This window comes from TM7 phylum sp. oral taxon 349 (assembly GCA_018127705.1).
Classification (GTDB): domain Bacteria; phylum Patescibacteriota; class Saccharimonadia; order Saccharimonadales; family Saccharimonadaceae; genus Saccharimonas.
The window spans coordinates 346,028-403,698 of sequence record CP072328.1 but is presented as its reverse complement, the minus strand read 5'-3'; the positions used below and the strand labels follow the sequence as shown (position 1 = coordinate 403,698).

The 57,671-nt window shown below is 47.4% G+C and carries 57 protein-coding genes, 10 tRNA genes and 2 pseudogenes (1 of these 69 cut by a window edge); 10 read left to right on the top strand and 59 right to left on the bottom strand.

What is annotated here, in order from left to right; genetic code table 11:
- The 3 genes from J5A52_02140 to J5A52_02130 all read right to left on the bottom strand — a co-directional run.
- A protein-coding gene (locus tag J5A52_02140) for a hypothetical protein (protein ID QUB37868.1) crosses the window boundary here: on the bottom strand, positions 1-142 show its beginning. 2,552 nt of this gene lie to the left of the window's left edge; the window shows 142 of its 2,694 coding nt (coding positions 1-142); the start codon lies at positions 140-142; its stop codon lies off the left edge, out of view.
- Positions 143-409: 267 nt separating this feature from the next.
- Positions 410-1,450, bottom strand: coding sequence for a phenylalanine--tRNA ligase subunit alpha (pheS, locus tag J5A52_02135; GenBank protein QUB37867.1), 1,041 nt, complete (start codon positions 1,448-1,450; stop codon positions 410-412).
- Positions 1,451-1,457: 7 nt separating this feature from the next.
- Entirely contained in the window at positions 1,458-1,721 is a 264-nt protein-coding gene (locus J5A52_02130) for a hypothetical protein (GenBank protein QUB37866.1), read from the bottom strand.
- An 87-nt stretch (positions 1,722-1,808) separates the two neighbouring features.
- Between J5A52_02130 and J5A52_02125 the strand changes: the two genes are divergently transcribed.
- Positions 1,809-2,765 (top strand): aquaporin, encoded by a 957-nt coding sequence (locus tag J5A52_02125; GenBank protein ID QUB37865.1) that lies wholly within the window; start codon positions 1,809-1,811, stop codon positions 2,763-2,765.
- 57 nt (positions 2,766-2,822) lie between these two features.
- Here the strand turns inward: J5A52_02125 and J5A52_02120 are convergent, their stop codons facing one another.
- From J5A52_02120 to J5A52_02035, 18 genes and pseudogenes are all read right to left on the bottom strand, one after another.
- Positions 2,823-3,890: a DNA recombination protein RmuC gene (locus J5A52_02120; GenBank protein QUB37864.1), complete on the bottom strand. Its 1,068-nt coding sequence runs from the start codon at positions 3,888-3,890 to the stop codon at positions 2,823-2,825.
- A 22-nt stretch (positions 3,891-3,912) separates the two neighbouring features.
- Positions 3,913-4,395 carry a hypothetical protein gene (locus tag J5A52_02115; protein QUB37863.1) on the bottom strand — a complete coding sequence of 161 codons (483 nt, stop codon included), beginning with the start codon at positions 4,393-4,395 and terminating at the stop codon, positions 3,913-3,915.
- A gap of 31 nt (positions 4,396-4,426) precedes the next feature.
- Positions 4,427-4,924, bottom strand: coding sequence for a phosphatase PAP2 family protein (locus J5A52_02110; GenBank protein ID QUB37862.1), 498 nt, complete (start codon positions 4,922-4,924; stop codon positions 4,427-4,429).
- A gap of 18 nt (positions 4,925-4,942) precedes the next feature.
- A complete protein-coding gene (locus J5A52_02105) occupies positions 4,943-5,533 on the bottom strand; it encodes a hypothetical protein (GenBank protein QUB37861.1) in 591 nt (196 codons plus the stop codon).
- Positions 5,530-6,234, bottom strand: coding sequence for a hypothetical protein (locus tag J5A52_02100; protein QUB37860.1), 705 nt, complete (start codon positions 6,232-6,234; stop codon positions 5,530-5,532). Before J5A52_02100 ends, J5A52_02105 begins: the two co-directional genes overlap by 4 nt.
- On the bottom strand, positions 6,219-6,905 hold the full coding sequence (locus J5A52_02095) for an anaerobic ribonucleoside-triphosphate reductase activating protein (GenBank protein ID QUB37859.1): 687 nt from the start codon (positions 6,903-6,905) through the stop codon (positions 6,219-6,221). The genes J5A52_02100 and J5A52_02095 overlap by 16 nt, the downstream gene beginning before the upstream one ends.
- Positions 6,906-6,969: 64 nt before the next feature.
- Positions 6,970-9,079: pseudogene (locus J5A52_02090) on the bottom strand (ribonucleoside triphosphate reductase).
- A gap of 311 nt (positions 9,080-9,390) precedes the next feature.
- Complete coding sequence (locus tag J5A52_02085) at positions 9,391-9,759, bottom strand: hypothetical protein (protein ID QUB37858.1); 369 nt, start codon at positions 9,757-9,759, stop codon at positions 9,391-9,393.
- A 123-nt stretch (positions 9,760-9,882) separates the two neighbouring features.
- On the bottom strand, positions 9,883-11,190 hold the full coding sequence (gene hisS / locus J5A52_02080) for a histidine--tRNA ligase (GenBank protein ID QUB37857.1): 1,308 nt from the start codon (positions 11,188-11,190) through the stop codon (positions 9,883-9,885).
- Positions 11,191-11,747: 557 nt separating this feature from the next.
- Positions 11,748-11,822: transfer RNA gene (locus tag J5A52_02075), tRNA-Gln, on the bottom strand.
- A gap of 76 nt (positions 11,823-11,898) precedes the next feature.
- Positions 11,899-12,339 carry a hypothetical protein gene (locus tag J5A52_02070; GenBank protein QUB37856.1) on the bottom strand — a complete coding sequence of 147 codons (441 nt, stop codon included), beginning with the start codon at positions 12,337-12,339 and terminating at the stop codon, positions 11,899-11,901.
- Positions 12,340-12,591: 252 nt separating this feature from the next.
- Positions 12,592-13,245, bottom strand: coding sequence for a tRNA (guanosine(37)-N1)-methyltransferase TrmD (trmD, locus tag J5A52_02065; protein ID QUB37855.1), 654 nt, complete (start codon positions 13,243-13,245; stop codon positions 12,592-12,594).
- A gap of 376 nt (positions 13,246-13,621) precedes the next feature.
- Positions 13,622-14,017, bottom strand: coding sequence for a KH domain-containing protein (locus J5A52_02060; GenBank protein QUB37854.1), 396 nt, complete (start codon positions 14,015-14,017; stop codon positions 13,622-13,624).
- A 130-nt stretch (positions 14,018-14,147) separates the two neighbouring features.
- Positions 14,148-14,504 carry a 30S ribosomal protein S16 gene (gene rpsP, locus J5A52_02055; protein ID QUB37853.1) on the bottom strand — a complete coding sequence of 119 codons (357 nt, stop codon included), beginning with the start codon at positions 14,502-14,504 and terminating at the stop codon, positions 14,148-14,150.
- A gap of 79 nt (positions 14,505-14,583) precedes the next feature.
- A complete protein-coding gene (gene rnc, locus J5A52_02050; protein ID QUB37852.1) occupies positions 14,584-15,309 on the bottom strand; it encodes a ribonuclease III in 726 nt (241 codons plus the stop codon).
- Positions 15,310-15,828: an NUDIX domain-containing protein gene (locus tag J5A52_02045; protein QUB37851.1), complete on the bottom strand. Its 519-nt coding sequence runs from the start codon at positions 15,826-15,828 to the stop codon at positions 15,310-15,312. It abuts the gene before it with no gap.
- Positions 15,791-16,270, bottom strand: coding sequence for a transcription antitermination factor NusB (gene nusB / locus J5A52_02040; GenBank protein ID QUB37850.1), 480 nt, complete (start codon positions 16,268-16,270; stop codon positions 15,791-15,793). Before nusB ends, J5A52_02045 begins: the two co-directional genes overlap by 38 nt.
- Positions 16,271-16,323: 53 nt before the next feature.
- Positions 16,324-16,533, bottom strand: a complete 210-nt coding sequence (locus tag J5A52_02035) for a hypothetical protein (GenBank protein QUB37849.1) — start codon at positions 16,531-16,533, stop codon at positions 16,324-16,326.
- Between the two features lie 147 nt (positions 16,534-16,680).
- Here J5A52_02035 and J5A52_02030 point away from each other — a divergent pair, with 147 nt between their 5' ends.
- Positions 16,681-17,196, top strand: a complete 516-nt coding sequence (locus J5A52_02030) for a hypothetical protein (GenBank protein ID QUB37848.1) — start codon at positions 16,681-16,683, stop codon at positions 17,194-17,196.
- 1 nt (position 17,197) lies between these two features.
- Here the strand turns inward: J5A52_02030 and J5A52_02025 are convergent, their stop codons facing one another.
- The 8 genes from J5A52_02025 to J5A52_01990 all read right to left on the bottom strand — a co-directional run bounded on the left by J5A52_02025 (position 17,198) and on the right by J5A52_01990 (position 26,418).
- Positions 17,198-19,324: a leucine--tRNA ligase gene (locus tag J5A52_02025; GenBank protein ID QUB37988.1), complete on the bottom strand. Its 2,127-nt coding sequence runs from the start codon at positions 19,322-19,324 to the stop codon at positions 17,198-17,200.
- A gap of 669 nt (positions 19,325-19,993) precedes the next feature.
- The gene (locus J5A52_02020) at positions 19,994-21,262 is read right to left on the bottom strand and encodes a hypothetical protein (GenBank protein QUB37847.1); all 1,269 of its coding nucleotides are present in this window, start codon (positions 21,260-21,262) and stop codon (positions 19,994-19,996) included.
- 17 nt (positions 21,263-21,279) lie between these two features.
- Entirely contained in the window at positions 21,280-22,560 is a 1,281-nt protein-coding gene (locus tag J5A52_02015; GenBank protein QUB37846.1) for a UDP-N-acetylmuramoyl-tripeptide--D-alanyl-D-alanine ligase, read from the bottom strand.
- 85 nt (positions 22,561-22,645) lie between these two features.
- Positions 22,646-22,721 (bottom strand) — tRNA-Phe (locus J5A52_02010).
- A 57-nt stretch (positions 22,722-22,778) separates the two neighbouring features.
- Positions 22,779-24,968, bottom strand: coding sequence for an FtsX-like permease family protein (locus J5A52_02005; protein QUB37845.1), 2,190 nt, complete (start codon positions 24,966-24,968; stop codon positions 22,779-22,781).
- On the bottom strand, positions 24,965-25,639 hold the full coding sequence (locus J5A52_02000) for an ABC transporter ATP-binding protein (GenBank protein QUB37844.1): 675 nt from the start codon (positions 25,637-25,639) through the stop codon (positions 24,965-24,967). Before J5A52_02000 ends, J5A52_02005 begins: the two co-directional genes overlap by 4 nt.
- Positions 25,620-26,162 carry a PadR family transcriptional regulator gene (locus tag J5A52_01995; GenBank protein ID QUB37843.1) on the bottom strand — a complete coding sequence of 181 codons (543 nt, stop codon included), beginning with the start codon at positions 26,160-26,162 and terminating at the stop codon, positions 25,620-25,622. Before J5A52_01995 ends, J5A52_02000 begins: the two co-directional genes overlap by 20 nt.
- Positions 26,163-26,343: 181 nt before the next feature.
- Positions 26,344-26,418 (bottom strand) — tRNA-Gly (locus J5A52_01990).
- An 85-nt stretch (positions 26,419-26,503) separates the two neighbouring features.
- Here J5A52_01990 and J5A52_01985 point away from each other — a divergent pair.
- Positions 26,504-26,579 (top strand) — tRNA-Gly (locus J5A52_01985).
- A 177-nt stretch (positions 26,580-26,756) separates the two neighbouring features.
- Here the strand turns inward: J5A52_01985 and J5A52_01980 are convergent.
- The 8 genes from J5A52_01980 to J5A52_01945 form a co-directional block, all read right to left on the bottom strand.
- On the bottom strand, positions 26,757-27,563 hold the full coding sequence (locus J5A52_01980) for a tetratricopeptide repeat protein (GenBank protein QUB37842.1): 807 nt from the start codon (positions 27,561-27,563) through the stop codon (positions 26,757-26,759).
- Positions 27,544-28,560: a VWA domain-containing protein gene (locus tag J5A52_01975; GenBank protein QUB37841.1), complete on the bottom strand. Its 1,017-nt coding sequence runs from the start codon at positions 28,558-28,560 to the stop codon at positions 27,544-27,546. The genes J5A52_01980 and J5A52_01975 overlap by 20 nt, the downstream gene beginning before the upstream one ends.
- Complete coding sequence (locus J5A52_01970; protein ID QUB37840.1) at positions 28,557-29,600, bottom strand: hypothetical protein; 1,044 nt, start codon at positions 29,598-29,600, stop codon at positions 28,557-28,559. Before J5A52_01970 ends, J5A52_01975 begins: the two co-directional genes overlap by 4 nt.
- Complete coding sequence (locus J5A52_01965) at positions 29,591-30,070, bottom strand: hypothetical protein (GenBank protein ID QUB37839.1); 480 nt, start codon at positions 30,068-30,070, stop codon at positions 29,591-29,593. Before J5A52_01965 ends, J5A52_01970 begins: the two co-directional genes overlap by 10 nt.
- Positions 30,054-30,827, bottom strand: a complete 774-nt coding sequence (locus tag J5A52_01960; protein QUB37838.1) for a DUF58 domain-containing protein — start codon at positions 30,825-30,827, stop codon at positions 30,054-30,056. Before J5A52_01960 ends, J5A52_01965 begins: the two co-directional genes overlap by 17 nt.
- Positions 30,828-30,939: 112 nt before the next feature.
- Complete coding sequence (locus tag J5A52_01955; GenBank protein QUB37837.1) at positions 30,940-31,965, bottom strand: MoxR family ATPase; 1,026 nt, start codon at positions 31,963-31,965, stop codon at positions 30,940-30,942.
- Positions 31,966-31,980: 15 nt separating this feature from the next.
- Positions 31,981-32,634 carry a hypothetical protein gene (locus J5A52_01950; protein QUB37836.1) on the bottom strand — a complete coding sequence of 218 codons (654 nt, stop codon included), beginning with the start codon at positions 32,632-32,634 and terminating at the stop codon, positions 31,981-31,983.
- Between the two features lie 44 nt (positions 32,635-32,678).
- Positions 32,679-33,425, bottom strand: a complete 747-nt coding sequence (locus J5A52_01945) for a slipin family protein (GenBank protein QUB37835.1) — start codon at positions 33,423-33,425, stop codon at positions 32,679-32,681.
- 110 nt (positions 33,426-33,535) lie between these two features.
- On the opposite strand from J5A52_01945, the gene J5A52_01940 reads away from it, so the two are divergent.
- A complete protein-coding gene (locus J5A52_01940; protein QUB37834.1) occupies positions 33,536-34,702 on the top strand; it encodes a replication-associated recombination protein A in 1,167 nt (388 codons plus the stop codon).
- 42 nt (positions 34,703-34,744) lie between these two features.
- On the opposite strand, the gene J5A52_01935 is transcribed toward J5A52_01940, so the two are convergent.
- On the bottom strand, positions 34,745-36,424 hold the full coding sequence (locus J5A52_01935) for a DUF3459 domain-containing protein (GenBank protein ID QUB37833.1): 1,680 nt from the start codon (positions 36,422-36,424) through the stop codon (positions 34,745-34,747).
- Positions 36,425-36,646: 222 nt separating this feature from the next.
- Entirely contained in the window at positions 36,647-38,470 is a 1,824-nt protein-coding gene (gene typA / locus J5A52_01930; GenBank protein ID QUB37832.1) for a translational GTPase TypA, read from the bottom strand.
- 230 nt (positions 38,471-38,700) lie between these two features.
- On the opposite strand from typA, the pseudogene J5A52_01925 reads away from it, so the two are divergent.
- Both J5A52_01925 and J5A52_01920 read left to right on the top strand, forming a co-directional pair.
- Positions 38,701-38,868: pseudogene (locus tag J5A52_01925) on the top strand (helix-turn-helix domain-containing protein).
- A 145-nt stretch (positions 38,869-39,013) separates the two neighbouring features.
- Positions 39,014-39,844, top strand: coding sequence for an IS30 family transposase (locus J5A52_01920; protein QUB37987.1), 831 nt, complete (start codon positions 39,014-39,016; stop codon positions 39,842-39,844).
- A 33-nt stretch (positions 39,845-39,877) separates the two neighbouring features.
- Here J5A52_01920 and J5A52_01915 read toward each other — a convergent pair whose 3' ends face one another.
- Positions 39,878-40,363 carry a hypothetical protein gene (locus J5A52_01915; protein QUB37831.1) on the bottom strand — a complete coding sequence of 162 codons (486 nt, stop codon included), beginning with the start codon at positions 40,361-40,363 and terminating at the stop codon, positions 39,878-39,880.
- A gap of 259 nt (positions 40,364-40,622) precedes the next feature.
- Here J5A52_01915 and J5A52_01910 point away from each other — a divergent pair, with 259 nt between their 5' ends.
- Together J5A52_01910 and J5A52_01905 are read left to right on the top strand one after the other, a co-directional pair.
- Positions 40,623-41,324 carry an IS5 family transposase gene (locus J5A52_01910; protein ID QUB37830.1) on the top strand — a complete coding sequence of 234 codons (702 nt, stop codon included), beginning with the start codon at positions 40,623-40,625 and terminating at the stop codon, positions 41,322-41,324.
- Complete coding sequence (locus J5A52_01905) at positions 41,281-41,679, top strand: transposase (protein QUB37829.1); 399 nt, start codon at positions 41,281-41,283, stop codon at positions 41,677-41,679. Before J5A52_01910 ends, J5A52_01905 begins: the two co-directional genes overlap by 44 nt.
- Positions 41,680-41,841: 162 nt before the next feature.
- Here the strand turns inward: J5A52_01905 and J5A52_01900 are convergent.
- The 4 genes from J5A52_01900 to J5A52_01885 form a co-directional block, all read right to left on the bottom strand.
- A tRNA-Ala gene (locus J5A52_01900) sits at positions 41,842-41,918 on the bottom strand.
- Between the two features lie 18 nt (positions 41,919-41,936).
- Positions 41,937-42,013 (bottom strand) — tRNA-Val (locus tag J5A52_01895).
- 27 nt (positions 42,014-42,040) lie between these two features.
- Positions 42,041-42,116: transfer RNA gene (locus J5A52_01890), tRNA-Ala, on the bottom strand.
- A gap of 235 nt (positions 42,117-42,351) precedes the next feature.
- Positions 42,352-44,157 (bottom strand): ABC transporter ATP-binding protein, encoded by a 1,806-nt coding sequence (locus tag J5A52_01885; GenBank protein ID QUB37828.1) that lies wholly within the window; start codon positions 44,155-44,157, stop codon positions 42,352-42,354.
- Positions 44,158-44,777: 620 nt separating this feature from the next.
- Here J5A52_01885 and J5A52_01880 point away from each other — a divergent pair.
- Positions 44,778-45,101: a hypothetical protein gene (locus J5A52_01880; GenBank protein QUB37827.1), complete on the top strand. Its 324-nt coding sequence runs from the start codon at positions 44,778-44,780 to the stop codon at positions 45,099-45,101.
- 47 nt (positions 45,102-45,148) lie between these two features.
- On the opposite strand, the gene ligA is transcribed toward J5A52_01880, so the two are convergent.
- The 14 genes from ligA to J5A52_01810 all read right to left on the bottom strand — a co-directional run bounded on the left by ligA (position 45,149) and on the right by J5A52_01810 (position 55,000).
- Entirely contained in the window at positions 45,149-47,158 is a 2,010-nt protein-coding gene (gene ligA, locus J5A52_01875) for an NAD-dependent DNA ligase LigA (protein ID QUB37826.1), read from the bottom strand.
- A complete protein-coding gene (locus tag J5A52_01870; GenBank protein QUB37825.1) occupies positions 47,139-48,188 on the bottom strand; it encodes a hypothetical protein in 1,050 nt (349 codons plus the stop codon). Before J5A52_01870 ends, ligA begins: the two co-directional genes overlap by 20 nt.
- A gap of 70 nt (positions 48,189-48,258) precedes the next feature.
- Positions 48,259-48,344 (bottom strand) — tRNA-Leu (locus J5A52_01865).
- A gap of 58 nt (positions 48,345-48,402) precedes the next feature.
- Positions 48,403-48,476 (bottom strand) — tRNA-Cys (locus J5A52_01860).
- Between the two features lie 24 nt (positions 48,477-48,500).
- Positions 48,501-48,588: transfer RNA gene (locus J5A52_01855), tRNA-Leu, on the bottom strand.
- A gap of 53 nt (positions 48,589-48,641) precedes the next feature.
- Positions 48,642-50,435, bottom strand: coding sequence for a peptide ABC transporter substrate-binding protein (locus tag J5A52_01850; GenBank protein QUB37824.1), 1,794 nt, complete (start codon positions 50,433-50,435; stop codon positions 48,642-48,644).
- 12 nt (positions 50,436-50,447) lie between these two features.
- Positions 50,448-50,681: a preprotein translocase subunit SecG gene (gene secG, locus J5A52_01845; GenBank protein ID QUB37823.1), complete on the bottom strand. Its 234-nt coding sequence runs from the start codon at positions 50,679-50,681 to the stop codon at positions 50,448-50,450.
- 3 nt (positions 50,682-50,684) lie between these two features.
- A complete protein-coding gene (locus J5A52_01840; GenBank protein QUB37822.1) occupies positions 50,685-51,077 on the bottom strand; it encodes a phage holin family protein in 393 nt (130 codons plus the stop codon).
- Positions 51,078-51,111: 34 nt separating this feature from the next.
- Positions 51,112-52,677: a GIY-YIG nuclease family protein gene (locus J5A52_01835; protein QUB37821.1), complete on the bottom strand. Its 1,566-nt coding sequence runs from the start codon at positions 52,675-52,677 to the stop codon at positions 51,112-51,114.
- A 52-nt stretch (positions 52,678-52,729) separates the two neighbouring features.
- Complete coding sequence (locus J5A52_01830; protein ID QUB37820.1) at positions 52,730-53,107, bottom strand: DUF488 domain-containing protein; 378 nt, start codon at positions 53,105-53,107, stop codon at positions 52,730-52,732.
- Positions 53,104-53,682, bottom strand: a complete 579-nt coding sequence (locus J5A52_01825; protein ID QUB37819.1) for a uracil-DNA glycosylase family protein — start codon at positions 53,680-53,682, stop codon at positions 53,104-53,106. Before J5A52_01825 ends, J5A52_01830 begins: the two co-directional genes overlap by 4 nt.
- Positions 53,683-53,702: 20 nt before the next feature.
- Positions 53,703-54,035: a thioredoxin family protein gene (locus J5A52_01820; GenBank protein QUB37818.1), complete on the bottom strand. Its 333-nt coding sequence runs from the start codon at positions 54,033-54,035 to the stop codon at positions 53,703-53,705.
- A 135-nt stretch (positions 54,036-54,170) separates the two neighbouring features.
- Positions 54,171-54,581 carry a transcriptional repressor gene (locus tag J5A52_01815; protein QUB37817.1) on the bottom strand — a complete coding sequence of 137 codons (411 nt, stop codon included), beginning with the start codon at positions 54,579-54,581 and terminating at the stop codon, positions 54,171-54,173.
- 107 nt (positions 54,582-54,688) lie between these two features.
- Positions 54,689-55,000, bottom strand: a complete 312-nt coding sequence (locus J5A52_01810) for a hypothetical protein (GenBank protein ID QUB37816.1) — start codon at positions 54,998-55,000, stop codon at positions 54,689-54,691.
- Between the two features lie 128 nt (positions 55,001-55,128).
- Between J5A52_01810 and J5A52_01805 the strand changes: the two genes are divergently transcribed.
- Positions 55,129-56,901 (top strand): ABC transporter ATP-binding protein, encoded by a 1,773-nt coding sequence (locus J5A52_01805; protein ID QUB37815.1) that lies wholly within the window; start codon positions 55,129-55,131, stop codon positions 56,899-56,901.
- Between the two features lie 48 nt (positions 56,902-56,949).
- On the opposite strand, the gene J5A52_01800 is transcribed toward J5A52_01805, so the two are convergent.
- Positions 56,950-57,651: a 50S ribosomal protein L25 gene (locus J5A52_01800; GenBank protein ID QUB37814.1), complete on the bottom strand. Its 702-nt coding sequence runs from the start codon at positions 57,649-57,651 to the stop codon at positions 56,950-56,952.
- Positions 57,652-57,671 lie beyond the last annotated feature (20 nt).

Sequence of the window (57,671 nt, the reverse complement as noted above, 5' to 3'; positions counted from 1 at the left end):
TGATCAACAAGAATACGACTGTTCGAAAATTAGCATACCTCAGTAACGCAAGTGAGCCAATTTTGCCAACACCGACCTTTTGTTCGGCAATAAACAAATATATAGGTATCATAACTGTAGCAAGTGCTGCGATATATGCCAACAAATCTACCTTAAGTCCCCTAGATTCGGAATCTTCTCTCAACCATGGGATTAAGCATTCAGGTACACATGGTACGAGTTTGCAAATCAAGAAAAACGCCACAAGCAACCCGCAGAGTACAAACGTCCAAAAATAACTTGCATGTCGTACTTTATTGAATTTAGAAGTCAGCCACTTCCACACTCTAGTGGTAGAAATGTTACGAGTTGCATGTAGAATGTTCACGTTTATTCACTTTAATTTATCATTTTATAGCTGTTGACCACACTAAAACTGCTCCAAAAAGTCTAACCTACCGCTTTCAAAATGCCGCACGTCTTCAATGCCGTAGCGCATCATGACCAGGCGGTCAATACCGCAGCCGAACGCAAAGCCGGTGTACTCATCCGGGTTGATGTTGGCGGCGCGCAATACGTTCGGGTGAATCATGCCGCAGCCCAATAATTCAATCCAACCCTCGCCGGAGCAAACTTTACAAGACGGATCTTTACCCTCGCAAAATGGGCAGCTCAAGGCAAATTCAAAACTTGGCTCAGTAAATGGGAAATAAAATGGATTGACACGCACGTCAAGTTTTTTACCGTAATATTCCTGCAAAAATGCCTGTAGCGTGGCAATCAGGTTACCGACAGCGACACCCTTGCCAACATAGACGCCTTCGACTTGATAAAACGTATGTTCGTGCCGCGCATCCAGGTCTTCGTTACGGAAGACGCGGTCGGGGACGATAGCAGCAATAGCTTCGCCTCGCTCCAGCTGCGCGCGATACTTTTGCAAGACGCGGTTCTGCATGGTGCTGGTATGTGCCGGCGCAATCAGACGGTCGCCGTTTACGTCCGTCTGTTCGGTCATAAATGTATCGTAATCGTCGCGCGCCGGATGGCCCTTCGGGAAATTCAAACTTTCGAACATATGGAACTGGTCGTCGATTTCGCGCGACTCCTCGACACAGTAGCCCATGCGGTTAAATATACCGCTAATGCGTTCAATCTCGGCACTTAAAGGGTGTATCGTACCCTGATCGCTTGGCAAGAGCGGCGGAATATCAGTATTAACATCCATCGGCGCAGTAACATCAATCGGCGGCAAATCAACTTTCTCTAATTCCGCCTGGCGCGCCGACACTGCCAGTTCAAGCGCCTGCTTCAGCTCGTTGACGCGCTTGCCAAAGCTGCCGCGTTCGTCAGATGGCAGCGTTTTGATATGCTCGTACAGCGCTTTTAACTCTGGCGCGCGCAAAACTTCGCGCGGTGCGCTTGAGGCGAGCGCTCGGTCGGTCAAAGTCTTTGCAATCGTTTCTATATCCATACGCTACCTACCGGCTCACCAAATACACGAAATATCCAAACACGCCGGCCGCCATCAAACCGACGAGTATCCACGCCGGCGCTAATGTCGTCGTTAATTTCGTACCCTGCAAATACGCTGTATCGTCCACGCCGGCGCGCTCACGATAATAATTATCGTCGTCGCTGTCTGACGTCTGCTTTGATTTCGCCTCAGCTTTGGCGCGAAGTTCCGCCGCGATTCGCTGCTGCAGTTCGCTTCGCCCTTCGTGTTGTTCTAGATATCGTCCCATGCACGTATTATACCACTCTATCTCTATAGCGCACAGATGAGCGCATGTGGTATACTTATCATATATTTCAGTAAAGGAGGGATATACATGGCTACTAGAAAAGCCGCTTCTACCAAAAAAGCGACCGCCAAAAAGCCGGCCGCAGCCAAGGCAAGTAAAACGACTGTGCGCACTGTAAGCACAAGCGCTCCCAAAAAGAAAGCGCCTGCTGTGAATACAGAGCCAGTCGTCACCGTTGCTAAGCGTGAAAAAACAACCACGCTGCCGAAAAATATTATCAACGTTATTTTTGCCGAGCTGGTCGGCACGTTTATTTTGACGCTCGTCGCGTTAACATCGTTTAACGATGGCAGCATCGGCGCAATCGCGATTGGTTTTGCGCTCAGTATTATCGTTATGACGGTCGGCGCCGTATCAGGCGCGCATGTCAACCCGGCAGTAACACTCGGTTTGTGGTCGGTTCGTAAATTAAAGCCAATCCTACTACCGTTCTACTGGGGGTCGCAATTCCTCGGTGCGATGCTGGCTGTCATTCTGACAAACACAATCGCGCACAATTCTATCAACTTTAGTTTTGACAACTTTACCAGCATGGACTGGTCAATTTTCGGCATTGAGCTAGTCGGTACGGCAGTATTCTTGTTCGCACTGACCGCCGCAGTCACCCGCGAGCAACTGAGCGTAGGGCTGCGGGCGCTAACAATTGGTTTGGCGCTTACTGTCGGATTACTCAGCTCAAACTATTTGTTAAATAAAACGAAAACGCAAGCGGTCGCCGACTACCAAAAGGCTTCGCAATCGGCGAACAGCAGCAAAGATGTTGAAATTCCGCATTCAGCATACGTCAAAAGCGCAAGCCTGAACCCAGCTATTGCGCTCGCGATGACCGATCACACGAAAGCCGAATTAACAAACAGCTCCGCGTCGGCAGGCGAAGTCAGCAAATCGCGCTTCACGCTTGAATCGCTGCTTGGCGCATTGATTGGCGCGATGGTCGGCAGTAATTTATACTTGCTCATTGCAAACAGCAAAAAGAACGACTAGCCGCCACATTACTTTATTACAAATCCCTTCGCTTAGCCGGAGGGATTTTTATTTTTATCAATCACGCACACTCGGGCGATCAATCAACAGCGGCTCAACCGCCGTGTCGCGTCCGGTAATCTTCACGACATCCTTATCGACTTTGCCGAATTCTTTATATGCATTGTTGTAATGATTCACCGTCGTACCAAGCGAGTTGCCGAGCTTATTCATATACTCGTCGTACTTCGCAATATGCTGTCCTAATTTACCGACACGCACTTGAATATCCTTTGCCTGCTCTTCAATTTGCAAACTGCGCAAACCCTGCAATACTGTTTGCAAATATGCCATGAAACTCGTCGGGCTAACAATGATAACATGCTTATCGCGAAACGCGTATTCAATCAAATCACGCGAGCTGCCGCCACTACCGACGTTATTAATCAACAAATCATAATACAGCGATTCGCTCGGGATGAACATAAACGCAAAATCCATCGTACGCTCGCCCGGGCGGATATATTTGCTCGTTTCGTCAATGCGCCCTTTCAAATCGGCCTTTACTTTCGTAAGTAATTGTTCGCGCTCTTTGCTGCTGGCGTTAATCATACGGTTGTAATTTTCCAAACTAAACTTGCTGTCAATCGGCAAAATCCGCCCTTTGTCAAGCAAAATCACTGCGTCAACAATTTCGCCGTCCTTAAACTTATACTGCGTCTGATACTGCCCGGGCGCAAGCACATTTTCGAGCACGCTTGATAAATAATATTCGCCAAATACGCCGCGCTGCTTTGGATTTTGCAAAACATTCTGCAGCGTCTTCAAATCAGTCGCCACATCGACGACGCGCTTGTTTGTTTCGTCTAATTTCGTCAGGCGCTGCGTGACGTCTGCGACTAATTTCGCGCTTTCACTCAGCTGCTTTTGCACCGATTGCTGCGTTGCGAGCTGCGAACGCTCTAGCTTGTCGCCCATGGTCTGCTGCAGCGCCGCAATTGACCGCGACAGCTCCACGACATCGCTCTTTACTAATTCAACCGCACTTTGCTGCGTGAGTTTGTTAATCTTTTGCGCCAGAATTATTAAGCCGCACGCCAAGCCGACAATGACAATGATAGGCAAAACAATAAGAATAAGTTCCATGACCTTATTATAGCACTCAAGGCTATAATACGATGATGCAGCGGATAATCACCGCGATCACAATCGCCGCCACTGCCGACAGAATAAACGAACGAATGCGCGCAATCCACGCGAACAAACTGTACGCCAAAGCGCCGACCGCTATCATGCCGGCAAGCGCCCAATACCACGGCAGTACTGCCACAATCGACTGGATGCCCCACAGCGCCAAAATCGCCGCGAGAATAATCAATAGCGGACGATACACGCGAATATGAGCCAGCACTACCACGGCAACAAACGACGCAATAAATGCTGTTGTGATCGCCGCATACGTTGCCGCCTGCCCGCACGCTGTGTTCGCCTGATCGCGGCACAGCACCGCTTGGAATATATACGTATGGAACAACACGTACAAACCAACGCTCAACGCGCCTATCACTGCACCAATCGCACCGATCCGCGCCAACTCGCGCCACGTCATCGGCACAAGGTTTGATCTCGTTTCGCTCGCCGTTTCATTCATTACTATATTGCTCCGCTCGGTTAACTTTATGCTATTTTACTACATTTTTGCGTATTTTACTAGATCTATTCATAATTTTATCAACGCCGTACCACAACGACCCGACGCACGCAATAATTACACCGCCCGCTACATCAAGCGGCGTATGTACAAGCGCCGCCACGCGCCCCACACTAATTATCGCCGCTAAAACGACCAACGTTATTCCAAGCCGGCGATTACGCGTTCCATACCAAACAGCGAGCGCTAAAAACATCGTGAAAAGCGCGTGATCCGACGGAAATCCTGGATTATTCAAATATGCCGCGCCCGGCTCCGCGCCAATCAGTTCGAATGGGCGCAGTTGTTCAGGCTGCCACAATAGCCCCGCTACCTTTGCCAACGTATACGCCGTTGCGCCCGCCATCAAAATATAACAATACCGCACATATCGCAGCCGGTTCGGCACGCGCCAAACAAGCGCATAGAGTGATACAAGCACGACCGGAATCATCAGCCAATCAGCAACAAAGCGGACAAGAAACTGCATGGCTATAGTATAGCGCGCTTACGAACGTTTTGCCACTACGCCCGCAGCTTGCGTGGCGCGCTTGCCGAGCGTGCGGCAAAACGGCTCAACAAGAACACGAACCATTTCTCCGAGAAAAGAATTTTCCTTCCCGCGGGACTGATTTCTTTTCACCGATCGCACCTTCTCCTGCTGTAATTTATTTTGATGCATTTTCTGCCGCGCGCGCGCGGTTGCCTGCTGCTCGCGCTGGCGTTTTAGCTGCAAATCACGCTGCTGTTCGGCGCGGCGCTTTTTTTCTGCTGCGATTCGTTCTAATTGCTTTTGTTTCTCTATGTTCTGCTTCTGCGATGGCACGCGGTGCAAATCAGTCGCGAAAACCATGTTTCGCGAATTATCGTTAAACTGTTCTTTCGTACTCGGCAAATATTCCCCGCCGCCTGAATCGCTCTCCATGTGCTCAACGACCGCTTGGCAATTGTCGTCATTCACAATATCTGGACGCTTCAAGCGTGCCGCCTGGCATAAATTAACGAGCGGGCAAGCAGCGCATTTCCCCATATTTACCGCCACCCGCGGATTGACCCGCGGACGCTTCTTTGTTTCCATTTTTTCAAAGTTCTGTTTCATTCAAAAAATGTCTCCGTGCTAATACTGCCGCCATCCACGCCGCGCTCAACTAGCCCGCGCCACATATCACGCACAAAGTCCGCAGATCCGCAGACCAAATACGCGACTTCATTTGGCACCGCGCTCACGCATTGGTCTAGGTCGATCCGACCCTTTTTCATATTCGCCGGCACGTCGTGCTGCCTAGTAATGTAATGGTAGATCTTTACGCTGCGGTGCGCTGACTGGCACGCGTTCAGATCGTCAAAAAACGGAATAGAATCGACCGTTTTATTGCTAAAAAAGAGCTGTACCCGCCTGTTCGTATTGCAGCGTAATTCGTCTTTAAGCACGCTCCATATTGGGGCAAGCCCGCAGCCTGCGCTGATACACGCCAGCGGTTTCATCGTCTGCGGATTAAATGTCCCGTATGCTTCGGAAATCATGAACGAATCGCCCTCACGGAGCGCATGCAATCGCCCAGAATACTCGCCAACCTTTTTTACCGTAATGCTCAGTAATTTTTCATACGGCGCGCTCGACAAGCTATACGCTTTGCCTTCCGGCGTACTGCTTTGTTCGAAAAATACCGTGATGTACTGTCCCGCTATATAATGAAAATCCCGCCCCGGCACCGTGAAAAAAATCGTCGCTATGTCGTCCGTTTCACGCTGAACGCGTAAAACCTTTGCCGTTAGCCACTCCATCAGCGCACCACGCATTCTGCCACGTGTCGCAGCATAATTTGTTTCGCTTGTTCCATTTCATCCGGCGAAAAACTCACGCGATCGCGAAACTGCGGACTGACAAGCGTCGGACCAGTCAAAAAATATTGCAACGCAAACCGCTGCGCGCCATCTACTAGTTCGCCGACCGCCCCAAAATCATCAACCTCCAACTGTCCTTTCACGATAGTCGTCCGAAACTCATGATCAATCGTTTTTATCAGCCGGATTGATTCTTTGATCGCATCCAGATTCACTGGTCGAGCAGCGATTTGCGAATACTTGCTCAGCGGACCCTTCACATCCATCGCGATAAAATCAACCAAACCTTCCGCCAGAATATCGCGCAGCATATCCGGATGCGTGCCATTTGTATCTAACTTCACCCGAAATCCCATATTCTTGCAGTGACGTATTAAATCCGGCAGATCATCGTGCATCGTCGGCTCGCCGCCGCTAATAAATACGCCGTCTAGTTTGCCGCGCCGCGACTCCAAAAACTCAAAAATCTCATCTTCGGGAATGCCGCCTGCATATTGCTCTGGCAACACTAGTTCGGGATTATGGCAGTATCCGCAGCGCATATTGCAGCCAACGGTAAACAATCCCGCTACTACATAGCCCGGGTCGTCTACTGTACTAAATTTCTGTACGCCACCGATTACCATTTCCGCTACCTGTATAGCGTCTCGGAATGCGGTAACTAAACCGTATTCCGAGACACCGCCTCTCCTACTTTTTTACTACTTCAACCACCTTATCATAGTGTTCGCGCATCGCAAACTCAGCCTGCTTACCCTTGTTCCATTGCTCGACCGGGCGCAAGAAACCAACTACGCGCGAATATACTTCGCATGGCTCGTTACACTTCGGACAATGCGCCTGCTCGCCAAGCAAATATCCGTGATTGCGGCAAATGCTGAAACTTGGACTAAAGGTAAAATACGGCAAACGGTAATTATCACAAATCTTCTTCACGAGTCCTTTAAGCGTTTTTGCATTTGCCATGCGCTCACCCAAGAAGAAGTGAATCACCGTGCCGCCTGTATACTTCGTTTGCAACTCATCCTGCAAATCAAGTAATTCAAACAGGTCGTCAGTATAATTAACTGGTAAATGCGTCGAGTTAGTATAAAAACGGATGCTCAACCGCCGCACCGATACCGTTCGCGAAATGCGCCGTTTCTGGAAAGTCCGCTTTATCAATTCGCGCCAAACGGTACGTCGTGCCTTCAGCTGGCGTCGCTTCCAAATTATAGTTATTACCCGTCTCTTTCTGAAATTCAACCAAACGATTGCGCATATAATCAAGCGTGCGCTCCGCAAATTCTCTGCCCGTATCGCTGCCAATGTCCGCGCCGAGTAAATTCAGCGCCGCCTCATTCATGCCGATCAGCCCAATTGTCGAGAAGTGGTTTTTCCAATATACACCGAACCGCTTCTTGATATCACGCAGATAGAATTTCGTATACGGATAAAGATTCTTGTCAGTCAGAACTTCCAGCGTTTTGCGTTTCACTTCAAGCGACTCCTTCGCCTTCTCCATCAGATAGTCAAGACCCTTGCGAAATTCTGTTTCATCTTTTGATTTCAGCGCCAAGCGCGGCAAATTAATCGTCACTACGCCAACCGAACCAGTCATCGGGTTACTGCCAAACAACCCGCCGCCGCGATATTCTAACTGGCGATTATCAATGCGCAGGCGGCAGCACATGCTACGCGCGTCTTCCGGACTCATGTCGCTATTGACGAAATTGCTAAAGTATGGAATACCGTACTTTGCACTCGCTTCCCACAAATTCTCAATCACTGGATTATCCCAGTTAAAGTCCTTCGTGATATTATAGGTTGGAATCGGGAACGTGAACACACGCCCGCTTGCGTCGCCTTCGGTTAAGACTTCAAGCAGCGCGCGGTTAAACATGTTCATCTCTTCTTGGTGATCGCCGTAATTCGTATCTTGTAATTCGCCGCCGATCACCACAGGCTGCCCCTTCATATAGCTCGGGCACTCCAGGTCAAGCGTAATGTTTGTAAACGGCGTCTGAAAACCAACGCGCGTCGGCACATTCACATTAAACACGAATTCCTGCAGCGACTGCTTCACCTCGTCGTACGACAACTTGTCGTATTTGATAAATGGCGCAAGCAGCGTATCAAAGTTACTAAATGCTTGCGCGCCTGCCGCCTCGCCTTGCAGCGTATAGAAAAAGTTGACAACTTGCCCGAGAATCGCACGAAAGTGCTTCGCCGGTTTGCTGGAAATCTTGTTTTGCACACCTGTGAATCCGCTGCGCAGCAAATCCTGCAAATCCCAGCCCACACAGTACACGCTCAGCAAATTCAAATCATGAATATGCATATCGCCCGAGCGGTGCAACCGACCGATTTCCGGTGTGTAAACCTTATTAAGCCAATATGTTTTGCTAACTTCGCTCGCGATGTAGTTGTTTAAGCCTTGCAAGCTATACCCCATATTTGAATTTTCGTTCACACGCCAGTCAAGCCGCGATAAGTACTGATCCATCAAGTCAAGGTGCGCCGCATCGGTAATTTCGCGCAGTTTCTTATGCTGATCGCGATAAATAATATATGCTTTGGCGGTTTTTTTATAGCGGCTGCTAAGCAAAACTTCTTCGACAATATCTTGAACCTGCTCGACACCCGGCACTTTTTCCGTTAACTCTTTTTCGGCGCGCGCCAATACTTTTTTCGTCAGCTTGTCTGCTTCGGCTTCTGCAAACTCGCCCGTCTCAAGTCCAGCGCGCTCAATCGCCGACATAATCTTGCGGTCGTTGAATTTGACCTTTCGGCCGTCGCGTTTTTTGATGTAGTTATACATACCCCTCCTTGTATAATTTTAAGCGCACAAAACGAAACACCAACGACGTCAGCGCACTTCTACTTATTATTTATTGTTTGTTTATATGATACCGCCGATCGCCCTCCAGAGATACAGCGAAACGCTATATATAGCGTATGTATTTCATGATAGTATACTATATATGCTTATGTCAATTCTTGAAATTAATAATTTTAGTAGCATAACACTAGCGATAGCGTCTCATTCATGTTTATATACGCTATTTATGTTGTTGTATACAAAAGTTGCCCGAAAATCATTAATTTCCGAGCAGTTTTTTTGCTAAAAGACTACGCTGCCACGCGGACTGCGCGCGCCGTCATATACGCGTCAATCTTCGCTCGCGACCAGCCGCGGCGCAATAATTCGTCGCGCAATCGCCCGAATAACGCCAAGCGAAACGCCCGCGTCGAACCAATACCGCACTCGCGTACGATCTGTGCAAATGAACGCGTACGACTCATCTGACGAAACGTGAGCGCGCTAATCCCCAAAATCTCTGCGCGTAGTTCACCTTTGCGATCATGAACCGCTAGTAATTTATCAAATTGTGATTTGCGACGCTGCCGTGGTACGCCAAGCTGGCTTACCCCAGGTATCGCAGAAGCAACCGCCGTCACCACCATCAGTGATGCAATTGTCTTGGTGGACATTTTCATGTTGTCGTCCTCCTTTCGTTTTTAGCATGAGCTTTGCTCATACCTCAAGTATACTACGTGAAAACGCGTGAAAAGAAAGTGGTTTTTGCAACAGATTTTTAGCAAAACTCAAGCATAAGTGTCTTACGCTTGCAACAGATCGCAAACATTGCGCACCGACATGCGCCGATTCTCGCCCGTCTGCATATCTTTTAGCGTTACATCGCCCGCCGCTGCTTCATCTTCGCCGATTAGCACTGCATAGCGAACGCCAAGTTTGTCGGCATATTTCAGTTTCTTGCCGGCTGTAACATCATCAACGTACGTCGTCACCGGGCACACCGTGCGCAGTTCATGTGCCACATCAAGCGCACGCGTCAACTGTGCGGAACTAAGCGGCGCCACCATCACGCGTGCAAGCGTTTGCTGCGCCGGCTTAACAATCCCCGCTTCGCGCAATTTATAGAACAACCGCGACAGGCCGATCGAGATCCCCACACCCGGCAACGATCGCTTGGAATAATTCGCCGTCAGATTATCGTACCGCCCACCCGAACACACGCTGCCGACCTCCGGGTGGTCGTTCAAATTAGTTTCGTACACCGTACCAGTGTAATAATCCAAACCGCGTGTAATTGTCAGGTCAAGCTTCACGCGCCGCTCCGGAACATGCATTGCACGCAGCGCTGTCAGCACGTCATGAAGTTCACGCGCACCCGTCTGGAATTGTTCGTTATTGATGTCAATCGTCTCAAGTTTGCGTAGAATTTCGTCATTCTCACCTTGAATCGTGATAAATTCCAATAAGCGTGCGACTTGTTCGTCGCTGCAACCGGCATTATGCAACTCAGCCATCAAATCACCACGGCTGATTTTTTCAATTTTGTCGATAATCCGTAATACGTCAGTCGCCGCCGCACCCAAACCAAGTTCGTCAAAAAATCCATTTAGCACTTTACGGTTATTGATACGGATCGTAAATTCGCCAAAATCAAACTGCTCGAAAATCTCATTGATGATCGCCGGAAATTCTGCATCCGCTATTGAACTATCACTGCCGATCATGTCAATGTCGCACTGATAAAATTCACGAAATCGCCCCGCCTGCGCCCGCTCTGCGCGATACACTTTGCCAATTTGATAGCGCCGGAACGGAAATGCCAATTCACCCTGATGCTGTGCAACGTAGCGCGCAAGCGGCACAGTTAAATCAAATCGTAGACTCAAGTCATTTTTACCACGCTCAAACCGATAAATTTGTTTCTCGGTTTCGCCGCCACCTTTTGCGAGCAGTACCTCGCTCAGTTCAACATTAGGCGTATCAAGCGGCGTAAATCCATAATGCTCATATGTTGTTCGGATAATAGCCAGTAAACGATTAAACTCAATTTGTTCCGCCGGTAAATATTCATTGAAGCCACTCGGCAAGCGTGGTGCTGTAATCGTACTCATAGTTCTATTATGTCGGGATTAGGACAATTTGTCAAAAGATAGCGCTACAATTGCCTATCTTTATCCCGCAAAGACTTATACTTAAAATAGATCGCCAACGCAACCAAAAATACTGCTATAAAAAACTCAAACGTATGCAGCCACACATTCGAGACTTTGCCGCTTGATCCAGCCTCCATTGATGTCTGTATAGAAATCGATGACACCACAAACGACGCGAATAAACAAACGTAGCACAAGATTCTGTTTTTCATCATATTTGCATAGCCTTAAGCCCTGTGTACTATCTTACAGATATTATTTTATCATCCAATTACAGGATGTATTTGCATTTTTGTACCGACTCCCAAAAGCTATACGAACAGGGCACATTAAAATCATCGCTGGCTAGACTTTTCGCTATTGTCTACACGTCGTTAAGGAGAAAGTTTCCGCTAGAGAGTGTTATACTGTCGCGCCTACATCGTTGCGCCGTTCTCTCCGCAGATAACTCCAAGCTTTTCTGTACAAAAAATCAGTGGCGTTTTACCACTGATGGTCCTTCATCATATTTCATTTGGCTGGGGATGAGGGATTCGAACCCCCGAATGCTGGGACCAGAACCCAGTGCCTTACCACTTGGCGAATCCCCAATACACCGATACTGGCTCAAAATGCCAAATGAAATACGACAAGCTCTTTAGATTATAGTACCTTTACGCCAAAAACTCAACTCTTTTTACGACACTCTACTGTGCAGCAGTACATCACCACCGCAAGCCACACGGTCGCAACAGCAGCACCGCACACCGCTGGTGTCGCCGGTAACTTCGCACCGAATAGGCTAACGCGTCCATTGCCAACGAAGCTGAGAATAATCCAAATAAACGGCGCAAGCACCGACAACATACCGGAAATGCGTCGAACAACGTCCGACAATCGCATAGATAACAAAAACGGTAACGACAACAGCTCGACAATGACAATCGTGACTGCAGCGCGCACCTGCACATCACTCGACAAGCCACTAAACGTGCCAGGAAACTTTTCAAACGCAAACAGCTGTAGCACAAGTACCGCAACCGTCCACCACGCCAAATAAAACGCAACATAATTCGCCCGTGTTGTAAAAAATTCTTTTGGAAAAATGCTAGCTATAAACTGTTTCACATCTTTAGTATACCGTTTTTCCACATGATTTTTTCAAATTTGTCCAAAAAATACTTGCCATGCGCTGCAATTCCATGTATTCTACAGATAGCGAAGTTACAAAAAACAAACACCAAAACTTGTATCGATCGCTCTCCGATATATCCACCACAACAACCCAAATACCCTGCTTTTTGCAGGGTATTTGGGGTTTCTGAGAGCACACGCAACTTACAAGACTCGGCTCCCAATGCGCACTGAACCGAATGGCTCCTATTCTGCCTTACGGCTATGCTCTGCACGCCATTTAGCAATATTGCCATGATGGCCACTCAGCAGCACCTCGGGAACTTTCATGCCGCGCCATTCTTCAGGGCGCGTGTACTGAGGAAACTCGAGCGTTTCACCATCGCTAAAGCTTTCAATTGCCGCGCTATTTTCGCCACCAAGTACGCCCGGGATAAGCCGCACAATGCTATCAATAATCGTCATCGCCGGCAGCTCACCACCTGTCAACACATAATCGCCAACGCTTAGCTCTTGATCGACAAGTGCCATAATCCGTTCATCATATCCTTCGTACCGGCCGCAGATAAAGATACATCCGTGATCTTGCTCACTATATTCTTGCGCAAGCGCCTGCTTCCAACGCATACCACGCGGCGTCATGATGACAACTTTTGCAGTTGAGTCGTTTTCTTTCGCTTGCTCAACCGCTCGCCATAACGGTTCAACCATCAGAAGCATGCCGTCACCGCCGCCATATGGCGTATCATCAACTGTTTGACGCGCACCAATTCCAAACTCGCGCAGATTGATTGTTGACAGCTCAACATAACCGTCTTTTTGCGCTTTCCACATCATAGAGCTGCCAAAGACACCAGTAAACATCTCAGGAAATAAGGTGACAATTTGGAATTTTCTCATAATTTATAGTATAGCAATATTTGACTAAAGCGTCTATTTATATTCTTAGTGTGATTGCGCATATGCTTGCTTCATTGTTATATATGAGTAACGTTACTTGTATAATTTATTTTATAACTATGTTTGTAAAAATATACATAATATTATAAATTATGCACTATTACTTTCATCAAATGATTCCTGCACCTCTTGCAAGCTGTGCTACAAAATAAAACCCTTGCCACTTTCACAACCAACAAAAAAGCCACTCCGCTGAATAGCAAAAGTGACTTTCTTGCACAAATAAGTCTCTCAAACCATTTGTTGGTCTGCTCGCAATAAGAGCAATTTGTACGTTTTCTCGCAGTTCAAGGTTCTCGCATGAACTTACTTATGATTATATATCAAGATCGTCTAGTTCCGCAAGCTCTTCGCGCGACTTTTTTGCAAATTCGCTTGGCTCATCAGTACTGTTTTCCACAGTATCAGTAGTTGCGCCATCCACAGGTTCTTCGCTTGACACATTCGCTACTGTTTCGTCCAGGTTGTCGTTGTTGACAATTTTCAGGTTGTAGCGCGCGCTATTCTTCGTTCCAAGTGCACGCAGCAGTGTCCGCAAGCTTTGCGCCGTACCGCCGCGGCGACCAATTACACGACCTAGATCTCCAGGATTAACCGTCAGCGTCAACAGCACACCTTTCTCGTCAACGATACGGTCAACCGATACATCGTCTGGGTGCTCTACCAAAGATTTTACGATATATTCTACAAATTGCTGGTCTATTGTCGACATATGCCCTCATGCCTCCTTTTTTTCGGTCTTACAGGTTATCGTACTTTTTCAGTATACCACGGAACACAAGCAAAATAAAAAGCCCGCCGTTATAGACTCTGGGCGAGCTTTTCACGCTTCACTTCCTAGGCTAAACTTCGGCAACCTCAGACTCTTCCGCAAGATCTTCTTTTGGCTGATTCTTACGCAACTTCTCGGCGTTTTTCACCGCTCTCGTTTTGTTACCTTCAAACTCTTTTACCCAACCCGGCAGCTTCACGCCAGCACTTTTGAACAACTTGACGACACGCGGCGATGGCTGCGCACCATTATCCAAATATTTTTGCGCTAATTCAACGTTAATATTTGACTCTTTAGTGTGCGGATTGTAGCTGCCAACATACGCAACCACGCGACCGCTTGACGGATGACGCTGAGCTTCTTGTACTGCTAACCGGTATACCGGATAAGCCTTGCGACCGAGACGTTGCAAACGAATTGCGAGCATAAATGTAATATTCCTTTACTTCACTTTACAGGTTTACTCTTTTACTTCCTAGACATTCTACCGGATTTTGTGATAAAAGTCAATCTAACTTAGCGCTATTTTGCTTCGCATAGGCTTTAAGCGCCGCCCTTGCTGCTTCTTGTTGTGCCGATTGTTTACTTGATCCAATCCCCTTGCCCATCAACCTATCGTTTACATATGCGCCAAGTGTAAATACTTTATCATGATCTGGCCCCTCTTCAGATATAACCTTATAAACCGGTGTCGCGCTATCAACCTGCTGGCTAATTTCTTGTAGATGACTTTTCGGATCGCGCCACGAACCATCGGCAAGGATTTTATCAAGTTTCACAATCGTATGCTTTTGTATAAATGCCGCTGCGTCGTCGTAGCCTCGTTCTAAATAAATCGAACCAATTACCGCTTCATACGCATTTGCCAAAATCTGACGCCGCGCCCGATCTGAACCATGTTTCTCACCCTTACTCATGCGAATTAGCGCTTCGTATCCCAATTCTTTACCAGATTCCGCATTGCTAATCGTATTCACCAATGCCGCACGCCAACTAGTCAGAATCCCCTCCGGCTCGCTGTAGTGCTGAAACAAATAATCGGTCACGACCAGTTCAAGTACTGCATCGCCCAGAAACTCAAGCCGCTCATTATGCTCGCTTACCGATTTACGGTGCTCATTCACATAGCTGCGATGTGTCAAAGCGGTAATTAGAAGTTGAATATCATTATATTCAAATCCCAATTTCTGCTTCGCCCAGTCCTGATATGGTCCTGTCGGCATGCCTGACATTTATAACTTCTCCTCTCGTATACGTGTTTTTGCCTTTAACATTAGTTTTGCAATATCTTCATATTCAATTAAGTCGAGAGCTTCATTGAACGGAAACCACTTGATACCTTTCATCCAATCCTCTTTTTGGATTTCATCTCCGCTTGTACGAACACGTACTAGATAAATTTGCGTCGTCATCAATACGAGTTTATCAATTCGGCGATATCGAAAATAAATTTTACCGAGCCATCCGAGCATATCAACATCATGCAATCCTGCCTCTTCGCCAATTTCGCGGCGTGCTGTTTGCACTGCAGTCTCACCCTCTTCAATATGCCCTTTCGGAATCGTCCAGCGGTCTTTAGCATCTTGAATCAATAAGATTTCCAGTCCATTGACGCCGTGGCGAAAAATCACGCCACCGCTTGTCGGCTCACGCACAATTTCTTGAATCGACGCCGAACGCGAACGCGTCAAATACCTGCGGATGTGATCGAATCTATTTTTGCTTTGCTGCTTCTTTGGCGGTTTCGTCATTATCCGATGCCCCTTTTACCAGCGTGCGATACGCCGTGCCGAGCACGCCATTCACAAACCGGCTTGAATTATCGGAACCAAACGCTTTCGCAAGCTCAACCGCTTCGTTGATTGCTACCTTTGGTGGCACGACGTCGCTGCGGTATAGCAATTCGTACAGGCCGATTCGCAGCACCGTGCGGTCAACGCGCGCTATCTGCGAAATTGGCCAGTCTGGCGCAATCGGCTGTAGCGCCGCATCAAGCTCCGCCTGCTTATCAACGACACCGTCTGCAAGCTCTTTTACAAACGTAACGTCGTCAATCGCTGATTCGTACCGAACAATATCGCGCGCAACAATAGCCTCAAGCGTATCCGATGTGTCGCCCGCTTGCGTGCGGACTTCATATTCATACAGTGCCTGCAATGCGACAATTCTACCCAGATGCCGGTTTGATGCCATACGCGTCAGTTCCTTATTTAGTATTTTTCCTCTTAAAATAAGACTCTGTTAACTTACTTCGCAGATTTCGACTCCGCTGCTTTTGCTAGCTTGCTCGTTTGGCTGTTTGCTGGTTGCGCCACCTGTGCGGTTGTCCGTTTATTCTTGCCGACATACACGCGCACCGGCGAGGTGCGGTTAACGCGCTTCGCGAGTTTCTCGACCAAGTGGCTGCGACGCAGACCAGTCTTGCGAGGACTTGATTGCTTCTTTGGCTGTGCCATGAAATATTCTCCTTCTCTCGGATTTCTTGTATAAACTTGAACTGTATTATACGCGAAAGTGATGTTTTTCTCAAGTTACTTGACTAATTTACCATTTTTTATGATAAAACATTGACTTTTTATTATGCTTATGTTATTGTAATATCTATGAATACATCACATGAACTATCCAACACAGAAAAATCAAAATCAACCGCAAACCGCGTCCTAAAGACAAGCGCTGAGATTGCTGTTCTCGCCACGCTGGCAACGGGGTTAGGAGCGTGTAGTAGCGAGACAGAAGTTGAAGCAAAAGAGCCGCTATCACCAGAGACACAGGTTGCTCAAATTGTTGATAATTACATTAAAGACCCCGAAAATAACCCGTTGCCCGAGGGTGTTGAGATCGTAGAAGTAACTATAAAGGATGGCGATGGCTCCCAAAGCGCTGGTGAAAGGATTATAGCTGAGCAACGAAAATCGGGCAATTTTTCTAGCGCTGATGCTAACAATGCACGAAGTACTTCAGCCGCTACGTCAACAAATCTATCAAGCAGCATAGAAGGCGACGGCAAAGGCGCTATGCACCCTGGAGATACAGCTTATGTAGCCGTCGGACGCATAAATGGTGACGAACTCATAGATGTCGCGAATTTACGATTAGAGCGAAAGGCTGAGGATTAGGCTAAATTACTATACTAATTAGCTTACCTTTCACATAAATCACTTTCTTCGGCTCGCCCACAACATAGCGTTTGACACTTTCGTCGCTCAGGGCGAGCTGTTTGATTTTATCTTCGCCCGCGCTGGTTGCTACCTGTAATTTGGCGCGTACTTTACCATTGACTTGCACGACAATCGTCATCGTGTCCTGCATAATTTTCGCATCGTCAAAATCTGGCCAATCAACAAAATCAAGCTGCGAATCATGCCCAAGCTGCTTCCACAGCTCAGCAGCCATATGCGGCGCAAAAGGCTGCACGAGCTGCACGAGCGTCTCAAGCGCCGACCGCCACGCAGGTGAAAAGCCCTCAGTTTTTAGTTTGTACAGATCATTTACATACTCCATCAGAGCGGCAATCGCCGTATTGAAGCTTAAGCGATAAATATCGTCGGTAACCTTTTTAATTGTTGCGTGCGTCAAACTATCAAGCTTTTTTACGTTTACTTGCGCTGATTTATCGCTTTCGTCGTATTCTTGTACAAGCGTCCACAAACGATTCAAGAATCGATACACGCCAGCGATGCCGCGGCTCGACCAACTGGAGTTCTCAGTAATTGGCCCGAGGAACAACTCAAATGTACGAAGCGCATCGGCGCCATAGCCTTGATCAATAACATCAAGCGGGTCGACAACATTGCCGAGGCTTTTGCTCATTTTGCGCCCATCCTCAGCTTGAATTAGCCCATGATACACAAGTCGCTTAACCGGCTCGGCAAATTCTGTCAGTCCGAGATCGCGAAAGACGTGCGTCCAAAAACGAACATAGAGCAAGTGCGCCGTTGCATGGTCGCCACCGACATACATGTCGACCGGCGCCCAGTAGTTAACTTGTTTCGTACCCCATGCGCATTGATCATCGTGTGGATCTGTGTAGCGTAATAGGTACCACGAGCTACACGCATAACCATCCATCGTATCTGTTTCGCGCATTGCTGGACCGCCGCACTTTGGGCAAGTCGTATGTACCCAATCTTCCTGCGCCGCCAATACAGATTTACCGTCGCCGCGCGGTACAAAATCGTCAACATCTGGAAGTAGCACCGGCAAATCATGCTCCGGTACAGCTACTACACCGTCAATCGGACAATGAACGATCGGAATTGGCGCACCCCAATAACGTTGGCGGCTAATTAGCCAATCACGCATCTTATATGTTGTCTTAGCGCAGCCAACACCTTCTTGTTCCAACCACGCAACAATCTGCTCGCGCGCGTCTTCACTCCGTGCGCCGTCAAATGCGCCAGAGTTTACGAGAATCCCCTCACCATGATAACACTGTTCAGTACTCGCGTCGTCCTCAGGACGCTCAATGACTTCAACGACCGGTAGCTCAAATTTCTCTGCAAATGCAAAATCACGTTCATCATGCGCCGGTACGCCCATCACTGCACCCGTACCGTAACCGCCGAGCACATAATCAGCTACCCAGATCGGCATTTTTTCGCCATTCGCCGGATTGACCGCGTAGCTGCCAGTGAAAACGCCTGTCTTCCCCTTGGTGTCATTCGTGCGATCAATTTCAGTTTTTTTCACCGCTTCGTCAATGTATGCATTTACTGCCGCCTGGGTATCTCCGTCCACTAGCATTCGCGCCAGGGGATGCTCAGGCGCAAGCACTAGATACGTTGCGCCAAAAATCGTGTCGGGACGCGTCGTGAAAACGGTAATTGGCGGAATATATTCAAAATCGTATACCGCAACTACGCTATCTAGCGTCACATCATTACCGTAAAATTTCTGAAAATCAGCAAGCTTCTCACCATTGTCGTGATAGCTCTCATGTCCAGGCATATTGTTCGGCACCTTTTTAAGCGGCATTTTCTGAACATTCGTAATTTTCGCATAACCAAACGATTCTACGACATTACCATCGCGCGACATAAGTTCGGCAACATCGCCCGCTGCAAGATTTTTTGCCCCCAAGCGAATCGTATTCGTCTTAGCACCAGCCTTGATTTTCTCTGCTAGCTCAGGCGTAAATTTCAGCGAATCAGACGGCTTGCAGTCAATCAGGAAATTCACCTCCGCACCCTCGCTTTTGCCGATCCAGTTTCGCTGCGCTATTTTAATTTTGTCCGGCCAATCCATTTCGGGCAACTCGGCGAGTAATTCATCAGCGTATGCTGTAATTTTGAAGAACCATTGCTTCATCGGCTTCTTGATAACCACAGAATCACAGCGCCAACATTTGCCGTCAATCACCTGTTCATTCGCAAGCACTGTTTTGTCTTTTGGGCACCACCACTGGAGCGAATCCTTTTGATACGCAAGCCCGCGCTCAAATAACTTCGTAAAAATCCACTGCGTCCACTTATAATACGCTGGGTCGCTGGTATTGATTTCGCGCGTCCAATCAATACTTGCACCAACGCGCTGCAGCTGATTCTTGAAGTTCGCAATATTTTCGGGTACAGTTTGTTTCGGCGACCTGCCTGTTTTAATCGCATAATTTTCCGCCGGCAATCCGAAGCTGTCCCAGCCCATCGGATATAATACGTTATACCCAAGCGCCCGGCGAAACCGCGCAACCGCATCAACGATGGAGTGCTCCAAAAAATGCCCTGCATGCATGCCTGCGCCGCTTGGATACGGGAACATACCCGTGATGTAGTATTTTGGTTTATCGCCAAAGTCAACAGCATGGCAGCGGGCATCATCCGCCCAGATTTGCTGCCACTTCGGCTCAATTTCAGATGGATTATAGCGTTTCATTAGCTATAGTATATCAGATTTTATGCTAATCGGCAGAGGATAGAGCTAACTGCCATAGCTTGACGACGCCGAAGAACTGCTTATATTCATTGCCTCATTAAGACGTTTATTCCATTCGTCGGCATGTATCACTTCCGAGTCATTCGGCTTCGTAGTCGCCACGCCTTTCGAGAAATCAAATTTAGTGTGGCTCTTCAGCGAGAACCGTGCGTCAGGTCCGCCTTCAATATCAAGCGCACGCAGTTCATGCGACCATGGCGATATCCACATTGTAAATTTCGTTTTACTGCGGCCGATCACTGAGTGTGAAGGTGTAGGATGAGTGTAGTTATCGTCTGCATCGTCCAGCACTGCAGAGAGATTATCATGCGTCGATGGGTCGCAAGCTTTTATATCCTGCGCAATCGCCGTATGTGCGAATGCCTTGTTGAATTGCCGCCATGTCACTGGTTCAATCCATACCGTATACCCGACATTGTCGTCCTTTGGCTGCGCTATACTTTCAATCATCACAAATGGATATTTGCGGTAAGTACTCACGATTTCCCTACGTTTTTTACTGTCTTTAAGGCTACGCTTATAGACATTTTGTACACAGCGCGCCCGTTCTGCTGCGCGCTGATTATTCTTGTATAAATCATTAATCTCGTATTTCACCCACTTATTGCTCGCTTTTTCAAGCTGATTTTTAGCGGACGCCGGCAATTCTTTACCGCCCGTAAATACACTCAGCGCTTCTGCGAGATTTTTAACTTTGAAATATATCGTGCCGTCGTCAGTCATGAGTGCAGACGCTTTCACTGAAATATCACGACCATCAATACTCATTTGTAGCGTAGCGTTAGCATCAACGCTTGGCGACGAATTCATGCCGGTATCAAGCGTTAACTTTTTGAGTGAAACATTTTTCGTGCCTGCATCATATTTATAGTCCATGGTTATCTCTGTATGCGTCGAAAACTTTTTCGCTGATTGCAGTTTCGTAATCGCGTCAAGCACGACATTTTCGGGACGTTGATATATTGAGTACGCCAGCACGCCGCCGCAAATCGCAAGCAAAAACAACACGCCGCCCGCGATACAGCCAATAACAATAAGTATTAACTGCGACGACGATGTGCGCGGCATGTATGGCATAGGCTGCTGCGGTAATGCCGGCTGCAATGGCTGCGGCACTGGCTGAGCGGGCGCCGCGGTTTCTGGCAATTCCGCGTTAGCTATTGCCTGCTCTGCGTTCGTGCCGGCAGTTGATCGTTCTACATCTTTCTTCTTCGCGCGTTTCTGCTTCGGTTTTGATGATTCTTTCTCTTTCACCACAATGCCTGCTCCTCTTACTTAAATTGCTGGAAAAACGCTTCTTTTTTTGCCATCCACTGCGCATCTTGGCGGACAAGTTTAACATCTTCTGTCATATTACACAATACTTTTACGCATTCTTCCAGATAAATCGTGTCCTGAGACCCCTTCACGAGCACAATCGCATTTCCCTGCGTCACCGAACGCACGAACTCGCCTGCTTCAATCGCATTCCGCGCAATGTGAACTTGGCAACCGCGCCGCCGCGCCGCGGGAGCAATATAACGTTCAGACTCCGGACCAACAGTAACTACCCAGGCAAGTAAATTCGGATCGCACATTGAACCAAGCTTTTCGTGCTCCATTTGGCTACTTGCGCCAAGTTCGCGCATATCGCCGAACACAACAATACGTTCAGCAGCATCGTCAAACGAATAGAGTGTTTGGAGCGCTGCGGCGGCAGCGGCTGGACTTGAATTATATGTATCATCAATCACCGTAACACCGCCGATCCCGTGCAGAATATTCATGCGCCCCGGCACAGGCTTGATCATGCTCAAGCCGCGCACGACTTCTTCGGGCGCAAACCCAAACATAATTGCAGCAGCAACCGCGCCCATAATCGGACGCAGGCTGTGCTCGCCCGCAACTTTGATTGTCGCCGGAAATGAACCGTACTCCGACGCAATAATCGTACCCTCATAACCGACATCAGCATCAAATCGCTGCGGCTCAAACCGAAACTCAGCGCTGCCAGACGTACCGTACGTACTGAAATTTGGATTATTGATAAGATCCGCAAACCGCCCGTCGATATCATCGCGGTTGATGAGTCCGACTTTTGAAAACGACAACACCGACAATTCTTCTTGCGCCACTGCCTCAATCGTGCCAAAGAACTCCATATGCTCTGGCGTCACCGCAGTCACAAGCGCAATATCCGGACGCAAATATTCGCCAAACGCTGCCATATCGCCAGGATGATCAACGCCAAGTTCTTGGACGATAACATCAACATCAGTTGGCTGCCGAATCCGCCGCCGCGCCGCACGGAATACGCCGAACCACGAAAATGGATTTTTCAACTTCGTTGGCAAAGCAATACCGAGAATCGCGAGCGGTACCGACACTTCAGAGTTATGATTGCCTTCGTGCATGCGTACGCGGTAACGCTGTACGAGCAGATCGCCAAGCGCACGCTTCGTGCTTGTCTTGCCAACACTGCCGGCAACAACAATGAGTTTAATTTCGGGGTGATACGCAAAATAGTCAATGACGTATCGCTTCATTTTCTTCAGGACATATTTTTTGAACATATACTTATGATACCGTATGTGGTAAAAATACGAAAATAAAAGCAAAAGAAAAACACCCTCTAGACCATCCTAGAGCGTGCTTTTCTGGTGGCTCCTACTAGACTCGAACTAGTGACACAAGGCTCTTCAGGCCTCTGCTCTACCAACTGAGCTAAAGAGCCACACCTCCTCTATTCTACTAAACTCTCTTTGTTTGCACAATAGAGGAGAGCGTGCCATTATTCTGTCCGGTTTTCCTCAAGCGATGTTATCTTCTTAATCATCGGCAACACAAGATAAACGCCAACGGCTGCTGCCGCAAGCAATCCGCCAACGATACAGTAATATGTCGACGTAAGCGTTGGTCTAACTGTGTTTGAAAGCGACGACAAGAATATGGTTGAGACCCATACCCCCAAACCAGCTGCCACGAGCGATACGCTTACGAGCGGGATAAGCGACTCAATCATCACAATCTGCTTTAATTGTCCGATCGTCATACCGCCGAGGCGCAGTGTCAGGAGCGAACGCCGGCGCTCCAGCAATCCGCCAATTGTCGATACAATCATACTGCAAACCGCTACTGACATAGTCAAACCGATACCAGCATATGCCATTTCAGCAAAACTTTTAACCACCGGACTAATATGCGGCTGCTGCGCGTACGTGCCGCTGATAACATAACGACTCGCGGTTTGCGAACTATTCTCTGCAATAAGCGTACGCAGCGCGTCGATATTGTCGTTGCTATTCAATGCCACCATATACGTTGACAGTGTCGCGCCTTTATCAACAGCATCGACCGTTGCAACCGTTTTAACCACCTTGTTGTTAAAATTCACCACCGCATACTCTTTATTATCTGGACAAATGTGGCGCGTATACACAGGCAACACATGGCATGGAATATATGAACTGTCATCTTTGCGGTAAATCTTTTCGACCGACTTCACATAGTTCTGCGAGCGTAATAGTTCAGTTAAATCGCCTGCCGCTGGCTCGATCACCACAAGCGCAGCATCTCGCTTGAGCTGCGAGTAGCCGTTGTTATTAACAGCATCAGCGTTCAGCTTATCAATGCCGCCAACCGTCGTGAGGTAAAAACTACCCGCAAAGAGTGCTAAAACCACGCCGCTCACACTACGGAACACCTGTTTTGATTGACCGGAAATTCGCTTGCCTGCGATAAGTGTCGACGGACGTGCCGTGAAGCGGGCGGCAACGCGAGACAATATATATGTTAGCCACGATCCTGCCAGAACCAAACCAAACATCACAAGTACAATACCGCCCATCAACGCCAGCATTGGCATCATAGCATCATCTGCACTTTTTACCCATTTTACACCCTCCGGCAGCGTCATCCAGACAAAGATACCGAGTCCAGCGAGCAATGGAATTACGCGCCATAACCGCGGTTTTTTCGCGACTTTCTGCTTGCGCGCCACACCAAGCGGCGACGTTTGCACGTGGCGCATACCCCACCAGTTTGCCGCCAGGCTAAGCACGAGTGTCAGACCGACAATCAACGCGTATTGCCCCCAGCCAACGACCATGTCCTGCGACATAAAACGCATATCGTCAAATTTATATTGCTGCAAGAGAGGCAATGTTGCTAGATACGCCAACGAGCCGACAACGACTCCGGCGAGCGTTGCGATAAATGATTCAAACAAGAGAATCTTCGTCACTTGGCGCCGCGTACCGCCGATTAGTCGAATTGCTGCGTAACGCTGCTCGCGCTGCGCACTTCCGAGCTGCGTCGCAACCGCTATAAACATCACGATCGGAAAGAGTAAAACCGTACCGCCAACTGCAATAAGCGCTAATCCTACCGCGCCAAACCCCGCTCTCATACCGCTCGTGTCAAATTTATACATGTCAACAAACATGCTCTGTCCATAATCATCTTTTGCGGCTGCTTCATCGGCATTCGCCCCGCGAATGACAGACAACGAGTCGGGCGACGATTCAAGCGATGCCGGAATCGTTCCCAAATACTTTGTACCATAGCGTTCACCGATACGATCCTCCGGACGCTCTTTGGCGATTTTTGCCAACGCTTCCGACAAATAATACTCGCCCGGCGCCGGCGTCTTTATTCCGCCTGGCAACTTCAGCGCATGATCTCCTGCCGCATAGACTGACATTACATCAAACTCTTTGTCGTGCCATTTGTTGAGATTACCAGGCATATACAATGACGCCTTTAACGGCGACACACCAGGAATTGGTTTTTGATTATTCTGCTTAGCATTAAATACCGCAAAACGCCAGTCGACATGCTGCGCACGACCCATCAAGCCGTTCGTACCTGCCGTCAGTGCCAATAGAACAAAAAGACCAAGCGCGACTGCCGCCGCCGTCAGACTGAGGCGCCCAATTGATTGGCGGCCAGATTTTTTGAACAACAGCCAACTGATACTCATTTTCGCCCTCCAGCAATTTGCCCGTCGCGAACAATAATCTCGCGATCGGCATAGGCGGCAATCGTCGGCTCATGCGTCACCATAATGACCGTCGTGCCATTATCTTTCGCGGTTTTGATAAACAACTCCATCACCTTCTCGGAATTGAGCGAATCAAGCGAACCAGTTGGCTCATCAGCAAACAATACTTTCGGCTCAATCACCATCGCCCGCGCAATCGCCGCCCGTTGCGCTTGCCCGCCCGACAATTCGCCCGGCAAACTCTCCTCTTTACCATTCAATCCAACCTTATCAATCCACGTATTAGCACGCCGATACGCCTCTTTACGGTCAACGCCGTTCAGCAACAGCGGCAACGCCACGTTATCATGAACTGTCAGTTCCGGCACAAGCTGTCCGAATTGAAATACAAACCCAAAGCACGTACGGCGCAATTTAGAGCGCTTATCGTCACTTAGTTTATCAATGCGTTTTCTATCAAGCATAATTTCACCGCTATCCACACTGATGATTGCCGCCAAGCTATGAAGTAACGTCGACTTGCCAGAGCCGCTTGGACCCATAATTGCCAGCACTTCGCCTGGAAGCACGTCAAGCGATACGCCGCGCAATGCATGGGTTTGCCCATACGACTTTTTGATGTGTTTAGCGCTAATTATTGGTTGATTCATGTAATATTTCCTCCTTTAATTTCATTAAGCGCGAAATCGTCAACTCGATCCAGCGCAGGTCTGCTTCTAAATGATATAGCGCATAATCAATCAATAGCATGTCTGATAAACTACTGTCGCGGCGCCGGTTTGTCAGCTCGCGCATTCGCTGAACATGCGCTTTCCGCTGGTTGTCGAGGTATGGCGCAGCATCGCCGTCTTTCAAGATTGCTAATACTGTTTTGACATACATCGTCGCTTGCAACTGCGGAGATGGCGCTTCAGGTGATTCTAGCCAGGATTGTAAGTCCTTTTCACCTTGCTCGGTGATAGCGTAGCGAACCCTGTCCGGACCGCCCGATTCGCTCGTGTCGGCGATTTCTTCTACCTTATTATCGCGCTTCAACCGCGCGAGCGTCGAATAAACTTGACCCGCCAAAATTGGCTTGTCCTTACCGAAATACCCATCGTACTTCTTCTTTAGCTCATACCCGTAATTTGACTCTTCCGTCAAAAATCCGAGCAATACATACTGTGCATTCATAACTTAACTATACACCCAGTTATTAGTTTATGCAAGCTATTTTATACAAAAAATATACACCGAGTGTATAAATATAGAATATATACTTTCATCAATGAAATATACGAAAATAAAAAAACTACTGTCACAAAACAGTAGCGAACTATGTTTTTCACTTAGGTTACAGCTATTATCAATGGTCTGGTGCGGGTAGAGGGAGTCGAACCCTCGTCTCATGCTTGGGAAGCATACATAATAGCCGTTATACGATACCCGCAAATACCTTTCATTATTATACTACATAACGCAGAGGTATTGAAATCAATCGGCAAGTCCGCTATAATGATACACATAAATCCTATGCGGGTTTAGCTCAGTTGTTAGAGCGCTTCCTTGCCATGGAAGAGGCCAGGAGTTAGAGTCTCCTAACCCGCACCACATAACGCAGACGACTAGCTTTTTATAGGAGCTAGTTTTTTGTTAAATAGATATGTATAAGAGTGTGCTATGTTATTAAACATTTCTCATTCAAAATCATGAACAAAATACTATCTTATACAGTAAGATAATATTGCCATTACACAACACCACAAACACCGTCAAGATCTCGCCACCTCACCATCGTTTTGATGGTCGCTGAGTGTCCGTTTTATCGTGCCAGAACCTATCCATCTCCTCTCTATCGCTCTTGTATTTTTGCGCTTTTTTAGTTTTCTCTTCCAATTCATCTATTTTTCTTTGCATATTCTCTAGCTCTTTTTTCGTTGCCTCAGAGCTGTTGCTCTTATGGCTATCTGTTTCGTCTCCATTTTTCTTTCTTTTTACATCATTTGATTTCTCCTGAATCCGCTGATAAATTGCATAAAAATCGCGTTGATTTTTAGAATAGTCTTCATGTTTTGCTTGCTTATCCGAATACAAAAGCCTATTTAACTGCACATTGCAGCTCTCTTGCCCGTCGTATAAAACCGCTTTTATGTCATCGTATTTTTCCGTCGCAATGTCATAGTGCTTAAGATCCACTTCCCTGTCACTCTGAGTCTCAATGCTCAATGCAAGATTAATCCTCACGCTGCATTCCTGCACCTTTGGCACGATTTCTAGTGATTTCCGAAAATAATTTTCAGCCTGATTGTATTCTTTCCTCTTAAAGTATGCATTTCCCTGATTGAAATACACCTTATATTTCTCTAAAACATCGACGAATACGGAATGATCAAGAAAGGAGACAGCCGCCTCATAAGACGAAGTAGCATACGAGCGGTAGGCGATTGACTTAAGGGCGGATATATAGGTAAGGTAAAGAGCAATTACCATAATAATGGTACAAGCTGGCGCCGACCAACGCAACAGTTTTCTCCGCCTTCTTTTTCGAATCTTCTCAAAATCTAACTTTGCCAGATCAAATGGCCGATTCTTCATCACTTACCTTTCGAAGCTTCTTAGCATTCACGTCTGATGTATAAAATACCCAACCATCAATAGCACTCAAGATAATCATGAACGGCGCAATAAGCCATGTCAGGTTGTCGTAATAATCAGAATCCGTACTCCGTTCAATTACCTTCGTTATTTCAATTTTTTTTATTATATCACTTATTTCATCCGGCTTTGTGCGATGAAAATACTGCAATCCTGCCTGCTTTCCAATATTTCTCAGGTTAGTCTCATTAATTTTTGAAATTGCATCAGGCAGCGGGAAGGAGTCTTTTGCCGTATTGTCGGGTATAAATTCTCTTATTTGGAGTTTTGTACCCCAATACTTATCATGCATTTTACCACCGCTCTCTGTGCCGTATCCCAATATGGCGCCTCCGCTGATAAATGGTTTAAGCCGTTCAAATGATTCAACCGGCTTATCTGCCGTCTGCTCGCCATCGCCAAAATAGAAAACAATCCTTCCTCTATGCGGCTTTTTCTCATAGTCTCGCCGCAGCATTTGCTCCGTCAACTGCACTGGAGCACTAATGGCACTTTCGGTTTGACGAATCGCTGTCGTATTTAATACCGTTTCTAGCGCGGATATATCAGATGTCTTCGGCAACGGAGCTGAAACGATACTGTCAAATAGTATCAAATTAAAGTCTGCACCAACTAACGAGCTGGCAATAGCCTTCACGTCATGGCGCATGCCTTCAAGACGCTCTTTGCCACCGTCATAGTCAAGAGCTTTTGCACTGTACGATTGATCAAATAAAAAATATACATCTAGTAAAGAATTTCCTGTAGCATATGTTTTACCAGGCACAGATACACCAAGCGCACTTATAGCCGTCAATGCAACTAAGAAAAGCCTCCTCAGCCATGCCCATTTTCTACGATCATGGCGATAAGCTATTATCAAATATATAAGCAATCCAGCTATTGGCGTAAGGACTGCCGCAATAGTCCAAAGAGGCATAACTGGCTGCAGCGTCATAGCCCCATCCTCCATGCAAATATAATAAGCACCACCAAAAGCGCCATAAACATATATATATAAATTTGCGGCTGATCTATGCGCAGCAGCCGCGGCGACCCCTTAAACCGTGTTGCTTCCTGCGCGGCTATTTTATTTGCGATACCTCTTATAGCCAAGATATCGCTGCCCTCGTTTACTGCATAGTAATCACCGTTCGTCGCAAGCATCGCTGATTTAAACACGTCAGAATCTGTATCATTATGATCATATAAATTCATACCATATATACGAATATTCTTGTCTTTTGCTATAGCCGCCGCCTCAGGGAGAGTAACAATCTGGTTCTGATCAATATAACGAGCGCGGCTTTCTGCGCTAAAAACAACCGACCGAAGGCGCTTGGAATCCGCCCTGTCAAACCGATTAACGCAACTCGCTAAACCATCACCAGTAGCAACATGAGCTGTATCCCCTTGCTCCGTTCCTCTTACCAAATCTCTAAACTCAAACGCGGTCTTGCCTGTTGACCATTCCCTCTTTATTAGTGATTCATAATATTTCTCAGCTTTTTTAGAAAATTGAGAAAGTTGTTCAACGATAAATTCACGATTATCCGTCAATGGAAAGATAGTTACCGGAGATGCGTCAAACGCCACCAAACCAAGCCTCTCATCCTTAAACTGTTTTGCTAACTCTACGTACGTTTTTGTTATTCTTGCATCCATATTAATAGCTAAAAGCGAATGAACATCCAAACATAATACAATATCTCGACCAGTGACATCAGGCTGCACAACGGAAACCGCCGCAGGCCTACCGGATATTATAACCAAGAGAAACAGCGAAAGAATACAGGCAACAAGAACTGCTCTCGTGAGAAAAGCGTACCTCTTCAAAAATAGCTTATACTCAGGCAGAGCTAGCAGCCTAAAACTATTTGCAAGCGGCAGCCTTTCTCGTGTATGATCGCGACGCGCCTGGGAAGCACGCGCCAAAAACAACGTTACCGCCACAAGAATTGCCATAAGCGGCATCATCCACCATGCAATCAGTTCCACTTTTGAATAACCTCTCTCGCAAGTGCCATTGACGTCGCGACATCGCTTTCTTGAAATTTAGCAAATTCCGCAGGATAATATAACCTCACAGCTTTTGTCAAGTTCTCATACCGACTTTTCTCAAGATCAGCAAGAGTTAAGGTGTCAACTCTATGTCCGTTGACTTCATACGCAAAGAACCTCACTAGATAGCTCAACTTCTGATGAACTGCTTTATTTGACAACTTCTTATCAGAATACTTTTCTTCCAATTCAGAAAGCATAGACAAATACTTTTCCTGTAGGCGGGTGATATCGGGTGGGGCATAAGGCTTCGGTTTAAGAGTCGCCAGCGTCCGCTGCGGTTTTTTTCTGGTTACAAAAAAAACAAATCCATACCATGTACATAGCCCAACAACCAACAATACACCAACTAGCATGGCAGTTATATCAAACTCCATCCACTCTCTTAGTTCAGCGTATTCTGGCATAGCGACTCCTCTCCAGTAGCCGATAAAGATCGTGCATGACTTCGCTTTCGCCAGTTATCCGCTGCTCAACGATACCCATCCTATTAAAAAATTTCATACGGTTATCAATAGTGACTTTGTTTGCTTCTTCAAAAGACGCCCTAATAGCTTTCGCCAACCTAGGCACTCTCAACAACGGAAGATCATTGTCTATATCAAAAAAATCTATATGTGATTTGAGTCCAGAAGCATCGCCAATCGTAACCCATAATATCTCATGCTGTGCTCGTAGGTTACGAATTCCCCTTTGACACTCCTCATCAATATGGCTATCGTCACTAATAACAACAGTAATCATTTTCCTGCGCAAATTTCGCGCAGCATAATCTAGCTGATTAGCAATTTTTCCTCGCGGAGAATCTAAGCGTGTTGCTTTTTGAATATGTTGCAGAATTTGCTCAATATGCGAACTTTCGCCTTTAAAATGAAATAAGCTATTCGATTCCGTGTCCCCAGACAACATACCAACTAAGTCACCATGGTTTACAGCAATGGAGCTAATAGCTCCAGCAACCATTATAGACACATCGCGCTTAATATCTCCTGATTCGCTCACTGCTGCCATATTTTTACCAGTGTCAACAATCAATAGAATATTGTGCTTTCGAATAGCAATATACCGACGGATGAGAGTATTGCCGCTACGCGCCGTTGCTTTCCAGTCAATATCTTTAGTGTCATCGCCAATGACATATTCTCGCAAGTCATCAAAATCCATACTACGCCCCTTGAATACCGACCCATACTCTCCACTAAGCAGCTCTCGCGTTTTTTCATGCGAGTAAATCATCATTTTAGATTTGACTTGAGATAAAAGACTACTCATAAAGCTATGGCGTTGTTACTGTATTGAGTATCGCATTAATAATAACTTCGGAATGAACTTGATCGGCAACAGCTTCAAAATTAAGGATGATTCTATGTCGCAATACGCTAAAGCCAAGCTGCTTAATGTCTTCCGGTATGACATAACCTCGACCGTTCATTAGTGCGAGGACTTTTGATGCCTGCTGAAGAGCGATGCTTGCACGTGGACTTGCACCATATTGCACATATTTAGCAAGATCCGGCGCAATTACAGATTTGGGATCCCTCGTGGCGGACACAATTTGAACAATATAGTCTTTTACCGCATCGTCTATGTAGACTTTCTTTGCTAGCCCTTGTAAATATACAATTTCATCTGCAGAAACTCGCGGTTCAGTTTCTTGATCCTGACCCTCATCTAATATCCCAGACTCAATTCTCTTAAGTATTGCCACCTCTTCCTTAGACGATGGATACGACAATATTTCCTTAAATAGAAAGCGATCAAGCTGTGCTTCGGGTAATTCATACGTACCCTCCTGCTCAATAGGATTTTGCGTCGCAAGCACCATAAAAGGATTTGGCAGGTTATATTTTACTCCACCAATGCTAACCTGCTTCTCTTGCATTGCCTCCAAAAGGGCACTTTGCGTTTTTGCGCTAGAACGATTAATCTCATCAAGCAGTACAAAATTTGCGTGAATTGGACCAAGCTCAGTTCGAAACTCACCTCTAGACCCATCGTATATCTGAGTACCGACAATATCACTCGGCAGGAGGTCCGGCGTACATTGGATGCGTTTAAACGTTCCGCCAACGCTGGATGCGAGTGCTTTTACTGCAGTCGTCTTTGCTAGACCGGGCACGCTCTCAAGCAAAATATTTCCCCCGGTGATAAGGCTAATGATTAATATCGCCCGCAGCCTTTCCTGTCCAACCACTTTCTCAGAAAAGGCTTGCGATATCAAACCTATAGCATTGCTAGCTCTAGCCAGATCTTCATTTTGAATCTCTTGATTTTGCTGAATAGTAGCATTATTGTTGTCCATTTTTACTACACTCCTTTACGTCCAATACTGCGAAATGTTTGTTACTAATAATCTACACTCCTCGACAGAATAGTCTTCTTGCCTTTCGAAATAATGTTCGGCAGGAAACATGTGCGACATGACATCGAGTACAACTGACACGTCAGTATTAATGTGGTAAAAAGTCGCGACATCAGACTCAACATTTCCCCCAAGCCCATACAAATTTGCGTATCTGACGGATTTTAAATATTCAAGTGCAACTGCAATCTCCATCCGATCTCTTATGACATCACCCGTCAACAGAAGAATCCTACCATTAAGTGCATCTTTAGAAAAATTACCATACTTGCCAAGCAACTGATTCAACTCCGAAAAAGCCTGGCGCTTAGCATCCTCAATAACCATATGAGATTCCATCTCTATACTGTCAATCTCTATTTTTTCAAGATCAGGACTCCAGGTAAAATTTCCGTTTGGCCCAATAGCACCCATTATGCGAGGATCACCAGGAATCTCAATTGTTTTGCTGAGTAGAGGAAAAATCCAACCGTTAATTGTACTTGCCAACCCAATACACGCAGTTAGGGCGCTCTCCTTAAGCGCAATAACCACAGGCTCTACACCCTTAAGGTCTGTGAGACGACCGCCAAGCATGCGCCCTAAGTCAACACGATTACTGTAATACATACTCCCTATATTATGGCAAAGTACTTAAGCTATTACAATGAGTTTTATTTTTCCCGACTTCCGCGCAGCGCGTCAATCAATTCAACCGGAAACAGCATCATTGTCTTTTGTGATGGCTCTGTTGATATGCGCTCCAAGGTGTTCAATGTACGTAAGTTAATTGCACCCGGCGTTGTTGCTAAGATTTCAGCCGCCTCCGCCAAAGTTTTAGCAGCTTGTTTTTCACCATCAGCATTTATAATGTTACTGCGACGTTCGCGCTCAGCTTCTGCCTGCTTCGCCATCGCCCGCTTCATGTCACCTGGCAGCTCAATATTTTGAATTTTTACATTTTCGACGTCAATACCCCATTTGTCTGTCTCGGCGTCGACAATCTCTTTGATTTGCTGCGAGATTTCTTCGCGCTTAGCAAGTAGATCGTCCATGTCAACATTACCGGTCACATCACGCAAAGCAGCCTGTGCAAACTGGCTAGTAGCATAGATGTAATTCGTTGTCTCAAGCACAGCTTTCGGTGCATTAACGACGCGAAAATAAACAACTGCATCAACGCCAACCGTTACGTTATCTCTAGTAATCACCTCTTGCTTCGGCACGTCAATCGGCGTCGATCGTATATCAACTAATGTCATCGTTTGGATGACCGGTAAAACGATACGAAGCCCTGGCTCACGCACACCAGAGAACCTACCAAGTGTCAGCACTACGCCGCGCTGGTATTGATTTACTACCCGTACACCACTCAACATCGCAATGAATACAAGTACGCATATGATGATAAGAATTTCCATATAACCCCTCCTTTTATTGCTTATAATTATCGCACGGTTCAACCAAAAGCACAAATACAGGTGAGTAACGCTCTATTTTTTTACACCACGTATCGCGGTATAATACAAGTATGGAGAGAGTACCGCTCGCAGAACGAATGCGGCCAAAGAGCTTAGACGAGGTAATTGGACAAGGGCAGTTGCTCGGCAACGGCGAGCTATTGCGCCAAATCGTGGTGCAGGGCGAACCGGTCAGTTTGATTTTTTGGGGTCCGCCGGGCACAGGAAAAACGACGCTGGCACGTATTATTGCACACGAAGTGAACGCGGAATTTATTGAACTCAGTGCTGTCACGAGTGGTAAAAAAGATGTCGAAAAAGTAATTGAGCACGCGCGGCAAAATTGGAATTTAGGTTTACGCACGATTTTGTTTGTCGACGAAATCCACCGCTTCAACAAGGCGCAGCAAGATGCGTTCTTACCGCACGTTGAATCAGGGCTAATTACCTTGATTGGCGCCACGACCGAGAACCCCAGCTTTGAGGTCATTCCCGCTCTGCTGAGCCGTACGCGCGTACTTGTACTGCAGCCGCTTGCAAAAGATGAAATTATTGCAATTCTGAAGCGCGCGCTAAAAACACTTGGCAAATCAAAGCAGATCGCGCCGAAAGCGCTAGATTATCTCGCAGAATTATCCGGCGGCGACGCACGCGTAGCACTCGGAAATCTTGAATTAGCACTCGGGTTCAGCGAAAAAATTACACCCGATATCGTAAAGGCAGCAGCACAAAAGAAAATTCCTGGCTATGACAAAAAAGGCGACATGCACTACGACGTAATTTCAGCGTTCATCAAATCACTACGCGGAAGCGACGTACAAGCATCACTCTATTATCTCAGCCGAATGATTGATGCCGGAGAAGATCCAAAGTTTATCGCGCGACGCATGATAATTTTCGCTTCTGAAGACATTGGGCTAGCGGGTAATGGCGCGCTCGCGCTCGCGGTAGCAACATTCCAAGCGGTTGAACGCGTCGGGCTACCGGAAGCGAACTATAATTTATACCACTGCGCCGTCGCTTTGGCGCGCAGCCCGAAATCGCGCGAAATCACCGACCTAATGCATGCCGCCAAAGACCTAGCAAAACAATTTCCCGACGCGCCTGTACCGCTCCATATCCGTAACGCGCCGACGAAGTTGATGAAAGATCTCGGTTACGGCAAAGATTACAAATGGCAAGCAGGCTTTCAGCATGAGAAAGGGTTTTTACCCGACGAAATCAAGTCAAGCTGCTGATCAATTAGCTGCACATACGTTTTTAATTATGCAGCTCTTCGCTTAGTTGTCGCACTGCAATCGGTGCTCGCTACATTCAACCAAGACACCCTCATACGGTCGGAGCGTTACAACGCCGTTTGCGCCAATTGCCGGATAATCAACCGGATGCGTTGAGCATAAAACAAATCCGGCGTGCGGCAACGTAACACGGCGCATTTCTTCGCTAAAATTGAGTGCCACAAACACGTGCTGCTCCTTGCCGATCCACCGGGCATACGCAAATATGTCGTCGCCCGCATCACCGATCGGCTCGTATTCGCCCAATCGCAGAATCTCATACCGACTACGTAGTTTCAGTAGCCGCTGATATAAGGCAAAAAACGAATCGGGGTCGTGCTGCTCAACATTAACATTCACTTTTTTACTTATAGGATCAACGGGCAACCACGGTTTTGCTTGGCTAAAACCGGCGTTTTTTTCACCCGTCCATTGCATAGGCGTACGCTCGGGATCGCGCCCGACCGACTCGTCATTACCGTGGCTAAATACTGACTTATCTTGAATTTCATCAAATCGGATCGGCGCGTTCATCATACCGATCTCGTCGCCGTAGTACACCACCGGCAGACCCGGCAGCGTCAACTGCATCAGCGCAACGAGCCGCGCCTGTTCTGTACCGCCATAACGCGTCGCAATTCGCGCTTGGTCGTGATTGCTAAAACAATACACCGGCGTATGAATATCAGGATTAATCATGCCCTGAAATTCATTCACCATCGTACTAAACGATTCCGCTGAAAACTTCGCACTCAAGCCTTCAAAATTAAATGGCATCGACACGTCAGGGTTGACGCCGTAAAATCCGAGATATTGTTCCTGCGTGCCGTAATTTCCATCGGGATAGTCTTCGAAAATCATGATTCTATCGTCATACGATGCCACAACATCCGTCAGCTCGCGCAAATATGGAAACAGATTTTCCCAAAAACGGCTATATTTATGCTGCAAATCATCAAACGACTGCACTGATTGCTCGTCAGAACAATGCGCCGCGAGCGGATCGTCACGCAACTGCGGATCTTTACTAATCCACCGCACTGCGTCAGCGCGAAATCCATCAACGCCTAAATCAAGCCAAAATCTCAGAACGCGCTTCATTTCTTGGCGCACCGCCGGATTGTCCCAATTCAAATCGGGCTGCTCTTTCAAGAACGTATGTAAATAATATTGCTGCCGCGATTCATTCCACTGCCACGCCGAACCGCCAAAAATACTCAACCAATTATTCGGCGGCGAACCATCCGCGCGCGCATCGCGCCACGTGTAAAAATCACTTCTATCGTTATCGCGCGACGATTGCGATTCCAAAAACCACGGATGCTGATCGCTTGTATGATTCGGCACAAAATCAACCATGACTTTAATACCGCTTGCGTGCGCTTTTTCGACCAGTTCGCGAAAATCATCAAGCGAACCAAACATCGGGTCAATGTCGCAATACTCCGACACGTCATAGCCCATGTCAGCTTGCGGTGATGGATAGAACGGAGAAAACCAAATCGCGTCGATGCCAAGTGATTTTTCACCGCTTTTTATATAGGCTAATTTATCAATTACACCGCGCAAATCACCAACACCATCGCCATTTGAGTCCATAAATGATCGCGGGTAAATCTGATACAGGGCATTTACATTTGCCCAGCGTTTACGCAATACAGAGCGATTGTCTACGTTTTTCATAAGCGTATATTATATACAATAGCCGCCCCTGTTACAACAAGAATATTAAAAAATACTATTGACTTTTCATCATGCTTATGCTAATATAGATACAGTGGTTAATCACACAAACATCACTAAAAACAAAAAGGAGAACTATGAAGCGAAAGCGAATTACCGTACAGTACATTAGCTAAGCTAATATCAATCTCCCGCCTGTCTTACCATGCGGGAGATTTTTATTTACGATTTGCTATGGCGTTTGCGCTCGTTAGCGTCGAGATATTTTTTACGCAGACGCAGACTTTTCGGCGTCACCTCAAGTAGTTCATCGTCTTCGATAAAGTCAATTGACTGCTCTAAACTAAGTTCTGTATGCGGCGTCAACTGCACTGTGCCGTCGCTTGATTTTGAACGCATGTTTGTCAGGTGCTTTGCTTTGCAAACGTTAATTTCCATGTCGTCCATACGATTGTTTAGCCCGACGATCATACCAGCATACACTTCCACACCTGGTCCGACAAATAGTTCACCGCGGCTTTCGGCGTTTTCAAGCGCATACGGCGTCGTTGTGCCGGCCTCAAAAGCAATCAACACGCCATTGCGCGTTCGTGGCAACGTACTACTCGCCGGCTGATAACCATGCGGCAAGCTATACATAATCACCGTACCTTTCGTGTCGGTCAATAGCGTGTTGCGCAATCCAATCAATGCGCGCGTCGTGATGAGATAGGTCATACGCGCAGCACCGCTCGCGGTCTGTTCTTGCTTAATCAACTCCGCTTTGCGCTTACCAAGTTCCTGGCTGACAACGCCGACAAACTCTGCACCAATTTCAATCAGCAGTTCTTCAACCGGCTCTTTCTCGACGCCGTCTTCGTTTATCGTTACAACTTTCGGCCGCCCAACTTCAAACTCATAACCCTCGCGCCGCATCGCTTCAATTAGCACGCTTAAATGCAATTCGCCGCGACCCGAAATGATAAATCCAATGCCGTCCTCGCGCACACGAAGTGCCACATTTGTCTCTAGCTCGCGCTGCAACCGATCGCCGATCTGCCGCGATGTTGTAAATTCGCCCTCGCGGCCTTTCATCGGGCTAGTATTTGGCCCGAGGTACATGCTAATCGTCGGCGCTTCGACATCCATCACCGGCAACGCTTCAGGATTGTCGCGGTCGGCAAGCGTCTCGCCGATATGCGCTGCAGCCGCACCGACGACATAAACAATATCGCCCGCTACTGCCTCGTCGACTTCTTCTTTGGCGAGCCCGCGGCTAATAAATAATTTATCAATTTTAGCGTTTTGCGCCGTGCCGTCAGTTTTTATTAGCACAATCGGCATTGCGCGTTTAGCGACACCGCGGCTAATCCGCCCAATCGCATACTTTCCCAAAAAGCTATCATACTGCAGGGCTGTTACGAGCATCTGAAACGAACCGTCTACCGACACGTTTGGCGCAGGAATTTGCTGAATAATCGCCTCGAAAATCGGCGCTAAATCAGCCGGCTCACTTGGGTCGCTCGGCATATGCACCCACGATTTGCCATCGCGCGCCGCCGCATAATACACCGGATACTTTAGCTGCGACTCATCGGTCGCGAGCTCCAAAAATAAATCCGCCAGTTCATCTTCAACTTCAGCAACGCGCCGCGCCGGCTTATCAATTTTATTGATCACTACTACCGGCTTTAGACCCAGCTCCAACGCTTTACTCAAAACGAATTTCGTTTGTGGCATCGGTCCTTCCTGTGCATCGACGATAAGCAATACGCCGTCCGCCATATTAAGCGTCCGCTCAACCTCGCCAGAAAAATCCGCATGCCCCGGCGTATCAATAATATTGATTTTGTAATCACCATAGTACACCGTCGTCTGCTTGGCGGTGATGGTAATACCACGCTCGCGCTCCTGATCGCCCGAATCCATAATCAACGCTTGCGCCATTTCCGCCTGATTGTCGCGAAACGTATTTGATTGCTTGAGTAACCCGTCGACAAGCGTCGTTTTACCATGGTCAACGTGCGCAATAATTGCAACATTTCGAATATAATTTGGGTCGGTCATAATATTCCTTAATACCGCGTAGGCTTCTGCTTATTTCATAAAAAACGGTCTGCGGCAACACAGACCTTGCTTATAGTTATTATACCATAATGGTCTGCACTAACCAAAATAATCCCTACACCAACCCCTCAACCGCAACACTCCCCATACAAAAAGAGGCATCTTGGTTCGTCCTTTGTTAAAATTGGATCTACGAAAACAACCTAATTTTAGCAGAAAGGTATTCCAAAATGCCTCAAAGAGAGTATACACAACTTTCAAGCGAAGAGCGAATTGTTATTGAAGCGCTGCTTAGAAGCTCAGCCAGGGTGCGCGAGATAGCTCGCATGCTAAACCGCAGTCCCTCAACCATCTCTCGGGAGCTCAGGCGAAACCAAAATTTTGCCAAAAAGACCAGAGTTAATAAACCTAAGGAGCTGGGACTAGACTCGAGACACTTTCGCGGTACCGCCAAAGTGCCAGTGATTCGCGAAAAGAAAGCTCGGCATAGAAGACGCCTGTGCCAATTCGAGAGAATAAACTACTTGGCTAAATCCGCCCAGCATAAGATGCTGGCTAGATGCAAGAAACAATCCCTGCTGCTCGGAGCTTTCTGGATACCAGCAAACCAGAGAGTTCGTTGAATCGCGCCTCAGGCTGCGTTGGTCTCCCGAGCAGATTGCTGGCAGGCTGCAGATAGAGATTAACAAAAGAGACAAATCTGCTAGCTTGTCTTACGTCTCGCCTAAAGCAATCTGCAAATACGCCAAGAAATACAACCTCCATAAACACCTGCGGCGCCGCGGCAAGAAATACAGATGCAGCCGTATACCTGCCGTACCTGCCGGCTGGATGTCTGCCGGCAAACGCAATATTGCAGCTAGACCCGGCGTAGTGGATGAACTCGGGCGCTTAGGCGACCTAGAGGGCGATACCATCTTCGGCAAAGATAGCCGAGACAGATTGCTAACTCACGTGGAGCGAAAGACGGGGTTAGTCTCAATTAGCCTAGTGTGCGGCTATGATGTACATAAGATACAAAAACAGACCATGCTTGATCTAGAAAGGCTCAGCAGGCACACCGGAGCCTTGCCAAAGACCATAACCTACGACAACGGCGTAGAATTTGCCGGTTGGAGACAAACCGAGAAAGACCTAGGAGCGGATATTTACTTCGCCAATCCCTACCATTCCTGGGAACGAGGCAGAAACGAAAACGCCAACGGGCTCATCCGCGACTTCTTCCCCAAAGGCACTGACTTCAAAAAACTAACTAACCGGGATATATTAAAAGTAGAATCCATGCTTAACAACCGACCAAGAAAACGATTCCAGTGGCTAACGCCACTGGAATACGCCGCGTCTTTGGGTGTTGCGGTTGAGGGGTGGGTTTAAGATCCGCGCGAAAAACTATGCGCTATACTCACACTACTCAGTAGTGGCTACAGCGCCTGTATTTCGGTTATAGCGGCGAAAAAGTCGAAGTGCACCACGGGCAATAGGCGCTGCCGCAAATACTTGCCAGAAAAACGCGGCACAGAAATTTACTGGCCACGCTAGCGCAAACTGTGCCGGCATAGCAGAGAGAGGCGCACCAGACAACGCTAGCCCGATCGCACTCATTACAAGAGACATACCCGTCACCACGCACACCGTTTGAGCAAGCGCTTTTGCCGAAGCGCTATCGCTTTTTCGTACCATGTCGCTCATGACTTTATGAGCCACTTTTGATACGACCGCATTTTCAACAATCATCACGATAGTAAAAATTACCGGCTGCAGCAGCAATGCATGTCCAAGTGCCTCAACCGATATACCGCCGTGGCGAAACGCGTTAAATATATTCATAAATAACGACATCGTAAACGCCATAGCGACACCAAAAACTAATCCTTCACGCTTATTGCGGGGCATATTTTCTCCTTTGCTTTATTATTTTTTAGCAATAAAAAAGTTGCGCTTTTTGTCGTGCAACGGTACAACTGGGGGGGGGTGTTTCACGCACTACATTTTCCGCTCTCAAGTACCAATGAACATGGCTTAGACAACAAAAAAACAACGTATTGACCTAGTTATTAGGGTAGCAAACGTGAACGAAATAGTCAATGTGAAAAATAGGCATTGTTGCACAACCCTCTAGACAACAAAAAATGAGCGGTGTTATTCTTTTGGTGTGAAGACTAAAGATAAAAACACTGCTCATACCAATAATAACACTAAAAAGTCTGCTAGGATAACCACGAAGAAGGTTGCTAGGAAGGCTGCCAGGAAGATTACTAATTGGAGCGCGTATAATAACGCCCTCAAGAGTCGAGGAAATCTAAGCATCTTCCTTGCCGAAGATGTTTTTAAGCAAGATGCGCTGAAGCAGAAAAATAATGGTAAAAATGGACACCCGTTTTGTTATTCCGATGAGTTTATTAAATTAATCCTCATCATCCGCGAACTGTTTCATCTGCTACTGCGCCAGACCAGCGGCTTTGCCGAGTTATTGTTTAATGCAATGAAGATTAGCCGAAAGGTTCCAGATTATTCTACTCTCTCTAGGCGAGCTGCCAAACTAACCGTTGACTTCCTGCCGAAATGTCGCTCCAGGGAGAATATTGTTATGCTAATCGATAGCTCTGGCTTTAAGTTATTCGGCGAAGGTGAATGGAAAGCTAGAAAGCATGGCTATAGCCGCCAGCGGACTTGGCGGGAACTACACATCGCTATAGATCACTCTAGCCGAGATATTGTTGGTCTTATTAATACTTCCGCTCATACTCATGACAATACCCAGCTTCTGCCGATGCTAGATCAGGTTCAGTCTCGCTACAGCCCTACCGCTTGTGCAAACCATCATCGGCGACGGAGCTTACGACGCGCAGCGTAATTATCTCGACATCACTAGAAAGCGTGGCATAGAATTCATCGCCCCGCCGCCTAAAAATGCTACACTACACCTCAATACCGGGCGGCACTTTAGTTGGTATGACACACCAGGCTGGGAGGAACGCAACCAAGTTGTTCGGCATGTTATTGAGTATGGTCTAGATGGCTGGAAAGCTGATGTCGACTACCATCGCCGCAGCCTAGTTGAAAATACTTTCTTTAGACTAAAGACCATATTCGGCGAACGGCTGAAATCGCGCACAGAAGCGAACCAACTAACCGAACAAAAACTAAAAGCCCTAATCATTAACCAATTCAATAGCCTAGGACTGCCGAGGTATAGCGGAACCAGCTAACGAGACAAAGCAGGACAAGACAAAGCAGGACAAAGCAGGACAAGACAAAGCAGGACGAAGCAAAACCCGCAGCAACTAGGGTGAGCTGAGGGTTTGAGGGTTGGGTTGTGCAACAATGCCTGAAAAATAAAAAAACAAGCAACAATGCTTGCCTGTATAATTTGGTGGAGTATAGGAGATTCGAACTCCTCACCTCTTCGCTGCCAGCGAAGCGCTCTAGCCAAATGAGCTAATACCCCGCATAATATACTAGTTTGTGGTGGGAAATACAGGGCTCGAACCTGTGACCTCAGCAATGTGAATGCTGCGCTCTAGCCAACTGAGCTAATCTCCCGCAAACTTTCCCAAATCCACCCGAATATGGTGGAGCATGCGAGAGTCAAACTCGCGACCTCAGCAATGCGAATGCTGCGCTCTATCAACTGAGCTAATGCCCCATCACTACTATCGTATCAAAAAATCGCCCCAAATTCTAGAGGCGACTTTCGTGCTGTTACGCGCCCACCCGGGGCACGGAAGTTTTGATGTTTATTTTTTAATCGCAACGGGCACCCCATTGCGTACCAGCATATTTAATAGTATTGCGTATTCACCAGTAAAATGCAAGTGCTTAATGCCACCCGAATAGCGCGGGCGCACAGTAACGTAGCAAAGACATCCGCCTGCTTATAATTATTTATGCCGAAGCTGCGATTCAAACATATGGTAGTACGCGCCGTGCCGAGCAACAAGCTCGGCATGCGTACCATACTCGACAACTTTACCATGCGCGAGCATGAAAATCATATCAGCTTTCTCAACTGTACTCAGACGATGCGATACAGTAATAATCGTCTTTTGTTTTTGCTGGAACAACCGGTCGAAAATGCGAGCCTCCGCTAGCGCGTCTATCGCACTCGTCGGTTCGTCTAAAATAACAATTGGACTGTCGCGGTAAAAATTACGGGCAAGTGCCAACCGCTGCCATTGTCCGCCCGACAAATCTACGCCTTTCACGCCGTCGTCGGACTCCATCCACTGATTCACGTAGCTATTGACGCCTTTCGGTAGCTTGGCGACAAATTTTGCCGCCTCGGCTTCGCGTAGCGCAGCGTTCACTCGCTCCTGACTCGGCGTTTTTGACACATCACCAAACCACACGTTCTCGGCGGCTGTCGCGAAATCATACTGCGTAAAATTTTGGCTGAGCACGCCTAGCTGCCGGTGCCACGTTTGCACATCGACCGACTTAAGCGGCACGCCATCAACTACCACTTCGCCGCTAACTGACTGATATAATCCCGCAAGCAATTTCAGCAGTGTTGTTTTACCCGCGCCGTTTTCGCCAACAAGTGCAACATGCTGACCGCGCTTAATAGTCAAATTGATATGATTAAGCACAAGCGTATCGCTGCCCGGATAATGAAAACTTACATCCTTGAATCGTATATCGCGATGCAACGCCGATACTATTTTGCCTCCCTGCTTGGCGATCGGCAGCTCCATGAACCGCTGGTAATCAAATAAATTTGCCAGATCTTCGTCCATACTATTGACCGCCGAGACCAAGCTGCCGACACTACCGAGCGCGCGACCCGCTGTTTGCTGCACAAATAAAAACTGGCCGATCGGCTGTCGGTGCGCGACGATTTCGCACACGATCCACACGAGCGCGCTAATCTCCACCGCCGCCTGAAACGATTCCGCACCGAGTCTTTTCACCAAAAATTTCCGCTCAAAATCAATACGCGTTTTTTGATCTTTTTCAAGTAGCACCGTACGCATATCAAGCAAGTGACGAACCAATCCATACAGCCGCAAATCAATCATCTTTTGCGGTTTAAGCATTTCCCATTCAATCCAGTTTGCGCGCCGGCGCGTTTCGACATTTTCGCGCCAATGGTTTGTATTAAGCCGCGATAAACGAAACTGTACGATCATGCTCGGAACTGCAGCGAGTACAACCGCCAGCCCCAGCCACGCGTTAATCGCAATAAGCACCCAAACCGTAAATATAAACGTAAACGTATGCGTTACAACATCTGCTAAACGCGCAAAAATATATGGAAAAAATTGCGCAAATTCTTTGGCGCGCTCATACATATCAATCGTGTCCTTATCGTCATAGCGCCAAAACTCAATCGCGCAAAAACGCTCGTACATCACATCTGACATGGCAGTTTTGATACGAAACCGCATAAGCTCGCTCACGTAGCGATCGAAAACACCCCACCATGCAGTTGTCAACACGTCTAATAGTGCCACTGCCACCACTAGCCACACCACACGACCACCTGCCGTATGGTCACCTGCGTACGCTTCGGCGAGCGCCGTGGTCGTAAGCGCAGCTAGATACGTTGTAGCGATTGACAACCCGGCAGAAATCACCGAGCCAGCAATTTGCAGTATCGACATGACAGGCGCGATTCGCAGCGATGTTTTTGCCACGCTATAAAGCGCACGGATTAGTTGACGAATGGTTGGTTTGGGGCGGGACATCTGCTGCTATTATAATCACCTTTCCCAAGAAATGATACCAGCTTTTCATTACAATAATTATTCGCGCGATTACCCATCACTAATGGCACGACGCCGCCAAAAGCGGCGAACTCATCCTTGTTCGCCGCTTCGGTTTGTGGGATAGCGCTGTGCTTATGCAGCTACTCTCTCTGTTCCTTAGGGCTCTTATGCTTGCCAGTCTTTGCGGAGGCGGACGCCAATGATGAGAGTGAAGGCGCCTGCGATAAGAGTGCCAAAACGGAACATCCCGTAAAATTAGATATGTAAAAAACAACTAATTGGAAGGAGATGCTCCGTATGTCTAACATATCAAACTTTACTAGCAATAAGAAGTGCTGGCAGCTCATTAACAAACTATTCGGAAAGGAGGTGCTGTGCCCATTGTGCGGGCGTAAACTGCAAGAGAACTATCTTCTGAGGTATTTGTAGTGCAAAATGTGCCGCAAGAAGTTTAGAGCCACTGCCTGGCATGGTTCCCCGGCTGTATGACATGAAGCTAAGTTCTAGGCAGCTATTCCAGCTAATCTGGGCTGGCAGCATCGTAAAAGCGTTGAGGCAATCATACTGTTTGCAGGCGCTAGCTACCCGACTGTCTCTAGGTGATTTTCTCGCTTTCGAAAAACCCGTCAAACGCCGCCGCGACGCTAGAGGGCTTGGTTCAAGCCGATGAGAGCTACTTCTCGAAGCTAAAGAGCAAACAAGCCACCTACGTAATATCTGATGTTATTGAGCAGGATACCGGACGCCTAGCTTTGTGCATAACAGGCGGCTTTTACGATGGTAGAGATAGAGCTGTTCTTGAAGAATTTATCCAAGACAATGTAAAGCCAGACAGCCTAATTATTACCGACAAATGGTACGGCTACGACAAATTGCCGCTCCTTGGTTACCAACCACTCCAAGCTATTCAAAAGACCTGCTAACTTATCTGCGCTTTACTTTGAGTGTTTCGGGTTAGTTGGCTGAACCATTATCTGGCTATTACGATCGAGAGAAATGTAGGCTCATCAATAACTTTCGTACCATATTTCTCTGCCCGCGCCAATTTACTTGCCCCAACTTTTCCTCCCGCCACCAGATAGGTTGTGTCTTTGCCGACGCTAGTTTGGAATGTTCCGCCAAGTGCACGGATCTTCTCAGCCGCCTGATCGCGAGACATCGACTGCAACGTGCCAGTGATAACGAAACTTTTACCAGCTAACTCGCCCCGCTTTGCCTTGTAGATTGGCGTAACGCCGAGCAGGGTAAACTTTTCAAGGAGCACCGCATTATCCTCATCTGCAAACCACGCCATGATTGATTCCGCCACGACGACGCCAACGCCATCAACCGATTGCAGCTCATCAATCCCTGCCTGCGCTAGTTTATCAAGACTCTCAAAATGATTCACCAAATCAATTGCTGTCTGCGCGCCGACATGGCGAATCCCTAGTCCGTACACGAAGCGCTCCAGCGGCGGCTGTTTTTTAGCAGCAATTGCGTCGATTAATTTCTGCGCCGAAATATCCGCGAAACGCTCCAACGTCAACAATTGCTCTTTTGCGAGCGTGTAAATATCCGCCAAGTCTCGCACCAATTCTGCATCAACCAGAGCTTCAACATTTTTTTCGCCCAGCGTGTCAATGTCAAGCGCACCTTTCGACGCGAAATGCTTCAGTGCGCGTTTCAGAATAAGCGGACCACTCAAGCCTTTCACGCGATACACCGCTTCGCCCTCAGGACGGACAAACTTCAATTCTGGATACTGCCGCGCCAGTTCCGCCGGATAATCAATCGGCCGCGTATCTTTCGGGCGCAGCTCAACAAGCACAGCTTCAATTTGCGGAATAATGTCGCCAGCCTTAAAGACCACCACCGTATCGCCACGGCGCACGTCCAGCCGCGCGATCTCATCAGCATTGTGCAAACTCGCATGCTGCACCGTTGTACCCGCCACGACAACCGGATCAAACACCGCCACTGGTGTCGCCGCACCTGTACGCCCGATTGATATGACAATGTCGCGCACAATTGTCGTCGCCTGTTCGGCAGCATATTTATACGCCACAGCACCACGCGGATTCTTACCGACCAGCCCGAGCTCATCAAAACGTATCCGGTCATTAATTTTTATCACCAAACCGTCAGTATTAAATGGCAACTTCTGGCGTTTCTCGTCCCACTCATTCACGAAATTCATCACTCCCGCGATATCCGTGAACACGCTTGCCTGCTTATTCCGCGTAATACCAAGCGCTGTCAGTGCCTGATAGGCGAAGCTATTTGTCGGCACATCGTCGGCATCGTCGCGAATGATGTCATAGCCGCGAAAGCGGAGCGGTCGCTCCGCCACAAGCTTCGGATCAAGCTGGCGGATTGTGCCCGCCGCAAGGTTCCGCGGATTGGCGAACTCAGGCTTACCCGCAGCACGCTGGCGTTCATTCAACGCTGTAAAGTCTTTTTTGAGCATGATAATTTCACCACGAATTTCTGTACGCCCACGCAGAAAAATTTCATAGCCTTTCGTCTCATGCAAGCGTAGCGGCACGTTTTTAATTGTTCGCACATTGTTCGTTACGTCTTCGCCGACGAAACTATCACCGCGCGTCACAGCTTGTGTAAATATGCCATCAATATAAATAAGCGCGCATGCTAGTCCGTCCATTTTTATGTCAGCAAAGAATTCATGATTCTCCGCCGGCAATAATTTATCAATCCGGTTCACCCACGCGACAACATCGTCTTTATCAAACACGTCATTCAAGCTAACCATACGCCGCGGATGACGAACTTTTGCAAAACCATCAGACAGTTTATTCCCGACACGCTGCGTCGGGCTATCAGGCGTTATCCATGCCGGATGCGCCGCTTCAATTTGTTTCAGCTCGCTCATTAAGCTGTCATATACCGCATCGCTTACTGACGGCTGATCAAGTGCGTAATACTCGTAACTGTATTTGCTCAGCAGCTTTTTGATTTCATTAAGCCGGCTTCGCGTCATCGTCAACAACCTTTCGATACAACAGGTATACATATGCGGCATACCACACGACCGACCATGCGACAACGACCACGCCAACATACGGCACAATTGGCACGTTTTTTAACCACGACCACATTGACGATAGCCAGCTGTCGAGCATGACGATAGAAACCATAATTACCAGCCAGGTCAATAGAACGCAAAGCGCACCCCACGCCAATCGATACATAATCCGCAAGCGCCGCCCAACCACCAAATCGCCTGCCGCTTTGACTGCACGCATCGGATACATCCCCGGCAGTGTCACGACAACAAGCGCAATAATTGTGCTTGAAATCCAATACAGTACGAGTGCCGCGATCACCGCTGCAAAAACGCTAAACAGCATGCGTGCAAATCCAGTACTCAGCAAATCAGCCGATGACAACCCAGCATACAATAGCGCCGCGATGCCAACCGGCAATAATTGGACGAGCAACACTAGCAGGACGAGTGCTGTCGACATCATCGGTGCACTCGCATTATACAATCCGTCGCGCAACCGAGGGCGGCGGTTCATCTTTATTTCGCGCAGCAGCCAAACTGTCGTCAGCCACACCATCATCAAACACAATACCATTAATAATCGCTGGTCAGCCGGCAACGACGAGTTTATTGAAAACGATGCTAATACTGTTAGTCCCGCCTGCGCAAGCGAGTTTATACCGCCATCAAACAAGTTATTCATTGAATCAGATATTAGTTTTCCGACTGAATTGTACACTTCCTGACTCGTAATTGCACCAGCAAATGCCATGATCGTCGCATATATCACAATCATCGGCGCAAATATACGCCAATGCGTACGCAACATATGGTTCACCTGGCGCGTAAACGCAATGTAGCCCGGCAGTTTCAAACTGCGCGTATAATCGCGGCGGCGTGTACGGCAAAAACTGCGGTGCGGGCGGCGGCTCAAAAAATCATACCGCCGGATACTCCACTTATACCATATCGCAGTGAAAAAGACGCTAACCGCCTGCCACGCCACCGCGAAACGTACACTCACTGCACGCCATATGCGTAAGATAAATCTGCAGCTATTATTTTTCCTCAACACAATATCCCCTACTCAAGTTTGGTGCGCAGAGCGGGAATCGAACCCGCACGCCTTTTGGGCATCAGATTTTAAGTCTAACGTGTCTACCAGTTCCACCATCTGCGCTTATATTCTATTGTACCGTATTTGAAATAAAAAACGACCCCCTTTTGGAGCCATCTCGTGGAGGCACGTACGAGAGTCGAACTCGTCTAAAAGGTTTTGCAGACCTCTGCGTAACCGCTCCGCCAACGCGCCATTTATTCTTTTTACCTTATAGTCTGGTGCAGACGAGAAGACTTGAACTTCCACGAGCGCAATGCTCACTAGCCCCTCAAGCTAGCGCGTCTACCAATTCCGCCACGTCTGCATATTGCAAATTGTACCATGCGATAGCAAAATACCTCATCATTATACTGTAGCTCACGGTGTTTTGTAAACAGTTGCCGGCGAAACCGACCACTCGCTCACACGAGCATAGCGATCCGATAACTCAGGCAGCGACCCTTTCGGCTTAACGATGTACGCATTCGTGTTGACAAGATATTCCGACGACGCTTGGTATAGCGCAATTGCCGGCACATCGCTCAGCCATTGCCGTACAAACTGCGCATATTTCGCCATGCGCAAATTTGACTCCAACCGAGTTCGCGCGCTTGCAAGCGCCGCGTCGCTCAATTGATTTGAGTAATTCGAAAAATTATAGCCTGTCGCTGAAGCTTGCGACGAGTGCCAGTACGCATACACGTCCGGATCGGCGCCAAGCGCAAGTTCATACAGCAGCACGTCAAAATCGCGCGGTTGCAGCACACCTTGCACAAAATTTGAAACTGCCGAATTTGTATCGACTTGATTAGCATCAACCGACACACCAACCGCATTCCATTGCCGCTTCACCGTATCAATGATCTTGCTATACTGGCTACTATTCGTCGTTGTGATAGTCAGCTTTAGTTCTTGGTCGCCCTTATGTCGCGAGCCATTCTTTATCTTCCATCCAGCGCTATCAAGCAGCTGAGCGGACTTTTCAGTGTTTGGCTTTGACGCACGCGGCACCTCTCCGCTTGAGAACATTGAATGTAGAATCGGACCATCTAGCGTTTGCACGCCGCCGCCGACTGCTTGGCGAATTGCCGCCGTATCTGTCGCGAGCTGCAAAGCTTGGCGCACTGTTTTGTCCTGCAGCACCGGATTTCTTGTATTAAACAGTAAATACACGCCCTTATTAAGCGGCTCCGATATGACGCGGTACTGCGACGGACGCTTACTATGCGCAAGCGCCGCCGGCGCGCTTACCGCACCGGTCACTTCACTGTTCTTGATAGCTTTCGTAAACGCTGCGTCATCGGTGTAGGCGCGTAATTCAAAACGCGAAACACGAGGCGTAGTGTTGTAATATTCTGTATGCGGCACAAGCTGCAACACCTTTGAAGCATTCGACAACCCTGCTGTCTGCAGGCGGCGAAACTTGAACGGACCGCTTCCAATCGGATTTTGGCTAAACGACGACTCACGGAGCACCGACGGTTCGACATTTTGCAAAAGATGCTTCGGCACAATCGGGAATGTAAGCGCATGCGGAAACGCTGCATAAACAGTCGGCAGCGTAAATTCAACAGTATGCTGATTGATTTTTTTCACAACCGCGTCTGTCCAATTAACGCGTAGCGGCGAGCGCGTTTGCGGATTTTTAATAAGCCCAATAGTATACACAACATCGTCCGCTGTAAGCGCATGTCCGTCTTGCCACGTTGCGTCGCGCAGTGTGACAGTGTAGATTTTTGAATCGCGTATCGTCATGGACGACGCAACATCGGCATGGAGTGCGCCAGTTGCATCATAATGATATAAGCTTGAAAACATCAGCCGCGCCGCCGACGCCTCCGCCTCATTTGATGCTAATAACGGGTTAAGTGTATCAAGCGAACCAACAATACCTTCGGCGTATACGCCACCCGAACGATACCCGCCCTGCATATACGCCGACACGTTACCCCATGTTTGCTGCAATCCAAGCGTTGCAACCAAAATGCCAACAACTGCCAGCCACGTAATAATTTCACCAGTCACCAACCGAACACTATTGATGCGCCGCAGAATAAAACGCCGCGCATGACGCTGCGTTACGCCGCCAGCACGCTTCAATCGACGCGTAATATCTTTACGGTTCAGTGCGGAACGCTGCGGTTTTGGTTGTAGGTCGCCCAAATCGCTCACACACCAGCCCCATTATGATAAACTTGGCAGTACGAGCGACGCAATAATTGATAATACAAATATCACTGCCAAAAAAATCGTCACTTCAAACAAACTCTTATCAAGCCCGCGCCGCGTGGTATATAACTCGCCAGAGCCGCCAAATCCAGCACCAAGGCTTGCGCCGCGTTGCTGCAGCAGAATTGCAATCACCATCAGCACGGCTGATACAATTGTTGCAATCTGTAATATCATCGTTATATTCATCGCCTAATCCTCCTCCCGCGCTTGAGTATACTCCAATTCAAGCAAACTGCTTACTATATAGTTTACCAAACTCAATACTAAGCCCGTCAATACCGAATTCCAAAATGTCATTTGCAATCCAGGTGCCAATTTCAGAGAAACCCATACCATCAGGCCATTGACAATGATAGTAAAGAATCCAAGCGTGATCAATATCGCTGGCAGCGACAAAATAATAACAATCGGCTTCAGTACAGCGTTCACGACCGAAAAAATAAGCCCAGCTATCAAAAATGCCGGCGCTCCAGCGCTAATTTGCACTTCGCTATATCCCGTCCCGAAAATACGCACAGCAACCCACAGACCAAACGAATTCAAGATCCAGCGCAATATAAACGTCAAGAACTGCCTTTTCATTTCATCTTAGTATAGCGCATTACGATATATTTCGCTAGAGTTTCGAGCCGTTGTCCATAAACGTTGCCCGAATACGTGCCGCCAACACGGGATTCACAACCGTTCGCAGCTGCTCTTCGCTTGCCGTCTGCACACCGCGCACGCTGCCAAATGCACGCACAAGTTTTTTCTGCGTCGCCGAACCAACGCCGGTAATCGTACTAAGAACACTCTTAGTCGCATTCGCCCGCTTCAGCGTCGTGTGATAGCTAACAGCAAATCGATGCGCCTCGTCGCGAATACGCTGAAATAGTTTTATCGTGTCTTCGTATGGACTAGGCGCATCACCACCGCGCAAATTCTTTGAATGCGAACCGGCATTCTGCCGCCCGACATGTAAATTCACAAAATAGTATCCGCTTGAATCAATCACCACCGCACCAGGGGTCGGCTTCGCTACCATTTTCTCGATATACGACTCGTCAATCGGCGAACGACCTTTTGCAATCACAATTTCTTCATCGCGCTTCGCCACTCCAATCGCCGGCACATTCACGCCGAGAACTTCTAATTCACATAGTACCGCGTTCAACTGTCCTTTACCGCCATCAATGAGCAGTAAATCTGGCATACCCCATGCTTTTACATTTTTTGCACTAAAACGGCGGCGAATCGTTTCGCGCATATTTGCCGTATCGTCGTTACGCTGCACGTGCATTTTAAATTTACGATACTGCGCACGGTCGCTCACACCGTTTGTGAATACTACCATGCTCGCCACTACATTCGTGCCGCTCATATGCGAAATATCATAGCCCTCAATGCGCGCTGGCGGTGATTGCAATCCGAGCAATTGAGCTAATTGCGCCAATGCTTGGTCTTTTGATATATCCAAAAACTCGCGGTCGCCGAACATAATCCGCCGCTGCAGTTCGTGCATGTACGACAACTTATTGCGCAGCTGCGCAGCTGTTTCAAACTCTTGGCTGCGCGCCGCCCGCTTCATGTCGCACTCAATTTCTTTGGCGATTTTCATGCGCCCGCCTTCAATATATCTAATCAATTTGCGCAGTGATTTTTTATATTCTTGACTCGTCATATCAGCACTTGGCGCCAATCCAATTTGTTCCTCTAGATTCATACGTTCACGTTTCGGCGGCTTAATATAATATGGAAAAATTTTACGTAAATACCGCAGCGCTTTTTTCACTGCAAAGCCACTATAGAACGGACCAATATATGTCGCACCATCGTCTGCCGGATTCCGCGTAAACGTTACCGTCGGCCATTCGCTCTTCATATCAATACGGACGAATGTTTGCGATTTATCATCGCGCAACAAAATATTATAGCGCGGCATATAACGCTTCACCATTTCGCTTTCCAAAAATAGCGCATCCATTTCACTTTCAGTTTCGATCCAATCGGTATCATTGATTTCCGCTACCAATGCGCGCGTTTTTACGTCCATATCAGCCTTACTTTGAAAATATTGCCGCACGCGATTTTTCAGAATAGCCGCCTTGCCAATATAAATAATCTCATCGTCTTTAGACTTATGAAAGTACACGCCTGGAGTGCGCGGGAGCGTTTTCAATTTTTCCTTAAGCGCCGCATTCATATGTTTATTATATCGCGAATAGCGCGTTTTGGTTCACGACAATAGCATACTACTATGGAATAACCCTTAGATTGTCTGATTCATGCAAGTGTAAGTATTCTAACAACACTACTGCTTGATTATGTGCTGTATCTTTTGCGCTATAGAGCAGTGTAACTCGCGTATAAGAACGCCAACGCGCAAGAGCTGCTGCCGCTTCAGGATTATTCGCCAACTCTTGTAAATATTTTACCTTAAACTCATCATACTTAGCAGGATCGTGCGCAAACCATTGCCGCAGTTCATTGCTTGGCGCAATCTCTCTGCACCATTCGCCAAGCGCCGCCTTATCTTTGCTTATGCCGCGCGGCCACAATCGATCAACCAAAACACGGTAACCATCGCCTGGCTTCGCATCTTCATATATTCGCTTAGTATCGTACGTCGTCATGCCAGCGCCTCCTTTACTACATTCTGCAAAATCGGAATCACCTCCGCTTCAAACCATGGGTTACGTTTACGCCAACCAATATTGAGCGGCGACGGGTGCACAAGCGGAAAATAATTCGGTAAATACGCATCAAATTGCGCTACCGTTGCAGTTACATTCTTTTTAGCGTGTCCCGTTAAATAATATTTCTGTGCATATGCGCCAACTAAAATTATTAAACGCACATACGACATACGCTCCAGCAACCGCGGATGCCACATTGCGGCAAAATTGTTTCGCGGCGGCAAATCGCCGTGCACACCTTTGCCAGGATAATAAAAATCCATTGGCATGAGCGCAAACAAATCAGGATTGTAAAACTGCTCATCACTTACACCCAGCCACTGGCGCAACAATCGCCCGCTTGCATCATTCCACGGCTTATGCGTTTGCTGTGCGATTCGCCCCGGCGCTTGCCCAACTAGCACAATACGTGAATAGGGTGACGCAGTATATACTGGCGTCCACCCTTTGGCGCGAAACGCCGCGTTCATATCATCGTCGGCAATTTGCTGAAGAAGCAACGGGCTCGACATAAAGTTACTCAGCCGTTCACCTACTTCTTCACGGCTTTTTCGAGCGCATCAATCAAGACCTGCTTCGGTCTCATGCCAATCAGTTCTTGAATCTCCTTGCCCCCCGCAAAGACCTTCATATTCGGAATACCTTGCACGCGATGTTCTCTTGCCAATTCACTATTATCACCGCTCGCCTCCGTGTCAATTTTGATAACATCAAAATTAGTTTCGTCGGCAATTTGCTGTAAAATTGGCGCCATCGCACGGCACGGCGGACACCAGGTCGCCCAAAAATCCACTAATACCGGATTGGCACTTTGCAGCACTTTCTCCTCAAACTCCTGACGATTCGTTATATTGTATAATGCCATATTCCCTCCTTGTCGCTCTTTTATTATACCATTCTGCCAACTGTCTATTCAGCAGAACAATTACAATTACAATTACAATTACAATTACAATTGCTAGCGCAATCTTGGCATGTGGTTTTTATACACTTGCATGCTTTATTCATCGGCATGTTCCTCCTTTCTACAACAGCTACATTCTTGACACTCACCATAAACCGTCAAAGAACCGTCTAGCACGCAATTACACAATTGGGCTTGCAGAATCTTGCGACATGGCGCAGGACACGTAATGTCAATCAAACAATCGCACCGAGTGCAGCAAAAATGATCGTGTGGTTTCATATTTGCGTCGAACCGTTTATCACCATCCTTTGTCTTTGGTGCAAGCACTATTTCGCCGTCCTCAACTAATCGCTGCGTGATTCGGTGAATTGTCGTTGCGCTCACCTGTATATAGCGATCGGTGTAGTACTGCATAATATCAGCATGAGTCGCGTGACCTAATTGCTTTATACAATCCCGCACTAAATTAGCATATTTACTTTCGCGGCGTATGATGGTTGTCATACTCTTATTGTAAATCGTTTACACTAAAAATACAAGTATCTTATTTTAACTAGTCATATCACAATATCACCAACTGCAGAATAAATTTTATTAAACAAGCCCAACGATTAAATTGTTCCGACCTTACGATATGCACCATCAAATGTTTCTACATCATCGGGATTAAGAAAATATATAATCGTATCAGTTTTAATAGTGTCTGGCGAGCACATCTCTTCTATGCAACCATCAAGTCGTTCTATCATTACGCCAAAATCGCACTTAATAATTTCTGGTACAACGATTGGTTCTGGTAAATCATTTACATTAATGATAAATCTGCACGGTCTCAAAAGCTCGCGATAACCATTCAAAACTCCGTTTGTGTTATCTTCATTTTGACCATGACGAGCAATAAACAGCCTTGCAGTTTGACTCATGACTCTATCTTGCTATATAATCTACTTATTATGAACTCGTAAGAGAGTTCCTCTATTTTCTCTTCACTTATTCGCTCGACAATACATAAGAATTTAAGTTGCAAAACACTACAAAAAGGAGATTTATCGTGAGTAAAAAATCAAAAAACAGCCAATCTATTCTGCGCTTATTTTGGCGTGCATCGCAGTCATATAAATGGCGACGAAATATAGCAGTTATTGCCACGGCAACTACGTTTATTGTTGGCATGTTTGTTGGCCCACTGATTATTGCGCAGCTGCTCGACATAATCCAGCATAGACAACTTAGCAACACCAGCAACTTATGGCAGCTCGTGATATTATACGGACTATCACAACTATGGTCGGAGATTATCGGTTGGCGCTTAGTGCTTTATCTAGTGTGGACATTCGAGGTCTCTGTGATGCGCGATTTGTATGTAAAAATATTCAACAAATTAGCAAACGAAACGTTATTTTTCCACGCTAACAAGTTTGGCGGCTCGCTCGTTAGCCAAACAAATAAATTTACCGGAGCGTTTGAACGCTTCTGGGATACTATCATTTGGTCGATTCTGCCAGTCGTGATTTCCATTATTGGATCAATCGTTGTTCTCTCAACATTGTTATGGCAATACGCTATCTTTTTGGCGATTTTCGCGGTTATTTTCATTATAGTGGTCTATTTTGGTTCGCGACCAATGATGAAGCTAAACGAAGAAGAAGCGGCTGCCAACAATACTATGAGCGGCAAAATCGCTGATGCTATCTCTAATATTATGGCAGTGAAATCATCAGGCGTCGAGATGCGAGAAAGTAAAGAATTTACCAAAACAGCAAACAACTGGCGCAGCGCTTCATTTAATTTGATGTCCGGTTTTCTGAAAATGAGCGCTATTTATTCATCAATTACGACGACCATCAAAGTTGTCGCTATCGCGTTCGCCGTCTACGCTGCACAGCATAACACTGTATCGGTAGCAGCGATTTACCTAATCATTACCTACACCGGTACAATGACGCGCGAGCTATGGAATATGAACGGTATTATGCGCAATTATAACCGCGTGCTTGGCGACGCGCGTGACATGGCGGAAATTCTACAAACACCGACAAGCTTGATTGATAAAAGTGCGAGAAAATTACGCATTTCGCACGGCGAAATCGTCATGAATAATGTGACATTCACGCATGATGAAGGACAAGGTGACACGCTGTTTAAGAATTTCTCGCTGACCATCAAACCTGGCGAAAAAGTTGGACTAGTTGGCACATCTGGCTCAGGAAAGACGACGCTAACAAAACTACTCCTACGCTTTGCTGACATTGATAGCGGTGAGATTTTAATTGACTCGCAAAATATCGCCGACGTCACACAGGCAAGCTTACGCTCAAGTATTGCGTATGTACCCCAAGAACCGCTGCTCTTTCACCGCTCAGTGCTGGACAATATCGCGTACGGACGACCTGGCGCAACAAAATCCGCTGCAAAGAAAGCCGCCAAGCAAGCTGGCGCATATGATTTCATCACGAAATTACACGATGGATTTGACACGCTTGTCGGCGAGCGCGGCGTAAAATTATCGGGCGGACAACGCCAGCGTATCGCTATCGCCCGCGCAATTTTGAAAGATGCGCCAATTTTAGTCCTTGACGAAGCGACATCAGCGCTCGACTCGGAATCCGAAGCATTAATTCAAAAATCGCTCGAAACGTTGATGAAAAACCGTACATCTATAGTTATCGCTCATCGCCTGTCAACTATCGCCAAACTTGACCGCATTATTGTCATGAAACGCGGTCGCATTATTGAGGACGGCACGCACAACGAGTTGCTGAAAAAGAACGGTACATACGCGCAATTATGGCAACGACAGTCTGGCGGGTTTATTGATGAATAAAAATCGCCCCCCAATTCTGGGGGACGATTAAAACATTTATGCTACCTTTTATTCTGCTTCCGCACCTGGATTTTCGCCTTCAACTGGTACATCCTCAGCGTCAGCCGAAGTCGATTCTCCTGCCGCCGCTTCGTTTGCAGCTTCAAGTGCAGCCGGCTCATACACGCTGGCAACGACTAAATCTTTCACGGTAACATTGTCGTCGGCCGTACCTTCGCGACCATCGTCATTATCGACAATCTCTACACCTGATGGCAACAGTATATCGCCAATCGTAACGCGATCGCCAGCATTCGCGAGATCCATAATCGACACCTCTAGATACTCTGGCAGTTCCATCGGCAGTGCTTTGACCTCAATCTTCTCAATCGCTTGCAAAACGACCAATCCGTTACGCTCCGCCACTGACTCACCCTCGCCAGCCAGGCGGATCGGCACTTCCGCCACCACCGGCTCATTGGCACGAACCGCATGAAATGAAATGTGGCGAATAACACCATGCTTAATAGGATGAAATTCCGCAGCTTTAATCATCGCAATACGGTGTTTCGTACCCGACAACTGCACCGGCGTATGCTTGCCGGCTTCCGCATATACACGCGCCACCTCCCCTGCGTCAGCCTGAATTGCAATCGACTCCATATTCGCACCATACACAACACCCGGTGTCAACCCTCGTCTCCGCAACTGCTTTACTTTCTTGCCGAAAATTTCTCGGCGATCTACTCTCAATGTTATCTTGTCTCCCATATTTCTCCTTTTCGGATATG

What these genes read in the sequence shown, in the direction of transcription:
- typA (QUB37832.1), bottom strand. Translation starts at nt 38,470, where the DNA reads ATGACCGACCCAAATTATATTCGAAATGTTGCAATTATTGCGCACGTT.
- hisS (QUB37857.1), bottom strand. Translation starts at nt 11,190, where the DNA reads ATGAGTACGATTACAGCACCACGCTTGCCGAGTGGCTTCAATGAATAT.
- J5A52_01965 (QUB37839.1), bottom strand. Translation starts at nt 30,070, where the DNA reads ATGCCAGAATACGCTGAACTAAGAGAGTGGATGGAGTTTGATATAACT.
- trmD (QUB37855.1), bottom strand. Translation starts at nt 13,245, where the DNA reads ATGAGAAAATTCCAAATTGTCACCTTATTTCCTGAGATGTTTACTGGT.
- J5A52_01945 (QUB37835.1), bottom strand. Translation starts at nt 33,425, where the DNA reads ATGGAAATTCTTATCATCATATGCGTACTTGTATTCATTGCGATGTTG.
- pheS (QUB37867.1), bottom strand. Translation starts at nt 1,450, where the DNA reads ATGGATATAGAAACGATTGCAAAGACTTTGACCGACCGAGCGCTCGCC.
- J5A52_01815 (QUB37817.1), bottom strand. Translation starts at nt 54,581, where the DNA reads ATGACAACCATCATACGCCGCGAAAGTAAATATGCTAATTTAGTGCGG.
- J5A52_02130 (QUB37866.1), bottom strand. Translation starts at nt 1,721, where the DNA reads ATGGGACGATATCTAGAACAACACGAAGGGCGAAGCGAACTGCAGCAG.
- J5A52_01825 (QUB37819.1), bottom strand. Translation starts at nt 53,682, where the DNA reads ATGTCGAGCCCGTTGCTTCTTCAGCAAATTGCCGACGATGATATGAAC.
- J5A52_01830 (QUB37820.1), bottom strand. Translation starts at nt 53,107, where the DNA reads ATGACGACGTACGATACTAAGCGAATATATGAAGATGCGAAGCCAGGC.
- J5A52_01820 (QUB37818.1), bottom strand. Translation starts at nt 54,035, where the DNA reads ATGGCATTATACAATATAACGAATCGTCAGGAGTTTGAGGAGAAAGTG.
- J5A52_02030 (QUB37848.1), top strand. Translation starts at nt 16,681, where the DNA reads ATGAATACATCACATGAACTATCCAACACAGAAAAATCAAAATCAACC.
- J5A52_02115 (QUB37863.1), bottom strand. Translation starts at nt 4,395, where the DNA reads ATGAATGAAACGGCGAGCGAAACGAGATCAAACCTTGTGCCGATGACG.
- J5A52_01915 (QUB37831.1), bottom strand. Translation starts at nt 40,363, where the DNA reads ATGCCCCGCAATAAGCGTGAAGGATTAGTTTTTGGTGTCGCTATGGCG.
- J5A52_01885 (QUB37828.1), bottom strand. Translation starts at nt 44,157, where the DNA reads ATGTCCCGCCCCAAACCAACCATTCGTCAACTAATCCGTGCGCTTTAT.
- J5A52_01935 (QUB37833.1), bottom strand. Translation starts at nt 36,424, where the DNA reads ATGAAAAACGTAGACAATCGCTCTGTATTGCGTAAACGCTGGGCAAAT.
- J5A52_02045 (QUB37851.1), bottom strand. Translation starts at nt 15,828, where the DNA reads ATGACGAAACCGCCAAAGAAGCAGCAAAGCAAAAATAGATTCGATCAC.
- J5A52_02000 (QUB37844.1), bottom strand. Translation starts at nt 25,639, where the DNA reads ATGAATCAACCAATAATTAGCGCTAAACACATCAAAAAGTCGTATGGG.
- J5A52_02060 (QUB37854.1), bottom strand. Translation starts at nt 14,017, where the DNA reads ATGTCGACAATAGACCAGCAATTTGTAGAATATATCGTAAAATCTTTG.
- J5A52_01995 (QUB37843.1), bottom strand. Translation starts at nt 26,162, where the DNA reads ATGAATGCACAGTATGTATTGCTCGGATTTTTGACGGAAGAGTCAAAT.
- J5A52_02110 (QUB37862.1), bottom strand. Translation starts at nt 4,924, where the DNA reads ATGCAGTTTCTTGTCCGCTTTGTTGCTGATTGGCTGATGATTCCGGTC.
- J5A52_01960 (QUB37838.1), bottom strand. Translation starts at nt 30,827, where the DNA reads ATGGATTTTGATGACTTGCGAGAATATGTCATTGGCGATGACACTAAA.
- J5A52_01835 (QUB37821.1), bottom strand. Translation starts at nt 52,677, where the DNA reads ATGAATGCGGCGCTTAAGGAAAAATTGAAAACGCTCCCGCGCACTCCA.
- J5A52_01950 (QUB37836.1), bottom strand. Translation starts at nt 32,634, where the DNA reads ATGTATTACAGTAATCGTGTTGACTTAGGGCGCATGCTTGGCGGTCGT.
- J5A52_02125 (QUB37865.1), top strand. Translation starts at nt 1,809, where the DNA reads ATGGCTACTAGAAAAGCCGCTTCTACCAAAAAAGCGACCGCCAAAAAG.
- rnc (QUB37852.1), bottom strand. Translation starts at nt 15,309, where the DNA reads ATGTCAGGCATGCCGACAGGACCATATCAGGACTGGGCGAAGCAGAAA.
- J5A52_02085 (QUB37858.1), bottom strand. Translation starts at nt 9,759, where the DNA reads ATGAAAATGTCCACCAAGACAATTGCATCACTGATGGTGGTGACGGCG.
- J5A52_01975 (QUB37841.1), bottom strand. Translation starts at nt 28,560, where the DNA reads ATGACGCTGCAGCCAGTTATGCCTCTTTGGACTATTGCGGCAGTCCTT.
- J5A52_02025 (QUB37988.1), bottom strand. Translation starts at nt 19,324, where the DNA reads ATGGATTGGCCGGACAAAATTAAAATAGCGCAGCGAAACTGGATCGGC.
- J5A52_02105 (QUB37861.1), bottom strand. Translation starts at nt 5,533, where the DNA reads ATGAAACAGAACTTTGAAAAAATGGAAACAAAGAAGCGTCCGCGGGTC.
- J5A52_01840 (QUB37822.1), bottom strand. Translation starts at nt 51,077, where the DNA reads ATGAAAAGGCAGTTCTTGACGTTTATATTGCGCTGGATCTTGAATTCG.
- J5A52_02100 (QUB37860.1), bottom strand. Translation starts at nt 6,234, where the DNA reads ATGCGTGGTGCGCTGATGGAGTGGCTAACGGCAAAGGTTTTACGCGTT.
- rpsP (QUB37853.1), bottom strand. Translation starts at nt 14,504, where the DNA reads ATGCTCGCAATTCGTTTGCAACGTCTCGGTCGCAAGGCTTATCCGGTA.
- ligA (QUB37826.1), bottom strand. Translation starts at nt 47,158, where the DNA reads ATGACGCGAAGCCGGCTTAATGAAATCAAAAAGCTGCTGAGCAAATAC.
- J5A52_01810 (QUB37816.1), bottom strand. Translation starts at nt 55,000, where the DNA reads ATGAGTCAAACTGCAAGGCTGTTTATTGCTCGTCATGGTCAAAATGAA.
- J5A52_02035 (QUB37849.1), bottom strand. Translation starts at nt 16,533, where the DNA reads ATGGCACAGCCAAAGAAGCAATCAAGTCCTCGCAAGACTGGTCTGCGT.
- J5A52_01955 (QUB37837.1), bottom strand. Translation starts at nt 31,965, where the DNA reads ATGGACAACAATAATGCTACTATTCAGCAAAATCAAGAGATTCAAAAT.
- J5A52_02120 (QUB37864.1), bottom strand. Translation starts at nt 3,890, where the DNA reads ATGGAACTTATTCTTATTGTTTTGCCTATCATTGTCATTGTCGGCTTG.
- J5A52_01940 (QUB37834.1), top strand. Translation starts at nt 33,536, where the DNA reads ATGGAGAGAGTACCGCTCGCAGAACGAATGCGGCCAAAGAGCTTAGAC.
- J5A52_02005 (QUB37845.1), bottom strand. Translation starts at nt 24,968, where the DNA reads ATGAGTATCAGTTGGCTGTTGTTCAAAAAATCTGGCCGCCAATCAATT.
- J5A52_01800 (QUB37814.1), bottom strand. Translation starts at nt 57,651, where the DNA reads ATGGGAGACAAGATAACATTGAGAGTAGATCGCCGAGAAATTTTCGGC.
- J5A52_02015 (QUB37846.1), bottom strand. Translation starts at nt 22,560, where the DNA reads ATGTTCAAAAAATATGTCCTGAAGAAAATGAAGCGATACGTCATTGAC.
- J5A52_01980 (QUB37842.1), bottom strand. Translation starts at nt 27,563, where the DNA reads ATGAAGAATCGGCCATTTGATCTGGCAAAGTTAGATTTTGAGAAGATT.
- J5A52_02095 (QUB37859.1), bottom strand. Translation starts at nt 6,905, where the DNA reads ATGGTAATCGGTGGCGTACAGAAATTTAGTACAGTAGACGACCCGGGC.
- nusB (QUB37850.1), bottom strand. Translation starts at nt 16,270, where the DNA reads ATGGCATCAAACCGGCATCTGGGTAGAATTGTCGCATTGCAGGCACTG.
- secG (QUB37823.1), bottom strand. Translation starts at nt 50,681, where the DNA reads ATGAATATAACGATGATATTACAGATTGCAACAATTGTATCAGCCGTG.